Origin of the sequence: Pseudoduganella ginsengisoli, from assembly GCF_009720865.1 — a bacterium.
Lineage (GTDB): Bacteria > Pseudomonadota > Gammaproteobacteria > Burkholderiales > Burkholderiaceae_D > Rugamonas > Rugamonas ginsengisoli.
Genome location: NZ_WNLA01000009.1, coordinates 55,280 through 112,950, shown reverse-complemented (window position 1 = coordinate 112,950; position 57,671 = coordinate 55,280). Strand labels below are relative to the sequence as shown.

The window sequence follows — 57,671 nt, the reverse complement described above, 5'->3', positions numbered from 1 at the left end:
AGGTCGCGGTGCTCGGACAACAGGATGCGGATGGTTTCCGGGCACATCTTCTTGACGCGTTCCAGCAGCGCGGTACCGCTCATCGCGGGCAGGCGCAGTGTGCACAGGATCACTTGCACCGGATGGATGGCCAGCAACTCAAATGCTTGTTCCGGTGTGGCGGCGCCCAGGATCTGATAACCCTCGTCGCGCAGCATGCCGGACAGCGACGCCACCACGTCCATGCTGTCATGCACGATCAGCAAAGTCTGGCGCGGGTTGACCGCATTGACCACGGCCGGCAGGCAGCGCCGGTCGCGCAGCAAGCTGGTCATGGCGTCCGCATTCAATGGCTTGCTGAAGAAATAACCCTGAATCGCATCGCACTTGCAGCGCCTTAAAAAACTCAGTTGCGCCAGCGTTTCCACGCCTTCCGCCACGGTTTTCATGTGCAGCGATTGCGCCATCAGCACGATGGTGCGGGTCAGCGACGCATCTTCCGCATCGGCCGCCAGGTCCTGGATAAATGAGCGGTCGATTTTCAGCACATCGATGGGGAAGCGCTTCAGGTACGACAGGCTGGAATAGCCGGTGCCAAAGTCATCGAGCGCCAGCGTGACGCCGATGGCTTTCAATTGCAACAGCGCGTCGCGCACGCCGGTGCCATCGCTCATCAGGATACTTTCCGTCAGCTCCAGTTCCAGCGCCTTGGCAGGCAAGCCGCTGTCGGCCAGGGTGGCGCGGATCAGTGCGGGCACGTCTTGCCGCACGAACTGGCGCGGCGACAAATTCACGGCCATCGTCAATTGCGTGTGCCCCATGTCATGCCAGTGCCGCAACTGGCGGCATGCGGTGCGCAGTACCCATTCGCCGATGGCGACAATGGCGCCCGTTTCTTCCGCCAGCGGGATGAATTCGGCCGGCGACACGACGCCAAGGCCGGGACGGCGCCACCGCAGCAGCGCTTCCATGCCAAACACTTGCCCGCCGCGCAGCGCCACCTTGGGCTGGTAATCCAGTTCGAATTCACCGTTGTCCAGCGCCGTGCGCATGGCGGTTTCCAGCGCCATATGGCGCTCGGCATCGACGCCCATTTTATGCGTATAAAATTCCGCGCAATTGCGGCCCCGCCCTTTCGCCATATGCAGCGCCGCGTCGGCACAGCGCAGCAAGCCGTCGCCGTTATGGCTGTCTTGCGGATAGACGCTGATGCCGACGCTGGCCGTAACGTAAATGTCCTGGCCTTCCACGACGAATGGCGCGAGGAACTGGTTCATTATCTTGCGGGCCAATGCCCCCACCGGCGCATCCTTGTCGACGCCGTGCAAGACCACGATGAATTCGCCGCCGCCCAGGCGCGCCACCGTATCGCATTCGCGCACCGCGTCCGTCAAGCGCAGCGCCACCATGCGCAGCAGCATGTCGCCCGCCGCATAGCCAAAGCTGTTGTTGATGAATTTAAAACCATCGAGATCGAGGCAGCACATCACCACCTGCTGGCCCGCGCGCTGCGCATGCGCGATGGCTTGCGTCACGCGGTCGTTCAACAGGTTGCGGTTGGGGATGTCCGTCAACACGTCATAGTTGGCGGTTTTCAGCAGGCGTACTTCCTGCAGTTTGCGTTCGCTGATGTCTTGCACCGTGCCCACCATGCGCAGCGGCTGGCGCGACGGGGCCATCGCCACTTCACATTTGCCCTGTACGTAGCGCTGCGTGCCATCAGCGCACAGCAAGCGGTATTCGATGTCGTACGGCAGGCCCAGGCGCCACGCATTTTGCAGCGCCAGTTCCACCAGCGGGCGGTCTTCCGGATGCACGTGGCGCAGCAGCACGTCGCAATTGCCATCGACGACATCTTCCGTCGTGCCGTGCAGGCGGCGCATTTCATCGGACATCTGGATATGCCCTTCCAGGATATCCCAGTACCAGCTGCCGACTGCGGCAATGCTTTGCGCCTTGGCCAGCTGCGCTTCTTTCGCGGCCAGCACGTGCAGGCAGTGGCGGCTATCGAGCATGTAGCGCACGCGGCGCCGCAATACGGTGGCGCAGACGGGTTTAACCAGGCAGTCCGTGGCGCCCGCGTCGTAGGCCGCGTCGATGACGCGGCTGTCTTCATAATCCAGCAAGGCCAGCACGGGTACGGACTGGCCGTTGGGCAGCTTGCGGATCGTGCGGCATACGGTATGGGCGTCGAGGTCTTGCATGGCCATATCCAGCACGACAATATCCGGCGTCATGGCTTCAAACAGGGCCAGGCCATCCATGCCGGCGCCTGTTTCTTCCACGTGCGCTCCCAGTTGTTCGAGGAGCTGGCGGGTGCGGGCCCGCATGTGTGGGTTGGCTTTGATCAGCAATGCGGAGGGATGCATAGGAACAGCCATAAGTCGAGTCCCTTACTAGTTCCCCGGGCCGGGCCATGCGCGCGGTGCGGGTGGAGAATCCTGTTGCTGCCGGCTTGTCAATGTTGCTACTGAGGTGGAAGCCGCATGGTGTTCAGGTATTGTGCACCTGCAACTTGCGCTGAATGTTCACACATTTTCACAATGGTGTGTTTGCAACAGGGGTTTCCGGAAAAACATGAAGTGTATGAAGGACGCGCACCCGTGGTGCGCGGTGTTGCGCCAAAGGCGCAACAGTCAGGAGATTCGAATAGCCTCGCCCCCTTTAGGGGGCTCCGTCTTCGAATCCCACCCTCTCCGTCCGCCACAAAGCAAAAAGGCTCCCGCAGGGGAGCCTTTTTTACTTTGTTCTGGCGGAGAGGGTGGGATTCGAACCCACGGTAGGGGGACACCCTACGCCTGATTTCGAGTCAGGTACATTCGACCACTCTGCCACCTCTCCAGGTGCTGCAACTTAACGGTGGTCGCCGTTGAGAGCCAAGATTATAGCAGCCCTTCCGGAAAATGGAAGGGCAATTTTAGAAATTACGCAACCAGCTTGGTCAAACCGCCCATGTATGGCTGCAACGCGGCGGGAATCTCCACCGAACCATCGGCTTGCTGGTAGTTTTCCAGGATCGCCACCAAGGTACGGCCAACGGCCAGGCCGGAACCGTTCAGCGTATGCAGCAATTCGGTTTTGCCGGCAGCGTTGCGGAAACGCGCCTGCATGCGGCGGGCCTGGAAGGCTTCGCAGTTCGACAGCGACGAAATTTCACGGTACGTGTTTTGCGCCGGCAGCCACACTTCCAGGTCATACGTCTTGGCCGCGCCAAAGCCCATGTCGCCCGTGCACAGCGACATCACGCGGTACGGCAAGCCCAGCGACTGCAGGATTTTCTCGGCGTGGCCGACCATCTCTTCCAGTACGGCATACGACGTTTCCGGATGCACGACTTGCACCAATTCCACTTTGTCGAACTGGTGCTGGCGGATCATGCCGCGCGTGTCGCGGCCATAGCTGCCGGCTTCGGAACGGAAGCATGGGGTGTGCGCCGTCATCTTGATCGGCAGCGCGTCGGCCGCCACGATTTCGTCACGCACGATGTTGGTCAGCGACACTTCCGACGTCGGGATCAGGTAGAAAGTCTCACCCTCGCCTTCCACGCCGCCCTTCTTCACGGAGAACAAGTCCGCTTCGAATTTCGGCAACTGGCCGGTGCCGCGCAGGCTGTCCGCGTTGACCATGTACGGCGTGTAGCATTCGGTGTAGCCATGCTCTCCCGTGTGGGTATCCAGCATGTATTGCGCCAGCGCGCGGTGCAGGCGGGCGATGCCGCCTTTCATGACGGAGAAGCGCGAGCCGGTCAGTTTGGTGGCCGTGTCGAAGTCCAGGCCCAGCGCGGATCCCACGTCCACGTGGTCTTTCACTTCAAAGTCAAAGGTGCGCGGCGTGCCGAATTTGCGCACTTCCACGTTGCCCGTTTCGTCGGTGCCCACCGGCACGGATTCGTGCGGCAAGTTCGGAACGGCTTCCAGGAAGGCCGACATCTTGGCCTGCACCACGTGCAAATTCTGTTCATTGGCCTTCAGCTCATCGCCGAGGCCCGCCACTTCAGCCATCACGGCCGTCGTGTCTTCCCCTTTGCCTTTCAACATACCGATCTGCTTGGACAGCGAATTACGCTTGCTCTGCAGTTCTTCAGTACGCATCTGGATCGCTTTGCGCTCGCCTTCCAGGGCATTGAAAGCGGCTACGTCCAGTTGAAACTTGCGCGCGGCCAGGCGGGCTGCGACGGTGTCGATATCTTTACGGAGAAGTTGGATGTCTATCATGGGGAATTGCCGCAAAAAATTCGGAAAGGGGCAATTGTACCAATTCAAAGCGATCCAACGCGAGTTTTACGCCCTCCGGCTAAAAAACCACCCCACCAAGGCTGCTTCAAAATGATTGCAGCTAGGCGCTGCGACGAAGACAGTGCAATTGCACGGCGAGGAGCTGCAACAACGCTGCAAGCTTTTTGAAGCGGCCGTTACAGGGCGGCTTTCTCGGCAGCGGTCAAGCGTTTTGCCGCAACCACAACGACTGGCACATTCGCATCGGTGGCTTGCGCGGTCATCACTTCGGCTTCCGCCGCCATCGTGATCACAGGTTCGCTGGCCGTTGCATAGCTGGTGGCGGCGCCCAGGGCGGCAGCGAAAATGAAGATAACTTCCATGTTTTTGAGGACGTTCATGATGCGCTCCTTATGTCACTGCGGTTGATCAGTACTGCTTCCATGACTCCACTGTAGACAAGCGCAGGCTCCGCCACCACCGGCGTGCGACGAAGCGTCAAAAACAAGGGATGAAACGTAAAAAGGCTGCAGATAAAGGGACTATGCGGCGCGCTGGTCCGCCGCGCGATGCACGAGGGCGCCCAGCTTGGCCACCGCCGACTCGATCTCCGGGCTCCACGCATTGCCGCAATTGAGCCGCAGGCAGTTGGAGAACTTGCCCGATGCAGAGAACAGCTGCCCCGGCATCATGGCCACGCCCTGCTCCACCGCCAGCGCGTGCAGCGACAACGCATCGACGTGCTGCGGCATTTGCACCCACAGCACAAAGCCGCCCTGCGGCTCTGAAATCAGGCACTCATGGGGAAACGACGCGGCCACCGCGTCGGACATGCGCGCAATCCGCTGCGACAGCACGCGCCGCATTTTGCGCACTTGCGCTTCATAGGCCGAGCCGGTGAGGAAGTCCGCCAGCACGGCCTGGAAGAACTGGCTGGTGGACCCGCTCGATACCATTTTTAACAAAGCCACTTGCCGGGTCCAGCGCCCCGCCGCCACGAACCCCACGCGCGACGCCGGCGTGACAGCTTTGGAAAATGAAGAACACAGCAACACATACCCTGCCGTGTCATATGCCTTCACGGGCCACGGCCGCTCATGCGTGAAACACAGGTCGCCATATACGTCATCTTCAATCAGTGGCACCTGGTGCTGCGCCAGCAAGCCCGCCAGCCGCTTCTTATTCTCTTCGGGCATGATGCAGCCCAGCGGATTGTTCGCATTCGGCACGAACAGGCATGCTTTCACGAGGCCGGCATTGAGCGCCACTTCCAGCGCATCGATCGACGGTCCCGTCTTCGGATGCGTGGGAATTTCCAGCGCCTTCATGCCCAGGCTTTCTATCAATTGCAGCAGCACGAAATACGTGGCCGATTCCACGGCAACCGTATCGCCCGGCTGCGCAACGGCGCGCAGGCACAGGCTGATGGCTTCCGTACATGAGCTGGTGACCACCACTTCCTGCGGATCCAGCGAGCCCCAGTCCAGCGCACGCCGCACCACCTGGCGCACGAATTCCGGCCCATTGGTTTCATAACAGCTGACTTTGGCCAGCAAGCCGGGATCGCGCCGCACCACGGTATTGACGGCTTTTTGCACGCGGCGGATGGGCAGCAATTCATCGGGCGGCCAGGCGGAACCCAGGTGCGCCAGGCCCGGCGCTTCATTCGCCTTCAGCACCCGCATCAACAGGTTATTGATGCCGACATACGCCGCTTCCTTCAGCGGTTCGGCGGGCGCCGCCACGGCCAGCACGCGCGGCCGGTGCCGCACGTAATATCCCGCTTGCGGACGCGCTTCAATCAGGCCCCGGTCTTCCAGCAGCCGCAATGCTTGCAGCACCGTGCTGACCGACACATGCTTGTGCTGCGCCAGGTGGCGGATCGATGGCAACTTGTCACCCGGCGCAAACACGCGGCTGGCAATGTGCGCGCCCAGTTCATTGGCTAATTGTTCGTAGAGATTCGGTTGCATCGGCATCTCTCCATTGTGCGCCGCTCCCGCATTCATGCACAGGTACAGTGGTGTGCAGAATCGACCAGCACAGTGGCACAATTTTGCCACTGTATCGATCACAATTGCCGCTTATTGCATCTGTTATGGTCGCTCCTGTACCGGTAAGCTGTACTTGCCATCACACCGGTACACGGAACACAGGAGAACGCCATGCCGACACAGCCCGCCGCAGAATACAAACTCAGCAGCAATCAGCCGCTGCGCCTCGAAGATGCCGGAGGCCGCGTCGTGGAAGGTGTATCGGGCATGACGTGGATTACCGCGTATGGCCAGCACATGGATTTCATCCTGCGTCCGGGACAGCGCTTCGTGGTGCCGAACGATGGGTTGACGCTGGTTGAGGCGCTGGGCTGCAGCCGCATCAGGGTGGCTGCGCCCATCGCCCAAAGCTGGACGCGCCGCGTCAGCCGCGAAGCGGCGGCGCGGTGGCAGGAAACCCTCGACCGGCTGCGGCAAAGCCTGCAGCCGGCCGAAGGAATTTAATCCGCCGCTTGCGCAGCCAGGCCGCCCGCCTTTTCAGCGCGGCCGGCTGCCAGCCATGCCGCCACTTCGTCATTGAACGCTTGCGCGTGGGTGCTCATCATCCAGTGCCCCGCATCCATGGCCACCACCTTGCTGCCCTGCTGCCGCTGCAGGAAGTTCACCCAGCCTTCCGTGTGGAACATGAAGGGCTTCTTCGTGCCATAGATGAACAAGGTGCGGCACTGCGCCTGCCCCGGCGACGCCAGCTTGTAGCCGCCATAGCCGCCAAACCACGTGATGTAGTACGGGTAGTTCATCTGGCTGCTGATCATGGCGGGATCAGTCGGGCATTTGAGTTTGGACGCCATATAGCGCGACATGCTGTCCCCCGGCTTGCCGCCGATGATCCACGCCATCGCCAGCCACATTTGGTATGCGAACACCATGCCTTTGGCCTTCGCGCCCAGCTGGGCGGCAAAGTCCGGCGACAACGCGTCACCCACGTCCACGCACACGATGCGCGACACCATTTGTGGATGGCGCAGCGCAAACTGGTTGCCGAAGATGCTGCCCCAGTCGTGCTGCAGCAAGATGACGGGCCGGTCCGGGCTGATGGTGCGGATGACGCGGTGGATCAGCGCCACGGTATCGACCAGCGACGTGGGACGGGCCGGCTTGCCCGGCTCGAAGCCCGGCAACGTAAAGCGCACGCAGCGGTACGCGCCGCGCAGCGCCGCCACTTGCGCATCCCATAAACGGTACGTGTCCGGCCAGCCATGCAGCATGACGATGGTCTCGCTGCCCTCGCCTTCGATATGCACATCCACGCCGCCGACATCGATCACTTCAGCCATCGCGCCTCCAAATTATTTGATTGATAATTATCAAAAGAGCATAACACAGTGCACTACCGGTGTGCAGCAAACCCTGTGGCAAGATGCCTTGCGTTATAGCCAATATTGCAGACCAGATGTATCATTGGGGATTGCATAACGCGTCCGTTCCATGTCCACCTCCACCGCAGCCCTTGAAGAACGCACCGGTGAAAGCTCCAATGAGATCGCCGGCCATATCGCGGAAGCCATCGCTGCGCGCAAGCTGCCGCCTGGCACCAAGCTGCGCGAAGAAGCGCTGTCACGCCTGTACAACGTCAGCCGCACCAAGATCCGCGCGGCCCTGCTGATCCTGTCCAAGGACAAGCTGATTCGCATCGTGCCGGACAAAGGCGCGTTCGTCAGCCAGCCCAGCGAAAAGGAATCGCGCGATATCTTTGCAGCGCGCCGCATCCTGGAAGCCGCGATGGCGCGCGAATTCACGGTCCACGCGCAGCCGCACCATTACACGGCGCTGGAACAGCACCTGGAACTGGAACGCCGTTCTCTCGAAGGCGACCACAAAGTCCGCTCGCAATTGCTGGGCGATTTTCACGTGCTGCTGGCCGAAGTGGCGGGCAATGAAGTGTTGCTGGAAATGGTGCGGGAACTGGTGGCGCGCAGCACGCTGATCACGATGCTGTACCAGTCGGACCGCGATGCGGCGTGTTCATCAAACGAACATGATGAGTTTTTAAAAGCGGCGCGGTCGGGCGATGCGGACCTGGCCGCGCGCGTGATGGTCGAGCATTTGATGCACGTGGAAGCTGCGCTGCGTTTTGACACGGGCGGCGTGCATGAGAAAGACCTGGTGTCGGCGCTGTTGAAATAAGCGCCGGCACCAAGGGGGCTTACGCAGCCTTGCGTGTCCCCGTCGCCAGCGCGAGATCCGACGCCAGCTGGTTATGGCGTTCAATCACCAGCGGCAAATCAATGGTCTGCAACAGGCCATCCTTGACGACGATCTTGCCATTGATGACGCTGTAGTTGACGTTGGACGGCGTGCAGAACACCAGTGCCGCGACCGGATCATGCAGCGCGCCGGCAAAAGCAATCTGGTCCAGCTTGAACATGACGATGTCGGCCGACATGCCCGGCTTGATGGCGCCGATGTCATCGCGGTTCAACACTTTAGCGCCACCCAGGGTGGCCAGCTCCAGCGCCTGGCGCGCCGTCATGGCATCCGGGCCAAATCCCACGCGCTGCAGCAGCATGGCCTGGCGCGCTTCGCCCAGCATGTGCGCGCCATCGTTCGATGCGCAGCCATCGACACCCAGGCCCACCGGCACGCCCGCATCGACCATCTTGCGCACCGGCGCAATGCCGGACGCCAGGCGCATGTTCGAGCATGGGCAGTGCGCGACACCGGTGCCGGTTTTCGCAAACATATACACACCGTCGTCATCGAGCTGCACGCAGTGCGCGTGCCACACGTCGTGGCCCACCCAGCCGCAATCTTCCGCATATTCAGCCGGCGTCATATTGAATTTTTCGCGGCTGTACGCAATGTCGTTGACGTTTTCCGCCAGGTGCGTGTGCATCGACACGCCATAGCTGCGCGCCAGCAGCGCCGCTTCCTTCATCAAATCCTGCGACACGGAAAACGGCGAGCATGGCGCCACCACCACGCGCTGCATCGCATGGCGCCCGGCATCGTGGTACGTTTCAATCAGCCGCTGCGTATCTTTTAAAATCGCTTTTTCATCTTCCACCACGCGGTCCGGCGGCAAGCCGCCCTTCGACTGGCCCACGCTCATGGCGCCGCGCGCCGCATGGAAGCGCATGCCGATTTTCGACGCCGCCTCAATGCTGTCATCGAGCTTGCAATCGTTCGGGTAAATGTACAGGTGGTCGCTGCTGGTGGTGCAGCCGGACAGGATCAGTTCCGACATGGCCGTCAACGTCGACACGTGCACCATCTCGCTATTGAGATTGGCCCAGATCGGATACAGGTTGGTCAGCCAGTTAAACAGTTCGCCATTTTGCGCGGCAGGAATCACGCGCGTCAGGCTTTGGTACATATGGTGGTGGGTATTGACCAGGCCGGGCGTGACCACGTGGCCAGTGGCATCGATGACTTCATCGGCCGTTTGCGGCAATTCGGCAGTGGGACCGACTTGTTCAATCACATTGCCGCGTACGTAGATGGCGCCATCGTTGATTTCACGGCGCTGGTCATCCATCGTCACCACGACACGCGCATTTTTGATCAGGAGAGTTTTAGTCATTTTGTTTTCACTAAAATTGAAATGATTAAACACTGCGGAAACAGGATCGATGCGAGTCGGTACTGCGGAAACAATGTCAAAAAACGCGCCGGCACGAGGCCGGCGCGGTACTAGCTATGAGCCGGCTTCAGATTACGCCGCCTCCATGTTTTTTACCAGCATGGGCTGCGGTACGTCTTCCTCTTCATCATCGTGGGCTTCCACTGGACGATCCGGCAGCACCAGATTCAGTACCACGGCCACGATGGCGGCGGTCGAGATACCGGAACCGAAGACTTCATGCACGAAGGCTGGCAGTTTCGACAGCAGTTCAGGACGAACCGACACCGCCAGGCCGCACCCCACCGACACAGCGATCAGTAAGCCAGTACGCTTGTCGTGCTCAACGTGCGACAGCATTTGTACGCCAGCGGCAATGATCATGGCAAACATCATCAGGCCGGCGCCGCCCAGCACAGGCTGAGGGATGGTCACAACAATGGCGCCCAGTACCGGGAACAGGCCGGCCGCTGCCAGCAGTACGCCGGTCAGCGCCACCACGTGGCGGCTGGCCACGCCGGTCAGCGAAATCACGCCGACGTTTTGAGCGAAGGTCGATACTGGCGGAGCGCCCAGCACGGAAACAAATGCGGAACCCACACCGTCGCAGAGAACGCCACGGGACAGCAGCTTGCCGCGCATTTTGGTTTGCGTTGCCGAACCCAGCGCCATGAAGGTGCCGGTGGTTTCCACCATGGTCACGATGTAAGCCACTGCCATGGCCAGGATGCCGCTGACAGGGAACGTCATGCCGAAGTATAGCGGCTGCGGCACAGCGAACACGGCGGCTTTCTGCACTGCCGAAAAATCTACCAGGCCCAGGCCCAGGCATACGCAGTAACCGATGATCATGCCGATCACGACGGCGGCAGCCGAAATGATGCCTTTACCAAACTGCACCAGTGCAATCACGGTGGCCAGTACGAACAGGGCGATGCCCAGGTTGATCGGGTCGCCATAGTGCGGGCCCGCGCCTTTACCACCGGCTGCCCAGTCCACTGCCACAGGCACCAGCGACAGGCCGATCATGGTCACGACCACTGCCGTCACCTGGTGCGGGAACAGTTTGCGGATTTGCGGCATGAAGAAGCTGCCCAGGATCATGACAACGGAACCCGCCAGCGACGAGCCGAGGATGCCGGGAACGCCATGTTCCAGGCCGATACTGATGGCCGCGCCCACGAAGGCGAAGCTGGTGCCCATCACGCAGGGCAGCCGGATACCGACCGGCCCCGCACCCTTGCACTGAATGAAGGTAACGATGCCGGAACCTAGCAGCGCAGCATTGACCAATGCAACGATTTGGTCAGCAGGAAGTTTCAGGACTGCGCCGACCACCAGCGGGACAGCGATGATACCCCCCAGTGCAGCCAGCATGTGCTGCGCAGCGAGCAGGACGGTAGTGACGAGTGGTGGACGGTCGTCCACTTTGTATAGCAGGTTGTTCATGGTGTCTCCATCTGAAGATTTTATGTCTTGAACTACTTTTTCCGGTGCTATCCGGCATGCCTCTACGGGTCGTCTGGTGGTGTCTAACGGGGAAGTCGAGGTCAAACAGGAGAAGGTGGAGCATCGCTCACGGCGGAATGGCCGGGGTACGGCACACCGGGCTGTGAGGGCGCTGCAAGCACTGCGATGGCGGGGCTGTTACGCATGATGTCTCCACTGATTGGCTTCATTCGCGCCGCTCTGTGGCGGCTTTCGTGAATTCATCATGCTCCCGGATAAATTTATTGTCAACGAATTTTGTATACAATCTATGCGTACGATGGATACTCAATAACGTGATGCAACACTGCGTGGCCGATCCGCAACAATTGCATCATGATATGTATACAATCGGTCGCTGCAGCCATGCGTTTTAGTCGCAAATCAGTAGTGTACAAACGCAAAAAAGCCACCCGAAGGTGGCTTGCCCTGCCCGCTTGGACTGGTTTAGCGCGGGATTTATTTCGACTGGCGGCGACGGCGTGCGGCAGCCATGCCCAGCAAACCGGCGCCAAACAAGGCCAGCACGCCTGGTTCAGGCACATTGGTTGGCTGGCTCAGGACTGGGTCACGCGCCCATACGCCCAGGAACGACAAGCCCTGGTCTGGCTTGGTCGGATCATTCTTAAAGTCGTTCAAGTTCCACGTACCGGACAACGAGTACGGTTGCGTCAAATCAAACATACCGGCTGGCAATTTGGTGAAGTCAAAGTCGTAGACCGCCCACTTGTCGCTGGCTTTGACGACGAAGGCCAGCTGGTCGAAGTTATTGCGCTGGAACAGGCCATTGTTTTTCAGGACGTTGACGATGTTGGCGTCCAGCGACAGGGTCCACGTGCCGGCACGGGAACCACCGCTCGTGATCGGGGCAGCCGATTCCGTAAAGGACAAGATGCTGCCCAGATTCAACGTGCCAGTGGAAGTCTTGATCGAGTCCGCCACCATCGTGGCCGAGCCGGCAGAGTTGAGCGCACTAGCGTTCGTGATGCGGCCCAGTTCAACCCAGCCCGGATCGCGGGCGCCCACGTCGTTCGGGTTCAAGTCTTGCAACTGCGATTGCGTGATGAAGTAATTGAATGGAATCAGATTGCCTTCGCCATTCAGCAAGCCATCGTTCAGGTAGCCCAGGTTGTTATCGACAGTGACACTGGCAGGATTATTGTTACCCATGGCCTTGACGCCGTAGCAGCCAGTGGAATTGATCACCAGGTTGCCGGGCAGCGTTTGCGGCGTCGTCCCAGCAGGCGCGGCTTTCGTGATTGCATAGCTGTCCAGCGTGCAGCCTGGCAGGTAGGCAGCGCTTGCGGCTGCCTGTACGGCGCCAGCTGCAAAGGTTGCGACCAGTGCACCAACTACTTTGACGGCTTGCTTGTTCATTTGAATTCCCTTTCGGTGGCAGCTTAAATTGCAATCGGTAAATTTGTAATTCTCGAGGGTAATATAGCAATGACCGTGCCAGCTCGCTAAGTCTTTGATTACAGGCTTGTAATTAAATTGGACCACGCAACAGTGTAAAAGTTTCCGACTAGCAGTTTCCCTTACATATGGGAAATAACACAAAGGGTGCATACTCTTGCCCTTGATCAACCGCTTAATTTCCAGTCGCCGGCAAGAGGAACTGGCTGTAAAAATTCTCGACAGGAAATTATTGTGATAATTATGGCAATCTCCTGAAGGCAAAAAAGCCACCCGAAGGTGGCTTCCAGCAACGCTGCAGCGTGTCTTACCTGGACTTGCGGCGGCGGGCACCAGCCAGGGCCAGCAAGCCCAGGCCCATCATGGCCATCGAACCTGGCTCAGGCACTTCCGCCGTGTTGATCGGGTCGCGTGCCCAGATGATCAGGTCGGAAATCGCATTATCAGGGAACTGGTCGTGGTTCTTGCCCACGCCATCCGGCTTATTGCGGAAATCGTTCAAGTCCCAGGTACCCGTGATGGTGTAGGGCTTGGTCAGGTCGAAGCCGCCAATCTGGTTGAAGTTGAAGTCATATACCGCCCAGTTCGAGCCAGCCTTCACTTCGAACGCCAGGTGGTCGAAAGTGCTGCGCTGGAACAGGCCCGCTGCGTGCAGCAAGCTCACGATATTCTGGTTAACCGTCAGTTGCCAGGTGCCAGCCGTACCGCCCTTTTCCGGCGACAAGCTGTTGTCCACCTTTTGGCTGTAGCTTAATACCTGGCCCAGGTCGAGCTCCGCGCCACCGGCCGCCAGCGGACCTACTTTGGCAGCCTGGAACTTACCTTCATTGCCTTGCAGCATGCCCAGCTGAATCCAGCCCGGGTCTTTCTTTTGATTAGGCGTTGCTGGATTCAGGGCCAGCAAATCATTTTGCGTAATAAAACCGGTCGTCGCGCTGGTTGGGTCCAGCCAGCCGCCTTCGCCGTTCAGCAAGCCATTGCCCAGGTAACCCAGGTTAGGGGAATCAGCTTGGATGGATGCCACGTTATTCGGGTTGGCATACACGCCCACGCACTTGGTTGCCTGTTGTGGCGTTGGCAGCGTGTACAGGCTGGTGCCGGTTGGGGCGGCGGCAGTGATATGCCAGCTATCTGCAGTGCAAGTCACTGCGCTGGCGGAAGTCATCGAGAAGGCAGCCACCAAGGCGCCAACTGCTATCGACATTTGTTTTTTCATTAAGAATCCTTTTCGTTTGGCACAGCGTCTTACACTAAAGAAACCTTTATTGCCATGGACAAGTAGCAAGATATGGGCCACGCATCGCAAGCCTTTGATTACAAGGTTGTAATGTAGGCATATTCCTACACCTGTGTAAAAATTTCCGACTGACAGTTTCCCTTACGTGAATTCTCCTCTCTAGGGCATGCGAAACATTTCCAGCATTTAATTTACACATTTACACTTTTGGTGACAAAATGCTCTGTAAAGTTTTCCGACAGACAAAAAAAACCACCCCGCAGGGTGGCCGAATTTGCCATCAGCTATTTACTTTGCCTGGCGGCGGCGCAAGCCCGTCATCGCTAGCAGACCGACACCAAGCAGCCCCAGTACACCAGGTTCTGGAACGGCCGGCCCGGAAATGGGGTCGCGTGCCCAGACGCTAAGGAATGACAATGCCTGGTCTTGCCCGTTGGAATTTTTAAAGTCGTCGAGGTTCCAGGTACCGCCCAGCGAATACGGCTGCGTCAAATCAAAGCCGGACAGATAAGGATCACGCGCAAAGTTAAAGTCATACACGGCCCATTTGTCACTGGCTTTGACGACAAAGGCCAACTGGTCAAAGTTATTACGCTGGAACAGCCCGTTGGCATGCAAGATGTTGATGATGTTGGCATCAAGCTTCAAGGTCCACGTACCGGAAATAATGGCGCCTGTATTGGCATCCTTGGTTTGCGTGAAGCTCAGGATGGACGACATGTTCAGTGCAGTCGAGCCCGATCCAATGCTGGAATAGCTCATGGCCGACGTCGAACCATTCATGGTACCCAGCTGGATCCAGCCCGGGTCAATGGCGCCTGTCGTATTCGGATTCAAGTCCAGCAGCTGGTCTGCGGTAATGAAGGTATTCCACGGAACCAGGTTGTTTTCACCGTTCAGCAAGCCATCGCCCAGATAGCCCAGATTGCCGTCATTGACCTGGACATTGGCGGGATTGGTTCCGCCACTGACCCCGTTGACTACGCCGAGGCATTTCGTCGCGTTAAAGGTGGGGCCGATGGGTACCGGGTTCATCCCGGCTGGCGCAGCTTTGGTGATGGTGTAGCTATCTAGCGTGCAAGGTACTGTGGCGGGTGGAGGAGCGGGCGTTGCAAAAGCAACATTGGCAGCAAACGCAGCAATCAGCGCACCCACTATCTTCGAATATTGCTTTTTCATTTTGGCTTCCTTTCGGTGGCTAAATAATTGCAATTTCAGAAACAGATGTTCCACTCAGGAAGTAAGCAAGTTGCAGGCCAGCAGTATAAGCTCCTGATTTAAAAGGAATGTGTTTGCACAAAATTTGCGCACTGTAAAGGTTTCCGACTAGCAGTTTCCCTTACTTTTAGTAAAAACTTAAAAATAGGAAAAGAGAAATGTAATCAGATACTTATCGAACTCGAGGCGGGTAATACCGTATATGAACTACGGTTTGCCAGCCTCGTCGTCGAGCTTGCGCAGGAAGGCCAGCTTGTCGGCAATTTTGATTTCCAGCCCCCGTGGCACGGGGCGGTACCAGCCCGGTTCGGGCATGCCGTCCGGCAGATAGGTCTCCCCTGCCGCATAGGCGTGGGGTTCATCGTGGGCATAGCGGTAGGCGTGGCCGTAACCCAGCTCTTTCATCAATTTGGTGGGCGCATTGCGCAAGTGCACGGGCACTTCACGCGACTTGTCGCGTTTCACGTGCGCCATGGCTTCGTTGAAGGCGTTGTAGCCGGCATTGCTCTTGGCCGCCACAGCCAGGTAAATCACGGCCTGTCCCAACGCCAGCTCCCCTTCCGGCGAGCCCAAACGCTCATAGGTTTCCGCCGCATCATTGACGATGGTTAATGCGCGGGGATCCGCCAAACCAATGTCTTCCCACGCCATGCGCACAATGCGGCGCGCCAGGTAGCGGGGATCGGCGCCGCCATCGATCATGCGGCAAAACCAGTACAGCGCGCCGTCGGGGTTCGAGCCGCGCACCGATTTGTGCAGCGCGGAAATCTGGTCATAGAAATTGTCGCCGCCTTTATCGAAACGGCGCGCATTGAGCGTCATCGCGTTTTCCACAAACGCGGCATCGATTTTCTGTATGCCGGCCGGCGATGCGGCGTTATCCGCCTGTTCCAGCAAATTCAAAAAGCGGCGCGCATCGCCATCCGCATAGCCGATCAACGTATCGGCGGCGGCGTCATCGAATTGCAAATGCGGCAAGGCTTCCTGTTGCGCTTTCGCCAGCAACTGGCGCATCTCCGTCTCGTTCAGCGACTTCAGCACATACACCTGTGCCCGCGACAGCAATGCCGAATTGACTTCAAAGCTGGGGTTTTCCGTGGTCGCGCCAATAAACGTCACCAGGCCCGATTCCACGAAGGGCAGCAAGGCGTCTTGCTGCGACTTGTTAAACCGGTGGATTTCATCGACAAACAGCAGCGTGTGCTTGCCAAGGCGGTCCAGGTTGTCTTGCGCTTGCTCCATGGCCGCGCGGATATCCTTGACGCCGGCAAACACGGCCGACAAGGCAATGAATTCCGCGTCAAACGCGTGCGCCGTCAGGCGCGCCAGCGTGGTTTTGCCTACGCCGGGCGGGCCCCAGAAAATCATTGAATGCGGTTTGCGGGCCTGAAACGCCAGGCGCAGCGGTTTGCCTTCGCCTAATAAATGCGTCTGGCCGATGACTTCATCGAGCGACTTTGGACGCAGCGCTTCCGCGAGTGGCGGGCGCGGTTCCGTCTTGAACAAATCATCCATCACTGCTGGGAAATTTCCACGCCTTTCGGCATGACGAACTTGAAGTGATTGGCGCTGACGGGAGGATTTTTTTCGAATTTACGGAACGACAGCACGGACACGGAACCAAAGTTATCTTTGAGTTCCATGGCTTGCGGCGTGCCGTCGCGCAAGCCGATCGTGATTTGTTCAAACGTCGTGTCTTGTGTTTTTGGCACGGCTTTCAGCCATTCCATGCCATCTTTGGCGCCGGCTTCCGACAACGTGAAGTTCTTTTCCAGGTCGTTGCTGCCGAATAAGATGGCGGCCGGCGACGAACCCAGCGCATCGCCCAGCTTTTTCACCGTAACCTGGTTCAAGTCCTTGTCATAGATATACAGCTTCTCGCCATCGGCTTGCAGCAACTGGTCATACGGTTTCTGGTACGTCCAGATGAATTTACCTGGGCGGGCGAATTCAAACGTACCGGACGATGGCGCGGCAGCTTTGCCGCCGCCTGCTTTCATTTGCTGCTGCGTGAATTCACCACGGGCGGATTTTGTGCTGGCAACAAAAGTCTTGAACTGGTCCAGCGCCGCCGCCTCCGCATCCATCACCAGCGCACTGGCGCCGATCAGGGCCGCCAGCAGGGCGGCAATCTTCAAACGTTTCATTTTCTTTCCTATTCTGCGCAGGCTGCCTGTATCGGCACCAACCGGAAGCTGCCGTGTGTTATTCCGCGCTGGCGGCTGGCACGAGAATGTCCCGGTTGCCGTTCGATTGCATCGGCGACACGACACCGCTTTGTTCCATTTGCTCCAGCAAGCGCGCTGCGCGATTGTAGCCAATCCGCAAGTGGCGCTGCACCAGCGAGATCGACGCCCGGCGGTTTTTCAAGACCACTTGCACGGCCTGGTCATACATCGGGTCAGCCTCGCCGCCGCCCTCGCCGGCCGCCGCGCCGCCTTCGCCGCCGCCCTCGCCTTCCAGCGTGCCACCTTCCAGGATGCCGTCGATGTAGTTCGGCTCACCCTGCAATTTCAAATGTCCTACGACGCGGTGCACTTCATCATCGGAAACAAACGCGCCGTGCACGCGGATCGGCAAGCCGGTTCCGGGCGGCATGTACAGCATGTCACCCATGCCCAGCAAGGTTTCCGCGCCCATCTGGTCGAGAATCGTACGCGAGTCGATTTTCGACGACACCTGGAATGCAATACGCGTCGGGATATTGGCTTTAATCAAACCGGTAATCACATCCACAGATGGGCGCTGCGTGGCGAGAATCAAGTGCAATCCCGCCGCGCGGGCTTTTTGGGCGATACGGGCAATCAACTCTTCGACTTTCTTGCCCACGACCATCATCAAATCGGCCAATTCATCAATGATAATGACGATGGTTGGCAATTTTTCCAGCGGTTCCGGCGAATCCGGCGTAATGCTGAACGGATTCGGGATATGTTCTTCGCGCTTGGCCGCTTCCAGGATCTTCGTGTTGTAGCCCGCCAGGTTACGCACACCCAGCTTCGACATCAGCTTGTAGCGGCGCTCCATTTCATTGACGGCCCAGTTCAGCGCGTGGCCGGCCTGGCGCATATCCGTGACCACCGGCGCCAGCAAGTGCGGAATGCCTTCGTACACCGACATTTCCAGCATTTTCGGGTCGATCAGGATCATGCGCACGTCAGCCGGGTCGGCCTTGTACAGCAGCGACAGGATGGTGGCGTTGATACCAACGGATTTACCGGAACCGGTGGTACCGGCCACCAGCAAGTGCGGCATCTTGGCCAAATCCGCCACCACGGGTTTGCCGGCAATATCTTTGCCCAGCGCCACTGTCAGGGCGGACGCATTGTCGTGGTACACCTTGGAACCGACGATTTCCGACAGGCGTACGATCTGGCGCTTCGGATTTGGCAATTCCAGCGCCATGTAATTCTTGCCCGGGATGGTTTCCACCACGCGGATCGACGTCAGCGACAGAGAACGGGCCAGGTCGCGCGCCAGGTTGACGATCTGGCTACCCTTCACGCCGGTGGCCGGTTCAATTTCGTAGCGTGTCACGACCGGGCCCGGATACGCCGCCACCACGCGCGCTTCCACGCCAAAGTCCGACAATTTCTTTTCAATCAGGCGGCTGGTGAATTCCAAGGTTTCCACCGGAATCGATTCCTGCGCCTGCGGCGGATCATCGAGCAGCGACAGCGGCGGCAAGTCGCCCGGACGGGCTTCCTGGAATAGCGTGCCCTGGCGTTCCTTAACGGCGCGGTCCGACATCGGCACCGACGTGACCGCCGCTTCGATTTTCACAGGCGCCGGCGCAGCGGCAAACTTCTCGGCCGGCGCGGCGGCAGCCTGCCCCGCCGGCACGGCTGCAAAGGCGGCCACCGTAGCAGCCGTATCGTCGGCCGCTTTCTTGCCATCCTTGGCCGGCGTAAATGGGTTATCGACCACTTGCGGCTCGATGCGCACAGGTTTTTCCGCATGTTTTTCCACGTGCTTGGCGCGCTCGCTGACAACCACTTCATCGCGCTTGACGGCTGCCATCGAGCCGCGGCGGCGGTCTTCATGGTCTTCGTAGCGGTGCACCATCCATTCGTAGCACACTTCGATGGCGCCACCGATACGCTCGGCCACGTTCAGCCACGAAATGTGGAAAAACAGGCTCAGTCCCACGACAAACAGCAGCAGCAACAGCAGCGTGGCGCCGGTAAAGCCCAGTCCCACGTGGGCCGCATGGCCGATCAGCTGGCCCAGCACGCCGCCCGGCGCACGGGGCAATTGCACGTGCAACGTGTACATGCGCAAAAATTCCAGGCCCAGGCTGCCCACCAGCAGGAAGGCAAAACCAATCACGCGGATAATGGTTTCGTGCCGGTGTTCCGGCTCGTCGTCTTCGCCGGTCAGGAAGCGGCGCGTCAGGCGCCGGTAGCCGCCCCACACGGAGCGCAGCAGCCAGACTATCCACCACCACGCGGAAAAACCGAAAATAAACAGCATCAGGTCGCTCAGGTAAGCGCCTGCCTTGCCGCCCAGGTTGTAGACGCGGGGAACGGCATTGGAATGCGACCAGCCTGGATCCAGCTTGTTGTAGCTGGCCATGATCAGCACGATGTAAATGGTCAGTACGGCAATCGCCATCCAGCGCGCTTCCGACAGCAGCCGCACCAGCCGGTTCGGGAGCGGCTGGCGTTCTGTGCTGTTGCGTGTATTCCGATTGGAGGCCGCCTGGGTGCTGTTTCTTGGCATTGTTACTTTATTAATATTTACTACACTTAGCTAAGGCTGTTTGGCAGCTATGTGCCATAACCCCTTATTTTAAGCTATCTCTTGGGCAACTGGCCTCACGATTCATGCCAATTGCCCTATTGGACTATAATCGCGGTTTGTTGCGCGTACCGATTTACCACGAAATTGCTTGCGTGTATTGTCCGCGCCCCCATCTTGGGTTGATCCAAACTGAAAGAACCACTCATGACCACTACCAAACACGCCCGCGTTTTGATCCTTGGCTCCGGTCCTGCCGGCTACAGCGCTGCCATTTATGCCGCGCGCGCCAATTTGAATCCCATGCTGGTTACCGGCGTGGAACAGGGTGGCCAGTTGATGACCACCACCGACGTGGAAAACTGGCCAGCCGACCCGATGGGCGTGCAAGGCCCGGACTTGATGCAGCGCTTCCTGCAGCACGCGGAACGCTTCAAGACGGATATCGTGTTTGACCACATCCACACGGCCAAGCTGTCGGAAAAGCCGATCCGCCTGATTGGCGACAGCAGCGAATACACGTGCGATACGCTGATTATCGCGACCGGCGCGTCGGCGCAGTACCTGGGGCTGCCGTCGGAACAGGAATTCATGGGCCGCGGCGTGTCCGCCTGCGCCACCTGCGACGGTTTCTTCTACCGTGGCCAGGAAGTTGCCGTGATTGGCGGCGGCAATACCGCCGTGGAAGAAGCGCTGTACCTGTCGAACATCGCCACCAAAGTCACGCTGGTGCACCGCCGCGACAAATTCCGCGCTGAAGCGATCCTGATCGACCGCCTGATGGCCAAGGTTGCCGAAGGCAAGATCGAATTGAAATTGAACCACACGCTGCACGAAGTGACGGGTGATGAAGGCGGCGTGACGGGCTTGACGCTGGCTGCCACCGCGGACGGCGCACTGTCGCAAATCAAGGTGCACGGCTTGTTCGTGGCGATCGGCCATAAGCCGAACACGGGCATCTTCGAAGGCCAGCTGGAAATGCACAACGGCTACATCAAGACCCGCACCGGCACCGAAGGCATGGCAACGGCCACCAGCGTACCGGGCGTGTTTGCCGCCGGCGACGTGCAAGACCACGTGTACCGCCAGGCCATCACCAGCGCCGGTACCGGCTGCATGGCGGCGCTCGATGCGCAGCGCTACCTGGAAGGCCAGGAGTAATCGGGAGTCAATGAGATGGCGGGACTGAAAGACTTTGCGGACCTGAAAGCATTCGGCAAGCAGCTGAAGCAAGAGGGTGAAGAACGCGCCGCCGCCGAGGCCGCGCGTAAAAAGCAGGAAAAAGTGGCGGCCCAGGAAGCCAATATTTTCCGCAACAGCTTATCCGGCGTGCAAAAAATGCAGGCGCCGGACCGTTACGTGCATCAGCCCCGCCCTGCCGTCTCCGCCGCCGCCGCTGCCGCCGCGGCGAATAAACGCCCGCTGACGGCGGAAGAACAGAAAGCCGACGACGCGGCCGTGCTGCGCGAATCGCTGTCGGACATGTTCGGCGTTGAACACTATCTGGAAGAAGATCCGGAATTGAATTACGTGGCGCCCGGCGTAGGCCCGGACGTCATGAAGAAAATGCGCAAAGGCTATTGGCCCACGCAGGATGAACTGGATTTGCATGGCATGAACCGCGACCAGGCGCGCGATGCGCTGGGTGTGTTTTTGACCAAAGCCATGCAGCGCAACCACCGCTGCGTGTGCGTGATCCATGGCCGGGGATTTGGTTCGCGCGGCCAGGAGCCGGTGCTGAAATCCATGGTGCACAGCTGGCTGGTGCAAAAAGGCGTGGTGGCGTTTTGCCAGGCGCGCTCGCACGATGGCGGTGAAGGCGCGCTGATCGTGCTGTTGCGCGCCGCCCTGATGCCGGAACGGCGCTAACACGCACGTTACGCACGTTACGCACGTTACGCACGTTACGCACGTTACGCACGTTTTACAGCGCTGCGCCCGGTCACGGCAAATTCGTGACGCCGCCCTCTTTCGGATAGCGAATCGTGTAGCGCACCTTGATTTTCATGGTCTCGCCGGGCGCCAGCGTCTTTTGCCACGCCACCACGCCCTGGCGGCGCTCCCAGTCTTTGACGGCAGGCTGTGGTTCAAACACGGCTTCCACCTTGACTTCATCGGACGTGCTGACAGGCGCCGCCTCCAGCACTTCCAGCGCCACCGGCGTCTTATGGCTGCTGGCGATGGTGTAGACGTCAGTCACATCGCGTTCGCCCTTTTTCGACAGGAAGCCGGAACTGCCGGTCTGCTGGCCCGCGCGGTCCACCGTCACGCGCACCAGCTCATCGCGGCCAAATGACCATTGCAGTTTTTCCGTGGCCTGGCTGTTCCAGTGCGTGTTGCCGACGTAGGCGCCATCGCGGAACAATTGCACGTCGCCGCTCAACCACACGCCGGCGGGACGTTCCGCTTCCGCCATCAGGAAGGCGGATTTATCCATGGCCGGCGTGGCGCGGATGCGCTGCGCCACCGGCAAGGCCAGGCGCGACAAGGGCAGCGATACTTCGCGGCCATCGGAGGCCAGGTCGGCCCTGTCCGGCACATTGAATTCCGTATCGAAGTTGCCCTGTGTTTCCAGCACGGGCGGCACATATAAATCTTCCGGACGCACGCGCGACCCCGTAATTTGTACCGGCACGGACTGAACCGGCGCAGGCGCGGAAGCCGGCGCCATCATCATTGGCGCCGGCTCCATCAGCACCGTAGGCGGGTAATACTTCAGCAAACGCGGCTCTGGTTCCGGCGCCTGCGGCGACAGGCGCGGCTGGCCGGTCGACAATTTCAGCGCCACGCCGGACCAGTCTTCCCCGGTCCGTTGCGATACGACGGCCATACGTTCCAGGTCGATGCGCGACGTAGTGGTATCGAGCAGGGCGCGGTAGGCGGGCTTCCAACCGGCGCCGTTGACCTGGTACGACAGGCGCAGCGTCCCACCCTGCCGCGCCGCCAGCGACACGGTGATACGGCGCTGGTCGCGCGCTCCGCTGCGCACCCGTGACAACTCCTTGACCAGCACGGCGATCTTGCGGTCCAGATCGCGCAATTGGACTTGCGTGCGCTGGATCTGGCTGAACGTATCACGCGCGCCATGGCGTACGGCATCGATGGCCCCGGCGATGGCCTTGCCATCCGCGGCGGCGCTGTGCTCGCCTGCCGCCGGCAGCTTTTCCAGGTAGGCACGCACGGTGCTCGCTGCCTGCACGTCGACTTCCAGCACTTCACGGCTGTCGCGCAATGCCTGGATTTTCTGTTCGAGTTCCGCTTCGCGCGCGCCCGGCGCCTCGGCTGCGCTGACATCCCGCGTGACAATCTGTCCCAGCTGGATGCCATTCGACGCCTGCACACGCACCGTGCGCGCATCGAAATTCGCCGGCAGCCCGGCAATTTCCACTTCCGTCTGCCCCGCCTTGATTTGCACCACCCGTTCAACGGTGGCGCTGCCCGGATACACTGTGACAGCGGTTATCGGGGCAACAGCAGGCGCATCGGCGGAGGCGGCCAGGACGCCTTGCACACACAACAGTAAAACAGCAGCGGCAATCGGCTGAATGGGCTGAATGGGCGTCATGGCGATATTGAAAAATTATCAAAATCACATGGTGATGAACTATTCCGATATTGTCAATTGGGGGCAAACCAGCTCCCCAACCCTACCGGACAGCGCCCGCGCATGTTAACCTGTCAGTCTATACAACCTTGCATATAGCCATCCACACATGAAGATCGTCCCCCACGTCAATCTGGTCACCATCATTGAAATCGGGGCAATACTGGTCGGCGCATTTTCCGGGTTCGTGGAAGCGCGCCGCAAGCGCATGGATATCGTGGGCGTCATCATCGTGGCGTTTATCACGGCATTTGGCGGCGGCACCATGCGCGACATCCTGCTCGACAAGCGCCCCCTGTTCTGGGTCCAGCATCAGGAATACACGATCCTGCTGTTCGTGGTGGCGCTGCTGGCGGCGCCGTTTTTCAAGCAAATCCGCCATATCGTGTCGGAACGCCTGATCGTCGTGGCCGATGCCGTGGGCCTCGGCCTGTTTGCCGTGGCCAGCGTGGCGCAGGCGCAGGCGGTGGGCATGCCGCTGTTTATTGCCGTGATGATGGGCGTCATTACCGGCATCTTTGGCGGCGTGCTGCGCGATATCGTGTGCAATGAAGTGCCGATGGTCTTCCGCGATGGCAAGCCGTATGCGATTTGCGCATTCTTTGGCTGCTGGGTCTATATCGGCTTGCAGTACGCGGGCGCGTCGGAAGATTTTTCGCTGTGGGCCAGCGCCGCGCTGATTACACTGATGCGCCTGGTCAGCTGGAAGTTCGACCTCAAGCTGGCGCACCCCAGGTAAAACCGGCGCCGCACCGCTGCGGCGCCAGGCAGCCGTTAAACCGCGTCCGGGCCCGTTTCGCCGGTACGGATACGGATCACTTGCTCAACGTTTTGCACGAAAATCTTGCCGTCGCCGATCTTGCCGGTGCGGGCAGCCTTGATGATGGCGTCAACCACTTGCTCGGCCACGCTGTCGTCAACCACCACTTCCACGCGCACTTTCGGCAGGAAGTCCACCACGTATTCCGCGCCGCGGTACAGTTCCGTGTGGCCCTTTTGGCGGCCAAAGCCTTTTACTTCCGTCACGGTCAGGCCGGTCACGTTGACTTCAGCCAGCGCTTCGCGCACTTCGTCCAGCTTGAATGGCTTGATGACTGCGGTAATTTGTTTCATAACATTCTCCTTAAAGTGTGTTCAAACGTCTTCCGGCACGTTCTTTAAATCATTCATCCACACCACCGCTTCCGAATCGCTCGGGGCGCGCCAGTCGCCGCGCGGCGACAGCGAACCGCCCGATCCCACCTTCGGCCCATTCGGCACACACGTGCGCTTGAACTGGCTGGTCAGGAAGAAGCGGCGCAGGAAGATGGCGAGGTTGGCCTTGATATCCTTCATCGCATACTGGTTGCGCACCACGTGCGCGTCATTCGGCCAGTAACCGGTATTGCGGTCGCTCCACGCGGCATGGGCCAGGAACGCCACTTTTGACGGCGCGAAGCCGAAACGCAGCGTGTAGTATAAGTTGAAGTCCTGTAGTTCGTATGGGCCGATGACACTTTCCGTTATTTGCGCGGGCGCGCCGTCACCGGATTTGCCCGGCACCAGTTCCGGGCTGATTTCCGTATTCACGACAGCCAGCAGCACGGCGGAATCCACGTCGCCAAACTGCCTGCTTTCCGCCACCCAGCGCACCAGGTGGGAAATCAGGGTCTTCGGCACGCTGGCGTTGACGTTGTAATGCGACATGTGGTCGCCCACGCCATACGTGCACCAGCCCAGCGCCAGCTCGGACAAGTCGCCCGTGCCGATGACGATGCCGCCCGTATGGTTGGCGATGCGGAACAGGTGGTTGGTGCGCTCGCCCGCCTGCACGTTTTCAAACGTGATGTCGTACTGTTCGGCGCCCTCGGCGTACGGATGGCCGATATCTTTCATCATCTGGATGCAGCTCGGACGGATATCGATTTCCTGGGCCGTGCAGCCGACAAAGGCCATCAGTGCACGCGCCTGTTCCAGCGTGCGGGTGCTGGTGGCAAAGCCTGGCATGGTAATGGCAATGATGTTCGAGCGCGGCAAGTCCAGGCGGTCCATGGCTTTCGCGCACACCAGCAGCGCGTGCGTGGAATCGAGGCCGCCGGACACGCCGATGACGACTTTCCGGATGCCGGACGACGACAAACGCTGCACCAGCGCCTGCACCTGGATGTTATAGACTTCGTTGCAGCGCTTGTCGCGCAAGGCCGTATTCGATGGCACGTACGGGAAGCGGGCCACGTTGCGCGCCAGCGGCAGCACTTGATGGCGCGGCAAATCCAGCGCAAAGCGGGCCGTGCGGAACTTCGACAATTCTGCGCTGTGGCGGCGCATCGACTGGCCAAACGTGGTCTGGCGCATGCGTTCGCGCGACAGGCGTTCCAGGTCCACGTCGCCGTATATCACGTGCGACTCATCCTGGAAACGTTCCGCTTCGCGCAGCAATTCGCCATTTTCATAAATCAGCGCCTGGCCATCCCACGCCAGGTCCGTCGTGGATTCGCCGCGGCCTGCCGACGAATACAGGTAAGCGGACAGGCAGCGCGCCGATTGCTGGCCCACCAGCTGGTGGCGGTAGTCGGCTTTGCCGATCACCACGTTGGACGCCGACAAGTTCACCAAGACCGTGGCGCCGGCCAGCGCGGCAAACGATGACGGAGGAATCGGCACCCACACGTCTTCGCAAATCTCGACGTGGAATTTCAGCAGCGGGAAATTCTCCACTTCAAACAGCTGTTCGGCGCCAAACGGCACTTTCTGGCCCAGCAAGGTAATTTCCGCCGACAGCGCTTCATCGGCCGCCGAAAATTGGCGCGCCTCATAGAATTCGCCATAGTTCGGCAAATACGTTTTCGGCACCACGCCGTGGATGCGGCCGCCCGACAGCACGACGGCGCAATTGAACAATTGATGGTCGACCCGCAGCGGCGCCCCCACCACCAGCACGGAGGCTATGGATTTCGACGCTTCCAGCACGTCATTCAAACCTGCCAGGCAGCCATCGAGCAACGCGCGCTGGTGGAACAAGTCATCGCACGTATAAGCCGACAAGCCCAGTTCAGTAAAGGCGACCAGTGCCGCGCCCTGCGCGGCCGCTTCACGGGCCAGCTTGATGGTTTCCTGCGCGTTGTGGGCCGGATCGGCAACGCGGCAGCGCGGCACGGCGACCGCAACGCGGGCGAAATCGTGGGAATACAGGTTGAAGAAAGAATGTGGCATGGGGAAACGCTCGGCAGTTAGGCGACAAGGGTGCAGGGCCTTCAGGCCGGGCATCCTCATATCAGAAAGGCGATTTTAGCATTCGGCCTTAATTACCGGGCAAAGTTGCTAGAATGGCCCTCATGACCACTTACCGCCCTGCCATCCTGTCCTCCCTCACTGAAGCCGGCGAAGCTGCCTGGTCCGCGCTGCTGGCCGCGCAGGGAGAAGCCAATCCCTTCCTGTCGTACGCGTTCCTGCATGCGCTGCACGCGTCAGGCAGCGCCTGTGCGGAAACCGGCTGGCAGCCGCAATACCTGGCGCTGTGGGATGGCAGCGTGCTGGCCGCCGCCATGCCGCTGTACGCGAAATCCCATTCGTATGGCGAATACGTGTTTGACTGGGCGTGGGCCGAGGCTTACCACCGCAACGGCATCGAGTATTACCCGAAACTGTTGTCCGCAATCCCCTTTACCCCTGTGACGGGCAGCCGCCTGCTGGCGCGCGATGACGAAGCACGGGCTGCGCTGGTTGCCTTTTTGCTGGAACAGCAGCAGGCGTCGCGCATGTCGTCCACCCACGTGCTGTACCCGGCGCAGCCGCAGGCGCTGTTGCTGAAAGAGGCTGGCTTCATGCTGCGCAGCGGCGTGCAATTCCACTGGATTAACCAGGGCTACCACACGTTCGACGATTTCACGGCCACGCTGGAGCACAAGAAGCGCAAGAATATCCGCGCTGAACGGCGCAAGGTGCGGGAAGCCGGCGTCACGCTGCGCCGCGTGCGGGGCTTTGACATCACGGATGCCGACTGGCGCTTCTTCCACCGCTGCTATGAAACCACGTATGCGGAACACCGGTCGTCGCCTTACCTGAACCTGGCGTTCTTCCGCGATATCGGCGCGGCCATGCCGGACAACATCATGCTGACCATTGCCGAACGTGGTGGCCGCCCGATTGCATCATCGCTGGTGCTGCATACGAAAGACACGCTGTATGGGCGCTACTGGGGCGCCGTCGAACACGTGCCATGCCTGCACTTCGAGGCGGCATATTACCAGCCGCTGGAATTTTGCATCGAGCAAGGCATCAAGACGTTTGAAGGCGGCGCGCAGGGCGAGCATAAAATGGCGCGCGGCTTTTTGCCGCAGCAGACGTGGTCGGCGCACTGGCTGGCGCACCCGTCATTTGCCGATGCGGTGGAACGCTTCCTGGAGCGGGAAGGTGCGGGAATTGCCAACTATATCGATGAGTTGAATGAACGCAACCCGTTCAAATGACATCATTAGCGTTTCCGACCTGATGAGCTATTTTCATCAATAATAACTAATAGACAACCCCATGGCGGCGGGCGACCCTTGGTCAGGCTCGACCATAAGGAGACTGCACCATGCCCGCCACCACCGCCGCTCTGCAGGGCGGCAAACTGATTGCCCTGGATGCCCGCCCCGACCGCATCGACTTGCGCGACTTGCCCTACCGCGCACCGATGGGCAACTTGCCGCCCCGCATACCCACCGACACGCAGCTGCATGACCACTTGCCCGCCTATACGGAAGCGGGCCTGATCCTGGACCAGGGCCAGGATGGCGCGTGCACCGGCTTCGGGCTGGCGGCAGCCGTCAATTACCTGCTGTGGCGCCAGTCCGGCATGGCGATGCGCAAGCAAGACCGCGTCAGCCCGCGCATGCTGTACACGCTGGCGCGCTATTACGATGAGTGGCCGGATGAAAATTACGAGGGTTCCAGCTGCCGGGGCGCGCTGAAAGGCTGGCAAAAGCATGGCGTGTGCGCGGAAATGCTGTGGCGTGACAAGTCCCTCGGGCCGGACAGCGAGGACTGGGCCAGGGATGCGGTCCAGCGCCCGCTGGGCGTGTACTACCGCATTGAAAAGCAGTCCGTGGTCGATATGCAGTCCGCCATCTGCCTGAGCGGCGCAATTTACGTGTCCGCCAAAGTCCATGGCGGCTGGACCACCATCCCGCGCAACGCCGCGCCGCCCGACAGCCACGCCCAGCTGCCGCGCATTGCCTACAACCCGGAACAGCCGGATATCATCGGCGGCCACGCGTTCGCGCTGGTTGGCTATAACGACTATGGCTTCATCGTGCAAAATTCGTGGGGCAAAAGCTGGGGCGCTGGCGGCTTTGCCGTGCTGACGTACCAGGACTGGATCGCCAATGGCACCGATGCGTGGGTGGTCGGGCTGGGCGTGCCGCTGGCGCAAGGCAGCGCATCGACCGTGCACGTGGGGCCGCAGGCGTGCCCGCCCAACCAGGCGCGCCCAATGGGTGTGGTGGCCACGGCCGCCCTGCAAAGCCCGCGCGCCGCCTTTACCAGGGAAGACGCGTACCAGCACACGCTGGTCACCGGCAACAACGGCGTGCTGTTGAACCGCATGCCGCACTTGCCCAGCGCCGACCGCAATGCCGATGTCGTGGTGGTCGAACGGCCCGCCGCCTGGCTGCAGCAACAGCCTGCGCATGCGCGCAAGGTCATGCTGTATTTCCATGGCGGCTTGGGCAGCGAAGCGTCATCGATCGCCCGTATCCAGGCCATGGCGCCGTGGTTCCTCGACAATGGCGTCTATCCCATCTTCGTTACGTGGAAAAGCGGCTGGCTCGACGTCATCAACGACATGATTGCCGACAAAGCGCGGGAATTGTTCGGCACCCAGCGCGTGCGGGGATTGGGCGACTGGTTTGACGATGCGCGCGACCGCGGCATTGAAGTGCTGGCGCGCGAAGTGCTGGTGCGCAGCATGTGGAGCGAGATGAAACAGAATGTGCAGGCCAGCGCCGACGGCCTGGGGACCGGCATCACGGTACTGGCTGACAAGCTGGCAGCCCTGCGCACGCAGCTTGGCAGCGACGTGCCGATCCACCTGGTGGGCCATTCGGCCGGCGCGCTGATTGCAGGCCGCCTGCTGTCGGCATTCCGGACCGGCAAACATAAACAGTCCGCCGCCAGCTGCACCTTGTATGCGCCGGCCTGCACGGTGTCCTTCGCGCTGGAACACTACGTCAAAGCCATCGACCACGGCGTGCTGCCGCGCGCGGCGTTCGATATCCACACGCTGTCCGATCCGCTGGAACTCGACGATTCAGTCGGCCCCTACCGCAAATCGCTGCTGTACCTGGTCAGCCGCTCGCTGGAAGACTTGCACAAGACGCCGGTCCTGGGCCTGGCCAGCGTCTATGACGGCAGCCGCGCCAACGGGGAATTCTGGCATCAGCAAACAGTGCGCGACGTGCGGGCGTGGCAAAAATTCTTTTGGCAAGATACGCCGGCCATCCCGCAGGGCATTACCGGCGGCGATGGCTTGCCTGCCGCGTGCCGCCTGCATATCTTGAAAGAGCCGGACGTGAGGACCAGCAGCATGGCGGGCGGCCGATCCGTCAAGTCCACGCACGGCGCCTTTGATAATTGCGCCGCCATCGTCAGCGCCACGCTGCTGCGCATCCTGGGCGCGGACCGGCTGCCGCAGCCGCAGGTGGATTTGTCGGCTTTTTGAAAAGAACGGGAAAGGCATGCGCTGCCCAAATAAAAAAACGCACCGAAGTGCGTTTTTTTGGGGGCGGCCGCAGAAATTACTTCTGCTCTTGCTTGTTGTAGTTGGCCACGCCGCTCAGGATTTCCTGTTTGGCTTCTTCCGGGCCGAACCAGCCTTGCACTTTGACCCACTTGCCTGGCTCCAGGTCTTTGTAGTGCTCGAAGAAGTGCTGGATTTGCTGCAGGCGCAAGTCTTGCAGGTCTTCCGGCTTTTGCCAGTGCTTGTAGATCGGCAGCACTTTGTCCACTGGAACGGCCAGCACTTTCGCGTCTTCGCCGGATTCGTCCGTCATTTTCAGCACGCCGATCGCGCGGCAACGCACCACCACGCCTGGGATCAGCGGGAACGGGGTGATAACCAGCACGTCAACCGGGTCGCCGTCGTCGGACAGCGTGTTTGGAATGTAACCGTAGTTGCATGGGTAGTGCATCGCGGTGCCCATGAAACGGTCAACGAAGATTGCGCCCGATTCCTTGTCCACTTCGTACTTGATCGGGTCGGCATTCATCGGGATTTCGATAATGACGTTGAAATCGTTCGGCAAGTCTTTACCAGCCGGTACTTTATTCAGGCTCATGTTTTTCCTTGGTGGGATTGCGTATGAAAAGTCTAACCGCGACATTATAGCGAACTGCAACACGCCTGTCGCCGCCGCACGCCCGCCAGTGCACTGTGCCAATGAGCAACACCGTCGCGCCCCCCGTCCACCGGCGCGAATTACACATGCTAAGATGGCTATATTGCCGCCCTTGCATCTGGGCGCCGCGCTGTGAGCCTGCCGGGGGATGCTGATGACATATGCAGTGCAATCCGCTTCACGATGCCGCCGCGTCATGACTTTAATCTGCGCGGCGGCGCTCGCCCCGGCCTGCGCCCAAGAGTTGCAATCCAATAGTTTCGCGGATTTATCGCTGGAAGAACTCAGCGAATTCCGCATCACATCCGCCTCGCGCAAGGAAGAGCGGCTGGCCGATACGGCCGCCTCCGTCTACATCATCACCAACGACATGCTGCGCCGCTCCGGCGTGCGTACGCTGCCGGAAGCGCTGCGGCTGGCGCCCAACCTGCAAGTGGCGCAAACCACGTCGTTCCAGTACGCCATCTCGGCACGGGGCCATAACGACATCACATCCAACAAGCTGCTGGTCATGATCGATGGCCGCACGGTCTATACGCCACTGTATTCCGGCGTATTCTGGGATGCGCAAGATGTGCTGCTGGCCGATGTCGACCGTATTGAAGTCATCAGCGGCCCGGCCGGCGTTGCATGGGGCACCAATGCCGTCAATGGCGTCATCAACGTCATCATGAAAAAAGCCGACGCGCTGGGTGGCGACCTGGCACAGGTCACCGCCGGCCAAAGCGGCTACAGCGCCGCCTGGCGGCACGGCGGCCGCCTTGGCGCCGATGGCAGCGCCGCCTACGCTGTCTATGGCAAGGCCGACAGCGGCAAACGCACACAGCGCGCCAGCGGCGCCGACAACCCCGACGAATGGGGCCACGGCCAAGTTGGCTTCCGCGCCAACTGGCGCCAGGGCGATGACCACTACAACGTGCAGGGCGACTATTACCGCAGTTCCGGCGAGCAGACCACACAGTCACGCGCCCGCCTGTCCGGCGGCAATGTGATGGCGCTGTGGGAGCGCGACATGGCGGAAGGCGCCAACTTGCGCGTGCAAGCGTATGCCGACCACACGCAGCGCGACATGCCCGGCATCCTGGTCGAGCGAATGAACATCTATGACCTCGACGTCCAATACCGGCTGCCGCATAAGCCGGACCACGAAACCATCGTTGGCGGCGGCTACCGCTACGCGACGGACCACGTGGGCTTGAACGGCATGTTTGCGTTTATACCCGCGCACCGCGAACTGTATTGGGCCAATCTGTTTGCCCAGCATGAGTGGCGCTGGCGCGACGGCTGGCGTGTCACGGGAGGGCTGCGCGCCGAAAGCAATAACTACAGCGGCCTTGAGTGGCTGCCCAGCGTGAAACTGGCATGGTCGCCCCACGACAGCGCACTGTGGTGGGCAACCGTGGCGCGCAACGTGCGCGCGCCGTCGCGCTTCGATGTGGATTTATATTTCCCATCCAAGCCGCCCTATGTGTTGAAGGGGGGCGCCGGGTTCCGCGCCGAAGTCGCCAACACGGTGGAAACAGGCTGGCGCATCAAACGCGGCCCTTCCCTGTCATGGTCGCTGGTTGGGTTCCACACGCAATACCAGCACTTGCGCAGCATCGACCAGCAAGGCGCCGCCTTTGTCGTTGGCAACCAGGTCCATGGCTTTACGCAGGGGATCGAAGCGCAAGCCATGTGGATGCCGGCGCCGGACTGGACGCTGGAAGCGGGTGTGCTGCTGCTGCATGAAGAATTCAGGGGCGGCTTGCGGCGGCAGCAATTGCAAGGCCGCGATCCCGTTCACCAGTTACGGGTCAGCGCACGCTGGCATGGCTCGGAACAGCATGATGTGCAATTGACGCTGCGTGAAGTGGGCCGGCTGCCTGGCGCGGTATCGACGAACCCGTTGACGGCAACGCCGGTGCCGTCTTATGCGGTAGCGGATGTGCAGTGGAGCTGGCGGCCTGCGCACAATGTGGATGTGACGGTGGCGGCGCGCAACCTGTTCGACCGCAGGCACCGGGAATTTGGCGGCCTGGCCACGCCACCCGGAAATACAGTCATGCTAGGCAGGGTTATCGACGCCGTTCTCAGCGTAAAGTTCTGAATCCGCCTGCTTGCGTCAACGCGGCGCATGCAAAAAACCCGCCATGCATTACAGCAGCGTCGCCAGTGCGCACTGGCGGTAGTGGTTCGCCGCCTCTTCCGGCTGCTGCAGCGCTTCATGCAGCTGGGCCAGTTTCAAATGCGACTCGCGCACCATGCGCGGTTCAGACGCATCGGACAGCGCCTGTTCCAGATAGCGCTGCGCCTTGCCCCACAATTTCTGCTTCAGGCACAGCGAACCCAAGGTCAGCGCCAGTTCCGCATCGGTCGGACGTTCCTGCATCCACTTTTCGCAATGCTCGATTTGCGTCAGCAGCGCTTGCGAACCGGCCGGCGCCGCCGCATCGCGGTATGCCTGGATCACACGCTCGTCCCAGTTCGACGCCAGCGCTTCTTCGGCCACCACGCGGGCCTCGTCATGCAAGCCCCGCTCATTCATGGCGCTGGCCGCGCGGCATGCGACAAACGCCTTGGTGCGGTCATTGGAAGGAATCGTCGACCACACGCGCATCAGCGATTCCGCGTCGTGCGAGGTATCAGACAGCAAATCCTGGTACGCCAGTTCGCGCAAGCGGGCCGACAGCGCCGGGTGCAGCGCCTTGTGCTTGTCCAGCGACTTCACGAGGCGCAGCACTTCCGGCCAGTTCTTCGCCTGCTGCTGCGCTTTCAGCGACCATTGCAGCGCGTGGATGTGGCGGGTGCCCGAAGCATTCAATTCACGCACGGCTTCCAGCGCCGCTTCCGGCTGGTGGTCGTCGACCAGCAATTCCGTCATCGTCATCAGGCGCGCCGTCTTCATGCTGGTGTCGGCCGAAATCGTGGCCAGCCAATTGTCGCGGCGCTGGTTCTGGCGCATGCGGTGCGCGGCGCGGGCGCCGATCAGCGCAGCCACGCCGGCGTTTTCCGGCAATTCCGAAGCGCGCAGCGCAGCCTTTTCAGCATGGCCGAAACGGCCTTCGAACAATGCCTTCAACGCATCGCGCAAGCCCTTGTTGCCATCGCGCTCGCGTTTGCGCTGGCGGTAAGCGGCCACGCGCTCCGGCATTTGCATGGTGCTGCGGAAGGCGCCAATGACCAGATACAGGAAGGCGAACAGCGCCGCCAGCAACAGCAGGAACAAGTTCAGCGACAAGTCGATGCGGTATGGCGGGTAAAACAGCACCACGTTGCCCGGGTTGAAACGGGCCGTCACGGCGATGCCGATGGCCCCTGCCATCAGAGCGAGTAACCAGAGGAATAAGCGCATTTACGGTTTCGCCTTGTAATTGCGGACGGCGTTCAGGCTGTCGGCCAGCGTCGGCATTTCAATGGCCAGGTTGCTGTTCTGGACCTGGCGCAGCAGCGCCTGCACGGATTGCGTGGCTTTCGCGCGGGTGTCGAAATAGCGCGCCAGCGCTTCCTGCGCCGCGATCAAGTCGCTGCGGAAAGCCGCCTCATTGCGCGACAACAGCGCCATGCGGGCATTCAGCAAGCGCAATTTCAGGTTTTCGCGCAAGAAGTACGCCTGGGTTGGCGACAGCATCAGGGCGTCCGGCGTTTCCACGCTGCGCACGCGGATCAGCTGGCGCACGTCGGTCCACATGTCCGTGCTCCACTCATCCCACACGTCGCGCATTTGCGTCAGCCATGGCGAACCCTGTTCGGCCGGCGGCGCATCCTTGGCGCCCTTGGCATTCTTCACGGCTGGTTTCACGGACGCCTTGGCTTTCTTGTCCGGCTGCGCGGGCAAGGTCGGCTTTTCATCGGCCAGCATCGGCAGCGTATCCACTTGCGCCATGACGTTATCGAGACGCACGGCCAGGCCAACCGTATCGACACTCGGCAGCGCCTTGAGCTTTTCCGTGTCTTTCGCGATCGCGCGGCGGATCGTGATGAATTGCGGCTTGTCCGAGCGGGACAGGCTGCGGTCCGCATTTTGCAGCGCGATCAGCGCGCCCGGCACGTTGCCGGCTAATTGCAATTGCTGGCTGGCCGTCGACAGCACTTGCTCAATTTCCGCCAGCGCCCATTCGTCGCGGTTCTTCGACAAATCCTGGTACAGCTGTTCCAGCGCCAGTTGCTGGCTTTGGGCTTCGGTCTGCTTGTTTTCCAGCATACCGACCTTGATTTGCAATTCCTTGGTATTTTCCTGCACCGCGTGCACCACCTTGCCCGTGTCGGCATTGACGGTGTCGCCCTGCTGCAGGCGGCGCGCCATTTCTTCGCGCAGCTTGCGCACCTGGGTGTGCGACGACCACGTTTGCGCGGCCAGCAAGACGCCCAGTGCAATCACGGCAATCGCCAGTGGGCGCTGCATCTCGTTTTTAACAGGCGAGGATGGCGGCGTGGCAGGCGGCGGCGTCACCGAAGCAGCAGCTGCCGGCGCGGCGTTTTCCGCGCCGGCAGCCGGCTTCGCCGCAGATTGAGCGGACTCCGGCGTGGAGTCAGGAATAGTAGGCAAATCGTTCATGGGCGTGATTGTAACGCGGCGAGCAGGCGTTCGTCGCCTGAAGCTGTCTGCGTTATAGAGTGAAACCCCAGGGACGTTGCTGTTTCAGCAATCCTGGCATGGGGGATGATCAATTCTTGATGTTGCAATTTTGCAACGAGCGCATCGGCGCCGGGCAATTGCCGCACCAGCCCCACCAGCCCGCGCAGCGCTTCGGAACTGGTGATGACCCACGTGGCGGAGCCGGCCAGCAATGCCTGCAGGCGCTGCGCCAGCGCGGGCGTCAGCGGCGGCACGTGGCGGCGGTAGGCGGCAATGACGGTGACGTGGGCGTCGGCCGCACGGAACGCGTCGCCCATCAGTTCGCGGCCGCTTTCACCCCGGATGATCAGGACGCGGGCGCCGTTCAGCGCCTGCATGTCCATGGCGGCCAATAAATGTTCAGTGTCGCTGGGGTCGCTGCAGGCCGGCATATGGATGCGCACGGCCGCATCAGTCACGCCATGGGCAGCCAGCGCCAGCTTGCTGCCCTCGCCCACCACGGCAATGGCCACGCCAGCTGGCCACGTGGAAAGGTGGGCAAAGGCCGCGTCGATGGCATTGGGCGACACAAAGGCCACCAGGTCGAAATCCGCCAGCCGCGCCAGCACGGATTGCAGCGGCGCGGGATCGGGCAGCGGGGCAATTTCCAGCAGCGGCAGCACTTCCACCGGCAAACCAAGCGCTGCAATGCGCTCAGCCAGCGGCAGCGCCTGCGCCTGCGGACGGGTAATAATGACGGGGCCGGGCATCCGGAATGCAGTGTCCCGTATCAAGTGCGGGGCGCGGGCGCCTGGTTCGGCGCATGGTCCGCCGCAGCCGCTTCGGCCAGGCAAACGGACAGGATATCGACCGCATCTTGCTGGCGCAGCAATTCCGATACTTGCACGCCCAGTTCTTCGGCCGAAGCAGCCGGGCCGCGCACTTCCGCGCTGGCCATGCGCTTGCCATCGGGTGTCGCCACCATGGCGCGCAAGTGCATGGCCGCGCCATCGACGGTGGCAAAGGCCGCCAGCGGCACCTGGCAGCTGCCGCCAAACACTTTCGACACTTTGCGCTCGGCCGCCACGGCTTGTGCGGTCGGCACGTGGTTCAGCGGCGCGAGGATCGCCATCAAGTCCAGGCCATCCTTGCGCTGGGCAATTTCAATGGCCATCGCGCCCTGCCCGGCAGCGGGCAGGCTGGCTTCCGGTTCCAGCAGTGAACGGATGCGTTGCGGCAAGCCCAACCGTTTCAGGCCGGCAGCAGCCAGGATAATCGCCGCGTAATCGCCGCGGTCCAGCTTGCCCAATCGCGTATCGAGGTTGCCGCGCAGCGGCTTGATGACCAGGTGCGGATAACGGGCGGCAATCAGCGACTGGCGGCGCAGGCTGCTGGTGCCAACCACGGCGCCGGCCGGCAAGTCATCCAGCGACGCGTAATCATTCGACACGAACGCATCGCGCGGATCTTCGCGTTCCAGCACGGCAGCCAGCGCAAAGCCTTGCGGCAATTCCATCGGCACATCTTTCAGCGAATGCACGGCCAGGTCGGCGCGGCCTTCTTCCATGGCCACTTCCAGTTCCTTGACAAACAGCCCCTTGCCGCCGACTTTCGACAAAGCACGGTCCAGAATCTGGTCACCCCGCGTAGTCATACCGAGGATTTGAATATCACACTGCGGATATAATTCAGATAAGCGGTCGCGTACATGCTCAGCCTGCCACATGGCAAGGCGGCTTTCGCGCGAAGCGATGATGAGTTTGGATGGGACCTGTGCAGCCATTTCGGAAGTATTCAAAACCGGATCTTTCGCGGTAGCGTAGTTAAAGACGTGCCTGAGACCACAAATTTTAGCATGCGCCATCCATAACAGAACCGGAGCTTATCCAGCTTCCCACGTTATCCAACATACTTTGCGGCTTATATATTTATGGTCACACCAGAGAATGCAATCAGTGAAACGGCGGGCGTGGATAAAGACGCCCCGTTGAAAGAAGATATCCGCCTGCTGGGGCGCCTGCTGGGCGACGTGCTGCGCGAACAGGAAGGGGAAGAAGTGTTTTCGGTGGTCGAGACGATCCGCCAGACCGCCGTGCGCTTCCGCCGCGAAGCCGATGCGGGCGCCGCCAAAGAGCTGGACGGCATGCTGAAGATCCTCACGCGCGACCAGACGATTTCCGTGGTGCGCGCGTTTTCGTATTTCTCGCACCTGGCCAATATCGCGGAAGACCAACACCACATCCGCCGCCGCCGTGCGCACTTGCTGGCAGGCTCAAAGCCGCAGCAGGGTTCCGTGTCGTTCGCCTTGTGCAAGCTGCAGAACGCAGGGGTGCAGGAATCGGCGGTGGCCGGCTTCTTCAAGAATGCGTTGATTTCGCCGGTGCTGACGGCGCACCCGACGGAAGTCCAGCGCAAATCCATCCTCGACGCGGAACATGAAATCGCCCGCCTGCTGGCCGAGCGCGACTTGCCGCTGACGCCGAAAGAACGCGCGGCCAACCTGCACCTGCTGCGCGCCAAAGTGGCCACCCTGTGGCAAACCCGCATGCTGCGCTATACGAAGCTGACCGTGGCCGATGAAATTGAAAATGCGCTGTCGTACTACCGCATCACGTTCTTGCGTGAATTGCCGGCCATGTATGACGACATCGAGATGGACATCGCGCTGCAATACGGCCACGAAGGTACGCCTGCCCCGATCAACGCGCCCTACATGCAGATGGGCAGCTGGATCGGCGGCGACCGCGACGGCAATCCAAACGTCAACGCCGGCACCATGCGCCACGCGCTGGAACGGCAAGCCGCCACCATCCTCGACTTTTATCTGGACGAATGCCATACCCTGGGCGCGGAACTGTCAATTTCCACGCTGATGGTGAAATGCACGCCGGCGCTTCAAGCGCTGGCCGACGCGTCGCCCGACCAGACCGACCACCGCGCCGACGAACCATACCGCCGCGCACTGATCGGTATTTATGCACGGCTGGCCAGTTCCGCCCGCGCACTGGGCGCATCGAATATCTTGCGCAAGGAAGTAGGCCACGCGGAACCGTATGCCGGCCCGGCGGAATTTTCCGCGGACTTGCAAGTGCTGATTGATTCGCTCAATGCCAACCATGCGGGCGTCATGGTCAAACCACGCCTGGCCACGCTGAAGCGCGCGGCCGATATCTTTGGCTTCCACCTGGCGTCGCTGGACATGCGCCAGTCGTCCGATATCCACGAAAAAGTGCTGGCCGAACTGTTCTCGCGCGCCGGTGTCGTGGCGGACTACGCAGCCATGGACGAAGACGGGAAAGTCAAACTGTTGCTGGCCGAACTGGCGCAGCCGCGGCTGCTGTATTCGCCGTACATTGATTACTCGGAACAGACGGTGTCGGAACTGGCTGTCCTGGGCGCCGCGCGCGATATCCGCCAGCGCTACGGCGCGCGCGCCATCCGCAACTACATCATTTCGCACACGGAGACCGTATCGGACTTGCTGGAAGTGCTGGTGCTGCAGCAGGAAAGCGGCTTGCTGCGCCGCACCCGCGACGGCGCCGCGCACCTGGATTTGATGGTGATCCCGCTGTTTGAAACCATCCCGGACTTGCAGCGCGCCGCCGGCATCATGGAAAGCATGATGGCCATTCCAATGGTGCGCCAGTTGATCCGCCAGCAAGGCGAAGAGCAGGAAGTCATGCTGGGCTATTCAGACTCCAACAAGGATGGCGGTTTCCTCACGTCGAACTGGGAACTGTACAAGGCGGAAGTGCGGCTGGTCGAAGTGTTTGCCCAGGCTGGCGTGAAACTGCGCCTGTTCCATGGCCGCGGCGGCACGGTCGGCCGTGGCGGCGGCCCGTCGTACGAAGCGATCCTGGCGCAGCCCAAAGGTACCGTCAATGGCCAGATCCGTTTGACGGAACAGGGCGAAATCATTGCATCGAAATTCTCCAATGCGGAAATCGGACGGCGCAACCTGGAATTGCTGGTGGCGGCCACGCTGGAAGCAAGCCTGCTGCCGCCGCCGTCCGATGCGGCGCAGATGGCGCAATTGGCCGGCTTTGAAGCCGTGATGGCGGATATCTCGGACCGCGCTTACCGCGCTTACCGCGACCTGGTGTATGAAACCCCGGGCTTCACGGATTACTTCTTTGCCGCCACGCCGATTGCGGAAATCGCGGAATTGAACCTGGGTTCGCGTCCGGCATCGCGCAAGGCCACGCGCCGCATTGAAGATTTGCGCGCGATTCCCTGGGGCTTTTCGTGGGGCCAGTGCCGCCTGCTGTTGCCGGGCTGGTATGGTTTCGGCAGCGCCATCGGCGGCTGGGTACGTGATGTCGGCAGCGACAGCAACGAACGCCTGGCGCAATTGCGCGACATGTACCAGCACTGGCCATTCTTCGCCACCCTGCTGTCGAATATGGACATGGTGCTGGCCAAGACCGACCTCGCCATCGCGTCCCGCTATGCACAGCTGGTGCCGGATGAAGAACTGCGCACCCGCATCTTCAAGCGCATCACGCAGGAACATGCGGATACGCTGGCGTGCCTGCAAGCGATCACCGGCAATACGGACCGCCTGGCCGGCAATCCGCTGCTGGCGCGTTCGATCCAGAACCGCTTTGCCTACCTGGACCCGCTGAACCACTTGCAGGTGGAATTGATCAAACGCCACCGCTCCGTGGCGCATGAACCCGGGAAGGTCGATGCGCGCGTGCACCGGGGCATCCATTTGTCCATTAATGGCGTTGCGGCGGGGTTGCGTAATACCGGATAATCCCGGTATGAAACGACTGGAACTGCTCGACTACGGACGCCTGGCCGCGGCACTCGGTGTGCTGGCCTATCACTATTTGTTTTTCGGCGTCAGTAAAGGGCTGGTCACTTCGATCAGCCCCGTTCCCGCCGAGGTGGCATGGGCCAAATATGGCTTCCTGGGCGTGCAGTTTTTCTTTTTGATCAGCGGCTTTGTCATCTTCCAGTCGGCCTGCGGCAAGTCCGCCGGCAGTTTCCTGGCCTCGCGCGCGGCCCGCCTCTATCCGGCCTTTTGGGTGGCGCTGACTTGCACGGCGCTGGTGGCGTGGCTGTCCGGCCACGCGCCGATCGCCATCACGTTCAAGCAATACCTCGTCAATACGACGATGTTTTATTCGGAACTGGGGCAGCCTCCCGTCGATGGCGTGTACTGGACCCTGTCGTACGAATGGCATTTTTATCTGCTCGTGTTCGGCGCACTGGCGCTGGGGCTGGAAGCGCGCCTGCCGCTGCTGTTTGGCCTATGGTCGCTATTCCTCGCGTTCACGTATCTGGTCGGCGGCCAGTCGCTGCCGTATGGCGACAGTTATTACGCGTGGTTTGTCGCCGGCGCCTTCTTTGCCATGCTGCTGCGTAAAAAAGCATGGTGGATGGTGGCGTGCCTGGCGCTGACGCTGTACGTTTGCTACGGCGCCCTGTTTGCCTATTGCGACCGCTTCTTGCTGGACAAAGGCGTCCCGCTGGACAAAGGCGTAGCAGGCGCCATTATCACGTGCCAGGTCGTGTTTTTTGCGCTGCTGATGACGCCGCGCGCCGCCGCGCTGCGCTTGCCGGGCTCCAGGCTGGCGGGCGGCCTGACTTATCCGTTATACCTGGTCCACGCACACATCGGCTACGTGGTGCTGACCCGCATCGGCACGGAAAGCAACCGCACGATGGCGCTCATCGTGACGTCGATCGCCATGCTGTTGCTGGCCGCTGCCATCCATTATGGTGTCGAGCGGCGCTATGCGCGGTTCTGGCAACACTTGTTCACCCGCACGTTCGGCGCCTTGGGCGATGCCGCCGCCGGCCGCATCGCGCGGCTGACGGGGCGCATCGGTGACGCAGGCTCGCGCGATGGCCAGAATTGGATGCGCTGACAGCTGGCGCAGCTTGCCGTGCGGCTCAAACGTCCGGCACGATATTTTCGCCATTGGCCAGTTGATAGCCGCCATCCTTGAACACGTAACGGGCGCTGCCCGTTATCGGGACAGTCTTGCGGGCAGGTTCCACGTCCGTTTCCGTGTCCGTTACCGCAGCCAGCGCAATTTTCTCCTGGCCAGTGAAGTCCACGCGCAAATCATCGTAGGCCGCCCCCGTATTACTGCGCACGAATTGCCAATGGCCGCTCACTTCCCAGCATTTCTCGGTAGCCGGGCCGCACCAGCCAGTATTGTCCGAGTGGATCTTGATCGCGCCCACCAGATCGCTCACGTTCTCGGCCGTCACGTCATACAGCGACAACAGTGTGATCGTATGCCCCTGCCAGGTACCGCCATGTTCAATGGCCAACCCCGGCTTCCCGTCTGCCAGCATGGTCCATTTGACGCTGCCGATGCTGCCGTTGGAACCGAGGCCATCAATATTTTCATGGCGGCGCCATACTTTCCATTGGCCCGCTTCCTTGCGCAGCAAATACACGCTGAGCAGGCCCGGCGTGCCATGCGCACTCATTGTCGTGCCATTGTCGTCCAGCGCTTCGCCATTCAATACCAATACCGACGTGCCATCGGCTAGCACCTGCATGGCAACGGGCGTCAGCAGAAATTTACTGGTCTGGTTGCGCTCTTCAGGGTCTGGCAAGTCCACTTCAGCCGATCCGCTGTCGCGGCGATAATCTTTTCCAAATACTGCCTGCATTAACTCTGCATATTTGGAGAGGTCTGGCCGGTGCTGCTCGCTGTCAGAGGCGGCTGGCGCACTAGCCGCGGCGTCAGGCACGGCAGCAACCTGGCGCTGCTTGCCGCAGCCGCATAAGGCCAGTATGGCCGCCACGCAGATGGCCTTGCGCAATTTCATAGGACTCTTCATTTTTCAACGCAAAAAATTTATTTTTAAATAACTTTTCCGTGCGAATAATACGCGAACGCGCGGGAATTGCAATGAATAGAGTCGTGCAGGCGTAAAAAGGCCGCAACTGCCCAATACGTCCGGCCAAGGCGGCCAGAGAAAGGACAGCCGCGGCCGGCTGTGATGCTGCGTGTTATCCGCCGTCAGTGGTGCGCGCCGCCCTCTGCGCGGATCGCCTTCACTTGCGGCTCGGTGACTTTGGCGGCAATGCCACCCCAGCCGCCGCGCAGGAAGTTGACCAGGTCCGTCACTTCCTTGTCGGTGAGCTGGCCCGCGAAGCCGGGCATTTCCTGCATCGATTCCTTTTCACCGAAATGCTGGGCTTTGATGCCGTCCAGCGTTGCAGCAATCAGGTTATGCGGGTCGGGATTGCGCACGGACGAGTTGCCCTTCATGGCGACGGCCACGTGCGGCTTGCCGCCGCCGTCCAGGCCGTGGCAGCCCGCACACACAGCGAGATACGTGCGCCTGCCCGCGTCGATGTCCGCGCCCGTCAATTCCACGGGTTTCAGCGCTTGCGGCGCCAGCGGCTTGTCGCCGAACAGGTACGTGGTCATCGCCTTCAAGTCTTCCGGCTTCATGTACTGGGTGCTCATGTGCACCACTTCGAACATTTCACCGGTGGCGGAGCCTTGCGGCGCCACGCCGGTGGCCAGGAAGGTTTGCATGTCTTCCGGCGTCCAGCCAAAGGCGGCCAGCCCGGCCGGCGTGATGTCCGGGGCGCCGATGCGCGCCATGCGGTTGCCCGTCAACGTGCGCGACAAATCCATCTGGCCCAGCGCGCCGCGCGGCGTGTGGCATTCCGCGCAGTGGCCCAGCGTATTGGTCAGGTAGCGGCCGCGCTTCCATTCAGCCGACGTGCCGGCCGACGCATCGGTCAATTCATCCTTGAGGAACAGGGCTTTCCAGATCCCCATGCCAAAGCGCATGTTGTACGGGAACTTCAAGTCCGGCTCCCTGTTCGCCACGGCAGCCGGCTTCAATTGCATGAAGTACGCATACAGCGCGTCGGAATCCTCGCGCGACAAGCCACGGTACGACGTGTATGGCATGGCCGGATACAGTTGCTTGCCGGGCGACTTGCCGTCGTGCAGGGCCTTGTAGAAATCGTCGCGGCTCCACGTGCCGATGCCGTGTTCCTTGTCCGGCGTGATATTCGTGCCGTAGAACTTGCCGTAGGGGGACGCCAGTTCGACGCCGCCCGCAAAGTTCGCGCCCGACGGCGCCGTGTGGCACGCCGCGCAGTCGCCAGCCTTGGCCAGGTAGCGGCCGCGTTCGACCATTTCCTTGTTGTTGGCGGCAGGAGCTGAGGCGCCCTCCCCCTTGCCGCCGCATGCGGACAGCAGCACGGCCGCAGCGATTGAAGTCAGGGCCAGGTAGGCATGCTTCATCATTTGCCCTCCTTCACCAGTCCCGGCGTCGTCAGCACGACTTCCTTGACGGCCTCGTAATAGCGCACGTAACCCGTGCAGCGGCAGATATGCTTGTTCAGCGCATCCGTGATGGTGCTTTCCACCTGGTCTTTCGCGACCGGGGTTTTCTTCAGCCGCTCGATCAAGACCGTGGCGGCCGTGACGAAGCCCGGCGTGCAATAGCCGCACTGGAAGCTGAAGTGCTCCATGAACTTTTGCTGGATCGCCGACACGCCGGTAACTTCGCCCTTGTCATTGCGCTGCGCGTGGCCCTCAATGGTGCGGATTTTCTTGCCTTCGAAGTGGTGGGCGCCCGTGATGCAGGTGCGCACTTCTTCGCTGGTGCCATCAGGCTTGTCGACAATGACAGTGCACGCATGGCACACGCCCTGGCCGCAGCCCAGGCGCGAACCGGTCAAATCGCAGTATTCATGCAGGAAGTCCACCATCATCAGCCCTTCCGGTGCTGGGGTCGGGCCGACGGACTTGCCGTTGATATGTAAGGTAATGGGTTTGGTGACGATGCTCATGCCAGCACCTCCTGGATACGTTGCGGGGTAACAGGCAAATCGGTGAACCGATGGCCGATGGCGTGCGCGATGCCGTTGACGATGGCGCCAACGACAGGAATCATCACGACTTCAGCAATGCCTTTCGGGGGATCGGTGTCCGACAGCGCGGGCAGGATGTCGGCGGTCTGCTTCCAGACCGCGACATCGGTAGCGCGCGGCACGTGGTAACGGTTGAAGTTCCACGTGCCATTGCCAGGACCGTCCTCGTACAACGGGAGGTATTCATGCAAGGCGTGGCCGATGCCCATCGCCAGGCCGCCCTGCAGCTGGCTGGAAACCAGCTGCGGCGACAGCATGTTGCCGCACTCCATGATCGAGTGGTGGCTGAGCAGCTCGACTTTGCCGCTGCCTTCATGCACGGCCAGTTCCACCAGGGTGCCGACTGCGCTGTAATACGTGACCATCGCACCGTTGCGCTGCACCGGCGGGATGTAGACTTTCTTGCGGTTCAAGACGTGGTAGCCGCCCTTGGTCGATGCCTGCGCTTTTTTGGATGCGGAGGCGCCGTCGCCATAACGCACCGACAAGCCATCGACCGGCAAACGGGTATTGGCGCCATTGACTTCCCAATCGGCTTCCGTCCACGCCCAACGGTTGAACGCGTGCACGATGGCGCCTGTCACCAGCCCCAGTTCGTGCGCTTTTTTCACGATGGTTTCATACGGCAGCGCTTCCAGGCCATTGGCCGTCAGCTTGCCATCGACCCAGCGCGCATCTTCCACGCGGATCGTGACCGATGCCGCCTGGCCGCCCATGTAGCCGGCGCTCCAGATCGCCATCGCGGCCGGCCACAGGCCGTGCATGAAGATCACGCGGGCCGCTTCGCGCGTCGTGTGCGTATAGTAAAACGCAGAATTGGTGGCCGACGCCGGCGAGCAATACGCATTCGACCAGCGCGGATTCGCGCTGAGCTTATCCTGCTCGGCCTGGCTCATGATGTAAGGATTGCCGCTGGTTTCAATCGGCAAATCGCTCCAGTCAGTTACCGCCGTGATGATTTCGCCGGCCGGGTAATGCAGCCACTTGGCCACCGCCACGGCCTGTGACGTGGACATGCCGGTACCGATTTCCGTACCGCTGTGCCACATGCGGATCTTGCCTTCCGCATCGATTTCGACGCGCGCAAACGAACTTTCCGCGCCGGTGCCGAAGTCTTTCTGGCAGCATGCGAAGCCCACGCCATAACGCTTGCCCGGGTTGGCCGCTTCAAATTCAGTTTTCTTTTTCGCGCGTTCCAGCCACAGCGGATGGGCCTTGGCCTTGTTCAGCACTTCATCGACACGCACGGCGCCGGCAGGGATCGCGCCCTGCGTATTTTTCATGCCGCTGCGTAAAGCATTCTTCAGGCGGAATTCAATCGGGTCCAGCTTCAGCTGTTCAGCGAATTCATCGACCATCATTTCCGTCGCCGCCATCGCCTGCAGCGTGCCGTAGCCACGCGCAGAACCGGCATCGACGGCGCGCGACGCTATCGCCACGGCGGCGAAGTCATTCTTCGGCAGGTAGTAAATCGATTGCGCCGCGGTGGCCGCCACCATCGCCACGGAAGGCGAGAAGTTGCAGCGCCCGCCGCCATTGGCTTCCAGGTAGCCGGCGAACGATTGCATCAGGCCCGTCTTGCGGTCCACGCCGATGCGGTAATCCATCTTGAACGCATGGCGCTTGATGGAGGTCTGGAATTGCTCGTAGCGGTCATTCGCCAGGCGCACCGGCTTGCCATTGCTGTACAGCGCCGTCACCAGGCCATAGAACGGGAAGTTGTAGTGGTCTTTGGAGCCATAGCCCACCGTGTAGCACGGGTGGACGAACAATTGCTTGACCGGGAATTTCGTGGCCTTCTTGAACATCTCCAGCACGCCTTCGATGACTTCCTGCGGACCCTGCGACGCCACCACCATGTGCAGCGCCTGTTTGTCGGCGTCGTACCAGCAGTTGGCATTGTCCGGCTCCATCGCGGCCGTATCGATCGATTGCGTGTTGTACGTGCGGTTCAAGACCAGCCAATCGGCCGGCGGGTTGTCCAGTTCTGCCTTGATCTGGTTCGCGTAAAACATGCCCTGTTCGCCCAGCTTGCCGTGTTCGACGCCGTCCGGCCACACCGGCTGCTGCTTGCGCATCGTGCTTGGGAACACCGGCGCATTCTGCAGGCTGGAGAACTTGTCAGCATCATCGGACGTGGCGCCGCCCACGCGCACGAAGCGGAACGTGCCCCACGGGTCGCGTTCCAGCGCCGGCACGGCGTCCCCGTATTGGACGACGGTATCCTTGAATTGCAGCCGGTCCTTGGCGAAGCGGTAGCGGGCGAAATCGTCGTAAATCAGGATCGCCACGGCATGGCCCAGATAGGCCGCGCCTTTACCTTCCGGCAGCAGCATGTCGGCGCCATAGAAGGCCGGGAATTCCACGCCGTCGCGCGCCAGGTCGGCCGCCGTGACGATGCGGTCCGGTTTCAGCTCGTCGCCCAGCAGCGACAAGTCCAGCCCCGCGTACGCGCGGTCCGTGCGCGTCGCGCGCAGGATGAAGGCGTGGGACTGCTGTTGCGGCCAGTGCGGCATATCCTTGGCGCGGATATCGCGCGCAAATACTTTGGCGCCCGTGACCTTGGCCAGGGCGTCAATACGCACTTTCGCCGTGGCGCTCTTGGGATCCCAGGCGACCGGCGTCAATATCTTTTCTTCAAACAGGGCGGCAAATGCTTTGCCCCCAAGCGGTGCGACGTAGACCGCCACACCCGCAACCATCCCCGCCTTCAGGAAATTACGGCGTGAAAGTTCGACCTTCATTGTTCAATACTCCCATTTTCTAAGACGGACTTCCAGGCGGTACCAACTACACGGGATGTACTAGTGGGATGCTCAACTGGCGGGGCTCAAGGCATCGTCCCCCCATCAATTACCGCTGTCAAGAAAGTCCGGGCGGGACTGTCTCATTGACGCCGCGCCATGAACAGGGGGACAACTACGTGGTCACTACGTATTTCTATATGTCACTTGCGTGCCGATATGTGCTATACATTTACATGCCAAAAGAATAAAAAGTGGCGGTACAATCAAGCCTCCATGATTACAGTCTTCAACCTACTCTCCATTACGGTCAGTACGCTGTCCCTCATCCTGTGGCGCCGCGCCGCGCGCGCTGCATTGCACCATTCCCGGCAACTGGAACAAGCCCGCGCGGAATCGGACACATTGCGGCATGAACTGGACAAGGCAACCGCACGGCTGGCCGACGTCACCCGCAGTGAAGACCAGCTGCAGCACATTGTTTCGCTGCTGCCGGTGGCGTTGTTCCTGAAAGACCCGGATTCCCGCATCATCATGATGAACGAGGCATGCGAGCAAATCTTTGGCGTCGGCTTTGCCAAACTGTCAGGAACACGGGGCAGTGCGTATTACCCGCCCGAGCAAATGGAAGCCTTCCTGGAAGCCGACCGCGCCGCCTTTGCATCGGGCCGCCTGTGGGTCGAGGAAGAATGGGTGTGGCACGCAGGCTTGCAGGAAGACCGCCGCGTGCAGACGTTTAAACGCCCCGTCTACGACAGCGAAGGCAAACCCGCGGTCTTGATCGGCATGTGCATTGACGTGACGGAGCGCATGCGCGCCGACCAGGCGCTGCAAGACTCGCTGCGCCAGTTGCGCAAACTGTCCGACCACAAGGAAACCCTGCGCGAAGAGGAACAGCGCCGCCTGGCCCGCTATGCGCACGACGCGCTGGGCCAGAACCTGATGGCGCTAAAGCTCGATGCGGACATGCTGCATTCCCGCACAGCGGAGAACCACCCCCGCCTGCACAGCCAGACAGGCAGCGCGCTGACCACGCTCGACGCCTCGATCCACGCTGTGCGCACGCTGATCAATGAACTGCACCCCAGCACCCTGGAACTGGGCTTGCCGGCCGCCGTCGACTGGCAGTTGAAACAGCTGGAGCGCAGCAGCGGCATGCACTGCCAGCTGCACCTGTTGAACGATGGCGGACATGAGGGACTGCCGCCCCGCACGACGTGGGCCGTGTTCCGCATGATCCAGGTGGCGCTGGGCAATATCTCGGCCGCAGCCCACGCCACGCGGGTGGACGTCACGCTGGACCTGGACCCCGAAGCCTTGCTGGTAGTGGTCGGCGACAATGGCACCGGCTTGCCGCCCAACAGCGGCGAGCCATTCGGCATGCTGGCCCTGCGCGAGCGCGTGGGCGCGTTCGGCGGCCAGGTTGTCGCCAGCCATATGCCGGGAAAAGGTACGACAGTGACCATACGCTTGCCCGGGATGGAAAAACGGGAAGCCGAAGCTTCCCGTTCTGTCTTGGCTTAGAAGCCTTAGTTCTGCGTCAGGAACGTTTTCAGCTTGTCCGAACGCGATGGCTGGCGCAGTTTGCTCATGGCCTTCGCTTCGATCTGGCGGATACGTTCGCGGGTCACGTCGAACTGCTTGCCGACTTCTTCCAGCGTGTGGTCATTCGACATTTCCACGCCATAGCGCATGCGCAGCACTTTGGCTTCGCGCGGCGTCAGCGAGTCCAGCACTTCCTTGATCACGTTGCGCATCGATGCGTGCATCGCAGCGTCCAGCGGCGCCAGCGTGGTGTTGTCTTCAATGAAGTCGCCCAGCTGGGAATCGCCATCCTCGCCCATCGGCGTTTCCATGGAAATCGGCTCTTTGGCGATCTTCATGATTTCGCGGACTTTGTTTTCCGGCATTTCCATCTTGACTGCCAGCGTGGCCAGATCCGGCTCGCTGCCGGTTTCCTGCATGATCTGGCGCGAAATGCGGTTCATCTTGTTAATGGTCTCGATCATGTGTACCGGCACGCGGATGGTACGGGCCATGTCCGCGATGGAGCGCGTGATCGCCTGGCGGATCCACCACGTTGCATAGGTCGAGAACTTGTAGCCGCGGCGGTACTCGAACTTGTCCACCGCCTTCAGCAGGCCGATGTTACCTTCCTGGATCAGGTCCAGGAATTGCAGGCCGCGGTTGATGTACTTCTTCGCAATGGAAATCACCAGGCGCAAGTTCGCCACGGTCATTTCACGCTTCGCCGTGCGGGCGCGCTTTTCACCGGCAGCCATCTGCTTGTTAATCTTGCGCAGGTCAGCCAGCGGCAGCGCCACGCGGGCCTGCAAGTCGATCATCTTCGATTGCAGCTCTTTCACGGCAGGCACGTTACGGCCCAGCACCGCGCTGTATGGGTAGCCGGCATTGACTTCGCCGTCCACCCAGTCCAGGTCGCACTCATTGCCCGGGAAGACTTTGATGAAGTGGGCGCGTGGCATGCCGCAGCGGTTCACGCACAGTTCCAGCACGGCGCGCTCGATCGAACGCACTTGTTCCATCTGGCCGCGCAAGGTGTCGCACAGCTTCTCCACGACCTTGGCCGTGAAGCGGATGCCCAGCAGCTCGGCGGAAATCGCTTCCTGCGCCTTCAGGTAAGCCGGCGAGCCATAGCCGCCGGATGCCTTGCGCATTTTTTCGAACTGCTCTTCGATGAATTCGAACTTCTCCAGCGCGCCTTTCTTCAGCTGCGCCAACTGCTCAGCCGAGTAGCCGGCCGCGCCGCCAGCAGCGCCGCCCTCTTCTTCTTCCTCGACGTCGTCCTCTTCTTCGTCTTCTTCGTCATCGCCGGCGGCGGCTACCGCCGGCGCAGCGGCGGTTTCGTTCAAGTCCACGAAGCCATCGACCACGTCGTCGACCTTCATTTCATCGGATTCGATCTTCTTGGCCAGCGCGATGATTTCTGCGATGGTGGTCGGGCAGGCGGAAATCGCCTGGATCATGTCCTTCAAGCCTTCTTCGATACGCTTGGCGATTTCGATTTCGCCTTCGCGCGTCAGCAGCGCCACGGCGCCCATTTCACGCATGTACATGCGGACCGGGTCGGTGGTGCGGCCGAAGTCGGAGTCCACGGTCGACAGCGCGGTCGCGGCGGCGGCTTCCACTTCATCGTCGGAAGCGGCAGTCACCACGCCATCCGTCAACAGCAGGCTTTCCTGGTCCGGCGCGCGCTCGTAGACAGCGATGCCCATGTCGTTCAGCGTCGCGATGATGCCTTCGATGGCTTCCGGATCAATGATGTTTTCCGGCAGATGGTCGTTGATTTCAGCGTACGTCAGGTAGCCGCGGTCCTTGCCCAGGTTGATCAGGTTCTTGAACTGCGTGCGGCGTTTTTCCAGCTCCTCCGCCGATGCGCCGTCCGAATTCAATGCGTCCAGGCCCTTGGCTTTGCGCTCGCGTGCCTTCGACGCGGCTTTCAATTCAGCGCGCTCAACGGCGTTCAGTGCCGCCACTTCATCGTTTTCCGGCGTGAATTCGCTCGGCTTGCGGCCACGGCGGCCGGGCACTTTGACGCCTGGCAGCTGGTAGCCGGACGTATCGATCGTGGCCAGCACGGCGGCATCGGTGGTCTGGCTGACCGCTGGTGCGGCGCCGGCCGGGATGATGGTCACTGGCGCGGCTTCGGCCTTGGCTTTGCTCACGCGCGTCTTTGGAGCAGGCTTGACCGCATCGCCGCCAGGCGCGGCCAGCGACACAGCCGTCGCCACGCCGGACTTGCGTGCGACTTTTACAACAGGTACTTCGACCGACGTTTCCGCAACAGCCGCCACACCTTCCGCCATGGCTGGCACAGCGCCAGCCACCTCTGGCGCAACGCCAGCCTGCACTGCTTCAGCCGCAGCGGCGGCAGCCAGGCGCGAACGGGTTTTCTTGACGACGGTTACTTTGCCGGCAGCCTCTTGCGCATTGTCGATGACATAAGATAAAGTGGTCTTAGGTACAGCCAGTTGCGCCGCGGTGGTGCGGGGTTTGGCAGACAGCGTGAGGGTTTTCGGCGTTTTCGTCATTCAAATATCTCTCAATGCGAGACTATGCCGAACGGTCCGGTTCCAGACCGTCAGCAAACAACATCTCGTCGGAAATTGAAAAAAGCCCGTTGCACTTGCTATGTACGGGCTTGCTTTTATCTACTATGCAAGGCGGGAATGTATTGCTGGTTAGTTGTGATACCTGCTGCAAGTCCTGCCGCTACAGCCAATTTTGTTTGGCGAGTCGATTATTATAACTGCATTCGACAGCAAACGCACGCTGAAAATCTCATGAGCAAAACAACATGATGATGGATTTTGCAATGCACCGATGCTGACAGCGTGATATGCTGGCGGCCTCTGATTAATCTGTGAAGTCGATGAACACTAGCCTTACCCCGGAACCGGCGGCCACCGAAGCGGCCAACCAGCCGGCCGCACCTGCGCAAACCGCCCGTGCCCTGTTGAAGCAACTGCAGCAACAGTTCCCACCTTTCCGCGATTGCCTGCCGCTGTCGATCGGTATCGACAAGCAAATCATGGCGCAAATGCCTGGCATCGATAAAAAGCTGATGCGCGCTGCGCTGGGCATCCACACTGGCTCGCAGCGCTACCTGCGCGTGATGGAAAAAGCCACCGTGCGCTATGACCTGGACGGCACGGCGGGCGCGGAAGTCACCGACGTGCACCGCAAGCATGCCAAGGAAGTATTGAAAGAGCGCCTGAAGAAAGAAGCGGAACGCAAGAAAGCGGAACGCGAAGCCGCCGCCGAAGCGGAAGCGGCCAAACAGCGCCAGGAAAAACTCAACCTGCTGGCTGCCAAGTTCTCCAAAAAAGGCTGATGAACGACGCCGCCGATTTGCCGATGGATACGGAGGCCGGCCCCGAGCTGCCTCCCTACATTGGCATTGCACTGGCCGATGTGCTGCTGGTGCGCGGCGCCGCCGAACTGGAGCAAGCCCATACGGCGTTGCTGTCGGCTGACGTGATCGGCTTCGACACGGAATCCAAGCCCACCTTCCTCAAAGGCCAGACGTCCGACGGCCCGCACCTGGTGCAGCTGTCGACGGATGCCGTCTGCTACCTGTTCCAGATCGGAACGCAGCCCTCCCCTGCACTGCCGCTGTTAAAGGAAGTGCTGGAATCGGAACAGATTCTCAAAGTAGGCTTTGGCCTGTCCGACGACGTGCGCCGCTTGCGCGCCAAGCTGGGCATCGAGCCGCAGCGCGTGGCCGATTTATCGGTCGCGCTGCGCGGCGGCCAGCGCAATGACCTGGGTGCGAAAAGCGCTGTCGCGCGCTTCTTCGGCCAGAAGCTGCAAAAGTCCAAGAAAATCTCCACCACCAACTGGGCGGCGCCGCGCTTGTCGGAACGGCAAATCCTGTATGCGGCCGATGACGCGCAAGTGGCGCTGCGCATTTACCGCCACTGGATCGCGGCCGGCAATGCACTGCCGCCGCAGCGTCCCGTGAAAAACAAGCGCAAGCCGCGGCCGCCGAAGCCGGCAGCCGCCTGACAGGCCACGCCAGTATTCCGTGGGGCGGCTCTTACAAATCCGCCAGCCTGCACCCCGGCGACGCACGCATGCTGGATTTATAACATCCGCCCTACGCCCGAGCCAACCTGCCCAGCACCGCCATCGCGTCCTCCAGCTCCGCATTCCACAGATGCCCGTAGTTGAGGCGCAGGCAATTCCCGAACTCCCGCCGCGCGGAAAACATCGGCCCCGGCGCAATGCTGATCCCCCGCTCCAGCGCGGCCCGCTGCAACGCCAGCGCATCGGCCCCGGCAGGCAACTCGACCCACAGGAAATATCCGCCCTCCGGCCGCGTCGCGCGCGTCCCGGCCGGGAAGTGCCGCGCCACCGCCATCAGCATGGCGTCGCGCTGCGCTTCCAGTGCGGACCGCAACTGCCGCAAGTGCCGGTCGTATCCGCCCTGCGCAAGGTAGCCGGCCAGCGCCAGCTGCGACGGCATCGCGCACGCCAGGCTGGTCGACAGCTTCAATCGTTCCACTGCTTTCGCATGCCGCCCCGGCGACGCCCAGCCGATACGGAACCCCGGCGCCAGGCACTTGGAAAAGGACCCGCAATGCATGACCAGTCCATGCTGGTCATAACGCTTGGCCAGCGCGGGACGGCGCGCGCCAAAATACAGTTCGCCATATACGTCGTCTTCGATCAGCGGCACCTGATGCCGCGCCAGCAATTCCACCACCGCCTGCTTTTTCCCGGCCGGCATCAGGCAGCCCAGCGGATTCTGGAAACTCGTCATCAGCCAGCACGCGGCAGGCCGGTGCCGTTCCAGCGCTTGCGCCAAGGCGCCGATCTCCATGCCGTCACGCGGATCGGTCGCCACTTCCACCGCGCGCAGCCCAAGACGCTCCAGCGCCTGCAAGGCCGCATAAAACGCGGGCGACTCGACCAGCACCGCATCTCCCGGCCTGGTGACGGCCTGCAGGCACAGGTTCAGCGCTTCCATTGCGCCGTTGGTGATGACGATATCGTCCGGCGGCACCGGCGCACCATCGAGCTGGTAGCGCAGCGCAATCTGGCGCCGCAACGCATCATTGCCGGGAGCGAGGTCCGCCACCGTGCTCCACGGGTCCAGCCTGCGCATGGCCGACGCGGTTTCCCGCGCCAGCCGCTCCAGCGGGAATAGCAGCGGGCTGGGAAAAGCCGAGCCAAACGGGATCGCGGAACGGTTGCGGGCCGCTCCCAGCACATCGAACACCAGCGCGCTGACGTCAACCACGGCCGCATCAAAGGCCGGCTGCGACACGTGCGGCTCTGGCGGCGCATCATCGGGCAAGCGGCGGCGCGCCACGTAATAGCCGGAGCGGGGCCGCGATTCAATCACGCCGCGCGCCTCCAGCAGGTAGTACGCCTGGAATACCGTGGCCGGGCTGACGCCGCGGCGGGCCTGCTGCTGGCGCACGGACGGCAGCCTGTCGCCGGGACGCAGCGCCTGCCGGCTGACCAGGTCTTCGATTTCTTGCGCCAGCGCTTCGTAGAGCTTCAATCTGATCCCCTGTTTTGTTGCGTTTCTGCGCCTGTCTTTCCGTGCCACACAGGCGTATTCTTATCGATCAGGCATTATCTTAGAGAATGGGCCCAAAATGAGGAAAACTATCCTGGCCGCCTGCCTTGCCGCGAGCATGCTGCTGCCGCAAGCGGATGCAGCAACAGCAGCGGCCAAACCACAAGAACTCAAAGCACTTCCCGACACCATGGCCCAGCGCGTGGCAGCCTGCACCGCCTGCCACACCGCGGGCGCCAAGGCGGAAGCTGATATCAAAGCCAATGCCCAGGCAGCGGCACGCGGCGCCGTATACTTTCCCCGCATCGCAGGCAAGCCTGCAGGCTACCTGTATAACCAGCTGCGCAATTTCCGCGACGGCCGCCGCAAGTACGCCATGATGACGTACATGACGGACCAGCTGTCCGATGCCTACCTGATGGAAATCGCGGAATACTTTGCATCGCTGCACCCGCCCTATCCGCCGCCGGGCGACACCAGCGCATCCGCGCCCATGCTGGAACGGGGCCGCATCCTGGCGCGGCAAGGCGACCCGCAAAAGAAAGTGCCCGCCTGCGTGGCTTGTCACGGTGAACAGCTGACCGGCGTGGCGCCGGCGATTCCCGGCTTGATCGGCCTGCCGCGCGACTACATCAATGCGCAATTCGGCGCCTGGCGCGACAAGGGCCGGCGCGCCCATGCGCCCGACTGCATGGCCGACATTGCCGCCCGGCTGTCGGATGAAGATATTGCCGCGGTTTCCGGCTGGCTCGCACAGCAGCCGGCCGACGCCACCATTTTGCCTGCCGCCTCCATGACCCGGCCGCTGCCCATTGCGTGCGGCAGCGCGCCGGACGCCGCCAATGCGGCAGCCACCGGCACGCACAACAAAACCGCACAGCAATCCGCAATGCCGCGCACCGGAGGCCAGCCATGAACCGCCGCCTCGCCATTGCACTGGCTGTCTTCGGATTGATATTGTCCGGTATCTGGCTGGCGGCGCCCGGCGACGATCCGCTGCCGCCGCCCGGCAAGGCCAGCGCCGCCCTGCCGGCAGCAGACAAGATCGCACGCGGCGCCTACCTGGCCCGCGCCGGCGACTGCCAGGCGTGCCATACGACGCGCGGCGGCCAGCCCTACGCGGGCGGACGCGCACTGCAAACGCCGTTCGGCAATGTGATGTCCCCGAACATCACGTCCGACAAGGAAACCGGTATCGGCGCATGGAGCGCGGATGACTTCTGGCGCGCGCTGCACAACGGCAAGTCGCGCAATGGCCGCCTGCTGTACCCCGCCTTCCCATACACGAACTACACGTCCGTATCACGCGACGACGCCGATGCGCTGTTTGCGTATTTCCAGTCCGTGCCGGCCGTGAAGCAAGCCAGCCTGCCGCATGAAGTGCGCTTCCCGTACAACTTGCAGGCCAGCCTGTGGGTATGGCGCGCGCTGTATTTCCGCCCTGCCGTCTACCGCGAAGACACGGGCCAGAGCGCGCAATGGAACCGTGGCGCGTACTTGGTGCAGGGACTGGGCCACTGCAATGCGTGTCACAGCACGCGCAATGCGCTGGGTGCGTCGAGCGACCGCATGTCCGGCGGGCTGATTACCATGCTGGGCTGGTATGCGCCGTCGCTGACCTCCGACGGCGAAGCAGGACTGGGCGACTGGGATACGGCGCACCTGGCGCAATTGCTGAAGACCGGCGTGTCGCCGCGCGCCACCGTGTTCGGGCCGATGGCGGAAGTCGTGCGCGAGAGCCTGCAGCATTTGTCGGACGATGACGTGCAGGCGATGGCGATGTACCTGAAAACGCTGCCGCACACGGGCGGCAAGGCGGCGCCCTATGAACGGTCCAAAGACCCGGACGTGCAGGCTTTCATTAATATGGGCAGCGAAATCTATGTGAAGCATTGCGTGCAATGCCACGGCTTTGCCGGCAAGGGCTTGCCGCCGGCCTACCCGCCACTGGACGGCAACCGCGCCTTGCTGATGGACGAAGCGGCCAACCCGATCCGCATTGTGCTCAATGGCGGCTTTGCCCCCGCCACCGGCGGCAATCCGCGCCCGTATGGCATGCCGCCGTTTGCGCACACGCTGTCGGACACGGAAGTGGCGGCCGTGGTGTCGTATATCCGGGCGTCGTGGAGCAATAACGCGCCGCCTGTGAACGGCAGCGACGTGGACCGCTACCGCCGCGTCCCGCTGGATTAAACCGTGCGCGCCGCCAGCCCCACGCGGTCCGTGGTGGCATGGCGCGCATCGTCCAGCGCGATTTTTTTCTCCGCCAGCAGCACCCGCAGCGCCGCATTCATCGTGTGGCACCCATCGCGCTGCTGCGCTTCCATCCAAGGCCGGATGCCCGACACATTGCCCGCTTCAATCATGTGCACAACGTCCGGATGCGCGGTCAGGCATTCCGTGGCCAGGTGATAACGGTCGCCATCGACGGAGGGCAACAGCGCCTGGCACAGTACGCCGCGCAGCGCATGAGCCAGCGCCTGCTGCTGCGGCTCCGAATTGCCCAATAAACGTATCATTTTTTGCAAGCCCAGTTCCGTCGAGCGGGCGTGCAAGGTGGCCAGCACCAGCGGGCCGGATTCGGCCAGCGCCAGCGCTTCCTGCGCTGTCTGCGCATCGCGGATTTCACCAATGACGATGACGTCCGGCCGTTCGCGCAGCGCATCGAGCGCGCCCAGGTAAAAACTCTCGACGTCGCCGTCAAAACCCACTTCGCGCTGCGTGATGACGCACTTGCGCTGCGGGATCAGGGTTTCCACCGGGTCTTCAATGGTGATGATGTGGCCCGAGCGGTGTTTGTTGATTTCATCGAGCATCGACGCAATCGTCGTGGACTTGCCCTGGCACGTGTCGCCGATGATCAATACCAGCCCGCTGGTCAACTGCGCGAATTTCTGTTCGTGGGGACGCAAGCCCAGGTTCGCCAGCGGCAGCGGCTCCTTCGGGAAGCGGCGGATCACGCAGCCGAGGCGCTTTTTACCCTGGAAAGTAAAGCAGTTGGCGCGGATACGGGCCGTGTGCAGGTCGATCGAGCGGTCGAACGCCCGGTCCTGGATCCGCTCTTGCCAGTTCGGCTCCACCACTTCAAAGAATTCTTCCAGCTCTTCGCGCGTAATCGGCGAATCCGTCACAGCCACCAAGCCTTTCGGCTGGCGCAGCAACAGGGGGCTGTTCTGGTGGATCAGGATGTCGCTGAACGTCAGCCGGGAATTGAGCAGGTGGAGGATTTGCTCGACCAGTGTGCCAAATACTGGATGGTCTTCGTTTTCCTCATAGGTCAGCGTGCGTATTTGCGAAGACTGGTGGTATTCCATGACTCAATTCCCTGGGTAAATTAATAGTTCCGCAAAGATTATACGGGCCGCGCGCCGCGCCGCCAGCGGTTTTGACGCCGATGCAGGCGATTGTTGGCGTGGACGCCACGCCCGTTGACAAGCAACCGCGCTGGCGGCCAATTGGCGCCCGATTGCCAGCGCCCGGGGCCGGGATTTTGCATTCTGTCCCCCAGCCCCGGCAATCTGTCGCACGGTGGAAGCCTGAAAAATATTGCTGCCGTACCATGATCTGCATCAAACACCTGATATGCGGGAGCCCGGC

43 protein-coding genes and 1 tRNA gene (1 of these 44 cut by a window edge) are annotated in these 57,671 nt (G+C 61.2%); 15 read left to right on the top strand and 29 right to left on the bottom strand.

The features are described from left to right. From GM668_RS14940 to GM668_RS14920, 5 genes are all read right to left on the bottom strand, one after another. Positions 1-2,348, bottom strand: the 5' portion of a protein-coding gene (locus tag GM668_RS14940) for an EAL domain-containing protein (RefSeq protein WP_170305650.1). It extends 211 nt beyond the left edge of the window; 2,348 of the gene's 2,559 nt are visible here — the first part of the coding sequence; its start codon is at positions 2,346-2,348; its stop codon lies beyond the left edge, outside the window. 381 nt (positions 2,349-2,729) lie between these two features. Next, a tRNA-Ser gene (locus tag GM668_RS14935) sits at positions 2,730-2,820 on the bottom strand. An 83-nt stretch (positions 2,821-2,903) separates the two neighbouring features. Then, complete coding sequence (serS, locus tag GM668_RS14930; protein ID WP_155439753.1) at positions 2,904-4,193, bottom strand: serine--tRNA ligase; 1,290 nt, start codon at positions 4,191-4,193, stop codon at positions 2,904-2,906. A gap of 197 nt (positions 4,194-4,390) precedes the next feature. Then, complete coding sequence (locus tag GM668_RS14925) at positions 4,391-4,594, bottom strand: hypothetical protein (protein ID WP_155439752.1); 204 nt, start codon at positions 4,592-4,594, stop codon at positions 4,391-4,393. A 141-nt stretch (positions 4,595-4,735) separates the two neighbouring features. Next, on the bottom strand, positions 4,736-6,166 hold the full coding sequence (locus GM668_RS14920; RefSeq protein WP_229499350.1) for an aminotransferase-like domain-containing protein: 1,431 nt from the start codon (positions 6,164-6,166) through the stop codon (positions 4,736-4,738). 192 nt (positions 6,167-6,358) lie between these two features. Between GM668_RS14920 and GM668_RS14915 the strand changes: the two genes are divergently transcribed. After that, entirely contained in the window at positions 6,359-6,691 is a 333-nt protein-coding gene (locus GM668_RS14915) for a DUF2917 domain-containing protein (RefSeq protein ID WP_155439750.1), read from the top strand. Here GM668_RS14915 and GM668_RS14910 read toward each other — a convergent pair. Continuing rightward, complete coding sequence (locus GM668_RS14910; RefSeq protein WP_155439749.1) at positions 6,688-7,524, bottom strand: alpha/beta fold hydrolase; 837 nt, start codon at positions 7,522-7,524, stop codon at positions 6,688-6,690. The genes GM668_RS14915 and GM668_RS14910 overlap by 4 nt on opposite strands. A 151-nt stretch (positions 7,525-7,675) precedes the next feature. Between GM668_RS14910 and GM668_RS14905 the strand changes: the two genes are divergently transcribed. Next, positions 7,676-8,374 carry a GntR family transcriptional regulator gene (locus GM668_RS14905; RefSeq protein ID WP_155439748.1) on the top strand — a complete coding sequence of 233 codons (699 nt, stop codon included), beginning with the start codon at positions 7,676-7,678 and terminating at the stop codon, positions 8,372-8,374. A gap of 19 nt (positions 8,375-8,393) precedes the next feature. Here GM668_RS14905 and GM668_RS14900 read toward each other — a convergent pair whose 3' ends face one another. The 8 genes from GM668_RS14900 to GM668_RS14865 form a co-directional block, all read right to left on the bottom strand. Further along, the gene (locus GM668_RS14900) at positions 8,394-9,770 is read right to left on the bottom strand and encodes an 8-oxoguanine deaminase (RefSeq protein ID WP_155439747.1); all 1,377 of its coding nucleotides are present in this window, start codon (positions 9,768-9,770) and stop codon (positions 8,394-8,396) included. Positions 9,771-9,902: 132 nt separating this feature from the next. Continuing rightward, positions 9,903-11,258 carry a uracil-xanthine permease family protein gene (locus GM668_RS14895; RefSeq protein ID WP_155439746.1) on the bottom strand — a complete coding sequence of 452 codons (1,356 nt, stop codon included), beginning with the start codon at positions 11,256-11,258 and terminating at the stop codon, positions 9,903-9,905. Positions 11,259-11,756: 498 nt separating this feature from the next. Further along, positions 11,757-12,674 (bottom strand): PEP-CTERM sorting domain-containing protein, encoded by a 918-nt coding sequence (locus tag GM668_RS14890; RefSeq protein WP_229499348.1) that lies wholly within the window; start codon positions 12,672-12,674, stop codon positions 11,757-11,759. A 346-nt stretch (positions 12,675-13,020) separates the two neighbouring features. Further along, positions 13,021-13,929 carry a PEP-CTERM sorting domain-containing protein gene (locus GM668_RS14885; protein WP_155439745.1) on the bottom strand — a complete coding sequence of 303 codons (909 nt, stop codon included), beginning with the start codon at positions 13,927-13,929 and terminating at the stop codon, positions 13,021-13,023. 309 nt (positions 13,930-14,238) lie between these two features. After that, positions 14,239-15,129, bottom strand: coding sequence for a PEP-CTERM sorting domain-containing protein (locus tag GM668_RS14880; RefSeq protein ID WP_155439744.1), 891 nt, complete (start codon positions 15,127-15,129; stop codon positions 14,239-14,241). 246 nt (positions 15,130-15,375) lie between these two features. Next, positions 15,376-16,683: a replication-associated recombination protein A gene (locus GM668_RS14875; RefSeq protein WP_155439743.1), complete on the bottom strand. Its 1,308-nt coding sequence runs from the start codon at positions 16,681-16,683 to the stop codon at positions 15,376-15,378. After that, positions 16,683-17,315, bottom strand: coding sequence for an outer membrane lipoprotein chaperone LolA (lolA, locus tag GM668_RS14870; protein WP_155439742.1), 633 nt, complete (start codon positions 17,313-17,315; stop codon positions 16,683-16,685). Before lolA ends, GM668_RS14875 begins: the two co-directional genes overlap by 1 nt. A 58-nt stretch (positions 17,316-17,373) precedes the next feature. Further along, positions 17,374-19,890 carry a DNA translocase FtsK gene (locus GM668_RS14865; protein ID WP_155439741.1) on the bottom strand — a complete coding sequence of 839 codons (2,517 nt, stop codon included), beginning with the start codon at positions 19,888-19,890 and terminating at the stop codon, positions 17,374-17,376. A gap of 225 nt (positions 19,891-20,115) precedes the next feature. Here GM668_RS14865 and trxB point away from each other — a divergent pair, with 225 nt between their 5' ends. Both trxB and GM668_RS14855 read left to right on the top strand, forming a co-directional pair. After that, positions 20,116-21,069: a thioredoxin-disulfide reductase gene (trxB, locus tag GM668_RS14860; RefSeq protein WP_155439740.1), complete on the top strand. Its 954-nt coding sequence runs from the start codon at positions 20,116-20,118 to the stop codon at positions 21,067-21,069. A 15-nt stretch (positions 21,070-21,084) separates the two neighbouring features. Next, positions 21,085-21,777, top strand: a complete 693-nt coding sequence (locus tag GM668_RS14855; protein ID WP_155439739.1) for a Smr/MutS family protein — start codon at positions 21,085-21,087, stop codon at positions 21,775-21,777. 73 nt (positions 21,778-21,850) lie between these two features. On the opposite strand, the gene GM668_RS14850 is transcribed toward GM668_RS14855, so the two are convergent. Further along, a complete protein-coding gene (locus GM668_RS14850) occupies positions 21,851-23,473 on the bottom strand; it encodes a mucoidy inhibitor MuiA family protein (protein WP_155439738.1) in 1,623 nt (540 codons plus the stop codon). Between the two features lie 148 nt (positions 23,474-23,621). On the opposite strand from GM668_RS14850, the gene GM668_RS14845 reads away from it, so the two are divergent. Beyond that, positions 23,622-24,251, top strand: a complete 630-nt coding sequence (locus tag GM668_RS14845; protein WP_155439737.1) for a trimeric intracellular cation channel family protein — start codon at positions 23,622-23,624, stop codon at positions 24,249-24,251. A gap of 35 nt (positions 24,252-24,286) precedes the next feature. On the opposite strand, the gene GM668_RS14840 is transcribed toward GM668_RS14845, so the two are convergent. Further along, on the bottom strand, positions 24,287-24,625 hold the full coding sequence (locus tag GM668_RS14840; RefSeq protein WP_154382350.1) for a P-II family nitrogen regulator: 339 nt from the start codon (positions 24,623-24,625) through the stop codon (positions 24,287-24,289). A gap of 21 nt (positions 24,626-24,646) precedes the next feature. Next, positions 24,647-26,704, bottom strand: a complete 2,058-nt coding sequence (locus GM668_RS14835) for an NAD(+) synthase (RefSeq protein ID WP_155439736.1) — start codon at positions 26,702-26,704, stop codon at positions 24,647-24,649. A gap of 122 nt (positions 26,705-26,826) precedes the next feature. Here GM668_RS14835 and GM668_RS14830 point away from each other — a divergent pair, with 122 nt between their 5' ends. Together GM668_RS14830 and GM668_RS14825 are read left to right on the top strand one after the other, a co-directional pair. After that, complete coding sequence (locus GM668_RS14830) at positions 26,827-27,960, top strand: GNAT family N-acetyltransferase (protein ID WP_229499346.1); 1,134 nt, start codon at positions 26,827-26,829, stop codon at positions 27,958-27,960. A 110-nt stretch (positions 27,961-28,070) separates the two neighbouring features. Further along, positions 28,071-30,194, top strand: a complete 2,124-nt coding sequence (locus GM668_RS14825) for a C1 family peptidase (protein WP_155439734.1) — start codon at positions 28,071-28,073, stop codon at positions 30,192-30,194. Between the two features lie 76 nt (positions 30,195-30,270). Here GM668_RS14825 and ppa read toward each other — a convergent pair whose 3' ends face one another. Next, on the bottom strand, positions 30,271-30,810 hold the full coding sequence (gene ppa / locus GM668_RS14820) for an inorganic diphosphatase (RefSeq protein WP_155439733.1): 540 nt from the start codon (positions 30,808-30,810) through the stop codon (positions 30,271-30,273). 256 nt (positions 30,811-31,066) lie between these two features. Here ppa and GM668_RS14815 point away from each other — a divergent pair, with 256 nt between their 5' ends. Continuing rightward, positions 31,067-32,959 carry a TOL_0244 family TonB-dependent receptor gene (locus GM668_RS14815; RefSeq protein ID WP_170305649.1) on the top strand — a complete coding sequence of 631 codons (1,893 nt, stop codon included), beginning with the start codon at positions 31,067-31,069 and terminating at the stop codon, positions 32,957-32,959. A 48-nt stretch (positions 32,960-33,007) separates the two neighbouring features. Here the strand turns inward: GM668_RS14815 and GM668_RS14810 are convergent, their stop codons facing one another. Genes GM668_RS14810 through hemC form a run of 4 tightly spaced genes read right to left on the bottom strand, consistent with a single transcriptional unit; the run spans position 33,008 to position 37,190 of the window. Beyond that, a complete protein-coding gene (locus tag GM668_RS14810; protein ID WP_155439731.1) occupies positions 33,008-34,204 on the bottom strand; it encodes a heme biosynthesis protein HemY in 1,197 nt (398 codons plus the stop codon). After that, positions 34,205-35,407, bottom strand: a complete 1,203-nt coding sequence (locus GM668_RS14805; RefSeq protein WP_155439730.1) for a uroporphyrinogen-III C-methyltransferase — start codon at positions 35,405-35,407, stop codon at positions 34,205-34,207. Continuing rightward, positions 35,404-36,177 carry a uroporphyrinogen-III synthase gene (locus GM668_RS14800; RefSeq protein ID WP_155439729.1) on the bottom strand — a complete coding sequence of 258 codons (774 nt, stop codon included), beginning with the start codon at positions 36,175-36,177 and terminating at the stop codon, positions 35,404-35,406. Before GM668_RS14800 ends, GM668_RS14805 begins: the two co-directional genes overlap by 4 nt. Positions 36,178-36,197: 20 nt before the next feature. Beyond that, a complete protein-coding gene (gene hemC / locus GM668_RS14795; protein WP_155439836.1) occupies positions 36,198-37,190 on the bottom strand; it encodes a hydroxymethylbilane synthase in 993 nt (330 codons plus the stop codon). Between the two features lie 147 nt (positions 37,191-37,337). On the opposite strand from hemC, the gene ppc reads away from it, so the two are divergent. Together ppc and GM668_RS14785 are read left to right on the top strand one after the other, a co-directional pair. After that, entirely contained in the window at positions 37,338-40,166 is a 2,829-nt protein-coding gene (ppc, locus tag GM668_RS14790) for a phosphoenolpyruvate carboxylase (protein WP_155439728.1), read from the top strand. Between the two features lie 7 nt (positions 40,167-40,173). After that, on the top strand, positions 40,174-41,286 hold the full coding sequence (locus GM668_RS14785; RefSeq protein ID WP_170305648.1) for an acyltransferase family protein: 1,113 nt from the start codon (positions 40,174-40,176) through the stop codon (positions 41,284-41,286). 25 nt (positions 41,287-41,311) lie between these two features. Here GM668_RS14785 and GM668_RS14780 read toward each other — a convergent pair whose 3' ends face one another. The 4 genes from GM668_RS14780 to GM668_RS14765 all read right to left on the bottom strand — a co-directional run bounded on the left by GM668_RS14780 (position 41,312) and on the right by GM668_RS14765 (position 47,023). Then, positions 41,312-42,205 (bottom strand): hypothetical protein, encoded by an 894-nt coding sequence (locus GM668_RS14780; protein WP_155439726.1) that lies wholly within the window; start codon positions 42,203-42,205, stop codon positions 41,312-41,314. Between the two features lie 194 nt (positions 42,206-42,399). Further along, positions 42,400-43,650 carry a cytochrome c gene (locus tag GM668_RS14775; RefSeq protein WP_371868706.1) on the bottom strand — a complete coding sequence of 417 codons (1,251 nt, stop codon included), beginning with the start codon at positions 43,648-43,650 and terminating at the stop codon, positions 42,400-42,402. Then, positions 43,647-44,198 carry a (2Fe-2S)-binding protein gene (locus tag GM668_RS14770; RefSeq protein WP_155439725.1) on the bottom strand — a complete coding sequence of 184 codons (552 nt, stop codon included), beginning with the start codon at positions 44,196-44,198 and terminating at the stop codon, positions 43,647-43,649. The genes GM668_RS14775 and GM668_RS14770 overlap by 4 nt, the downstream gene beginning before the upstream one ends. Beyond that, positions 44,195-47,023: a xanthine dehydrogenase family protein molybdopterin-binding subunit gene (locus GM668_RS14765; protein ID WP_155439724.1), complete on the bottom strand. Its 2,829-nt coding sequence runs from the start codon at positions 47,021-47,023 to the stop codon at positions 44,195-44,197. The genes GM668_RS14770 and GM668_RS14765 overlap by 4 nt, the downstream gene beginning before the upstream one ends. A 276-nt stretch (positions 47,024-47,299) precedes the next feature. On the opposite strand from GM668_RS14765, the gene GM668_RS14760 reads away from it, so the two are divergent. Beyond that, positions 47,300-48,547 carry a PAS domain-containing sensor histidine kinase gene (locus GM668_RS14760; RefSeq protein WP_170305647.1) on the top strand — a complete coding sequence of 416 codons (1,248 nt, stop codon included), beginning with the start codon at positions 47,300-47,302 and terminating at the stop codon, positions 48,545-48,547. Positions 48,548-48,552: 5 nt separating this feature from the next. On the opposite strand, the gene rpoD is transcribed toward GM668_RS14760, so the two are convergent. Continuing rightward, positions 48,553-51,075: an RNA polymerase sigma factor RpoD gene (rpoD, locus tag GM668_RS14755; RefSeq protein ID WP_155439722.1), complete on the bottom strand. Its 2,523-nt coding sequence runs from the start codon at positions 51,073-51,075 to the stop codon at positions 48,553-48,555. 341 nt (positions 51,076-51,416) lie between these two features. Here rpoD and GM668_RS14750 point away from each other — a divergent pair, with 341 nt between their 5' ends. Further along, on the top strand, positions 51,417-51,878 hold the full coding sequence (locus tag GM668_RS14750; protein WP_155439721.1) for a ProQ/FINO family protein: 462 nt from the start codon (positions 51,417-51,419) through the stop codon (positions 51,876-51,878). Then, positions 51,878-52,552, top strand: a complete 675-nt coding sequence (locus tag GM668_RS14745; RefSeq protein ID WP_229499344.1) for a 3'-5' exonuclease — start codon at positions 51,878-51,880, stop codon at positions 52,550-52,552. Before GM668_RS14750 ends, GM668_RS14745 begins: the two co-directional genes overlap by 1 nt. A gap of 91 nt (positions 52,553-52,643) precedes the next feature. Here the strand turns inward: GM668_RS14745 and GM668_RS14740 are convergent, their stop codons facing one another. Then, positions 52,644-54,056 (bottom strand): aminotransferase-like domain-containing protein, encoded by a 1,413-nt coding sequence (locus GM668_RS14740; RefSeq protein WP_155439720.1) that lies wholly within the window; start codon positions 54,054-54,056, stop codon positions 52,644-52,646. A gap of 97 nt (positions 54,057-54,153) precedes the next feature. On the opposite strand from GM668_RS14740, the gene GM668_RS14735 reads away from it, so the two are divergent. Together GM668_RS14735 and GM668_RS14730 are read left to right on the top strand one after the other, a co-directional pair. Beyond that, positions 54,154-54,990, top strand: coding sequence for a c-type cytochrome (locus GM668_RS14735; protein WP_155439719.1), 837 nt, complete (start codon positions 54,154-54,156; stop codon positions 54,988-54,990). Continuing rightward, a complete protein-coding gene (locus GM668_RS14730) occupies positions 54,987-56,267 on the top strand; it encodes a c-type cytochrome (protein WP_155439718.1) in 1,281 nt (426 codons plus the stop codon). The genes GM668_RS14735 and GM668_RS14730 overlap by 4 nt, the downstream gene beginning before the upstream one ends. On the opposite strand, the gene GM668_RS14725 is transcribed toward GM668_RS14730, so the two are convergent. Then, the gene (locus tag GM668_RS14725) at positions 56,264-57,388 is read right to left on the bottom strand and encodes a type IV pilus twitching motility protein PilT (protein ID WP_155439717.1); all 1,125 of its coding nucleotides are present in this window, start codon (positions 57,386-57,388) and stop codon (positions 56,264-56,266) included. The genes GM668_RS14730 and GM668_RS14725 overlap by 4 nt on opposite strands. Positions 57,389-57,671 lie beyond the last annotated feature (283 nt).

Coding starts and splice junctions, on each gene's coding strand:
- rpoD (WP_155439722.1), bottom strand. CDS start 51,075: ATGACGAAAACGCCGAAAACCCTCACGCTGTCTGCCAAACCCCGCACC.
- serS (WP_155439753.1), bottom strand. CDS start 4,193: ATGATAGACATCCAACTTCTCCGTAAAGATATCGACACCGTCGCAGCC.
- GM668_RS14835 (WP_155439736.1), bottom strand. CDS start 26,704: ATGCCACATTCTTTCTTCAACCTGTATTCCCACGATTTCGCCCGCGTT.
- GM668_RS14845 (WP_155439737.1), top strand. CDS start 23,622: ATGAAGATCGTCCCCCACGTCAATCTGGTCACCATCATTGAAATCGGG.
- GM668_RS14855 (WP_155439739.1), top strand. CDS start 21,085: ATGGCGGGACTGAAAGACTTTGCGGACCTGAAAGCATTCGGCAAGCAG.
- ppc (WP_155439728.1), top strand. CDS start 37,338: ATGGTCACACCAGAGAATGCAATCAGTGAAACGGCGGGCGTGGATAAA.
- GM668_RS14895 (WP_155439746.1), bottom strand. CDS start 11,258: ATGAACAACCTGCTATACAAAGTGGACGACCGTCCACCACTCGTCACT.
- GM668_RS14775 (WP_371868706.1), bottom strand. CDS start 43,650: ATGATGAAGCATGCCTACCTGGCCCTGACTTCAATCGCTGCGGCCGTG.
- GM668_RS14825 (WP_155439734.1), top strand. CDS start 28,071: ATGCCCGCCACCACCGCCGCTCTGCAGGGCGGCAAACTGATTGCCCTG.
- GM668_RS14780 (WP_155439726.1), bottom strand. CDS start 42,205: ATGAAATTGCGCAAGGCCATCTGCGTGGCGGCCATACTGGCCTTATGC.
- GM668_RS14925 (WP_155439752.1), bottom strand. CDS start 4,594: ATGAACGTCCTCAAAAACATGGAAGTTATCTTCATTTTCGCTGCCGCC.
- GM668_RS14890 (WP_229499348.1), bottom strand. CDS start 12,674: ATGAACAAGCAAGCCGTCAAAGTAGTTGGTGCACTGGTCGCAACCTTT.
- GM668_RS14785 (WP_170305648.1), top strand. CDS start 40,174: ATGAAACGACTGGAACTGCTCGACTACGGACGCCTGGCCGCGGCACTC.
- lolA (WP_155439742.1), bottom strand. CDS start 17,315: ATGAAACGTTTGAAGATTGCCGCCCTGCTGGCGGCCCTGATCGGCGCC.
- GM668_RS14760 (WP_170305647.1), top strand. CDS start 47,300: ATGATTACAGTCTTCAACCTACTCTCCATTACGGTCAGTACGCTGTCC.
- GM668_RS14815 (WP_170305649.1), top strand. CDS start 31,067: ATGACTTTAATCTGCGCGGCGGCGCTCGCCCCGGCCTGCGCCCAAGAG.
- GM668_RS14915 (WP_155439750.1), top strand. CDS start 6,359: ATGCCGACACAGCCCGCCGCAGAATACAAACTCAGCAGCAATCAGCCG.
- GM668_RS14905 (WP_155439748.1), top strand. CDS start 7,676: ATGTCCACCTCCACCGCAGCCCTTGAAGAACGCACCGGTGAAAGCTCC.
- GM668_RS14830 (WP_229499346.1), top strand. CDS start 26,827: ATGACCACTTACCGCCCTGCCATCCTGTCCTCCCTCACTGAAGCCGGC.
- GM668_RS14745 (WP_229499344.1), top strand. CDS start 51,878: ATGAACGACGCCGCCGATTTGCCGATGGATACGGAGGCCGGCCCCGAG.
- GM668_RS14885 (WP_155439745.1), bottom strand. CDS start 13,929: ATGAAAAAACAAATGTCGATAGCAGTTGGCGCCTTGGTGGCTGCCTTC.
- GM668_RS14730 (WP_155439718.1), top strand. CDS start 54,987: ATGAACCGCCGCCTCGCCATTGCACTGGCTGTCTTCGGATTGATATTG.
- GM668_RS14875 (WP_155439743.1), bottom strand. CDS start 16,683: ATGGATGATTTGTTCAAGACGGAACCGCGCCCGCCACTCGCGGAAGCG.
- GM668_RS14800 (WP_155439729.1), bottom strand. CDS start 36,177: ATGCCCGGCCCCGTCATTATTACCCGTCCGCAGGCGCAGGCGCTGCCG.
- hemC (WP_155439836.1), bottom strand. CDS start 37,190: ATGGCTGCACAGGTCCCATCCAAACTCATCATCGCTTCGCGCGAAAGC.
- ppa (WP_155439733.1), bottom strand. CDS start 30,810: ATGAGCCTGAATAAAGTACCGGCTGGTAAAGACTTGCCGAACGATTTC.
- GM668_RS14880 (WP_155439744.1), bottom strand. CDS start 15,129: ATGAAAAAGCAATATTCGAAGATAGTGGGTGCGCTGATTGCTGCGTTT.
- trxB (WP_155439740.1), top strand. CDS start 20,116: ATGACCACTACCAAACACGCCCGCGTTTTGATCCTTGGCTCCGGTCCT.
- GM668_RS14920 (WP_229499350.1), bottom strand. CDS start 6,166: ATGCAACCGAATCTCTACGAACAATTAGCCAATGAACTGGGCGCGCAC.
- GM668_RS14850 (WP_155439738.1), bottom strand. CDS start 23,473: ATGACGCCCATTCAGCCCATTCAGCCGATTGCCGCTGCTGTTTTACTG.
- GM668_RS14725 (WP_155439717.1), bottom strand. CDS start 57,388: ATGGAATACCACCAGTCTTCGCAAATACGCACGCTGACCTATGAGGAA.
- GM668_RS14900 (WP_155439747.1), bottom strand. CDS start 9,770: ATGACTAAAACTCTCCTGATCAAAAATGCGCGTGTCGTGGTGACGATG.
- GM668_RS14805 (WP_155439730.1), bottom strand. CDS start 35,407: ATGAACGATTTGCCTACTATTCCTGACTCCACGCCGGAGTCCGCTCAA.
- GM668_RS14750 (WP_155439721.1), top strand. CDS start 51,417: ATGAACACTAGCCTTACCCCGGAACCGGCGGCCACCGAAGCGGCCAAC.
- GM668_RS14765 (WP_155439724.1), bottom strand. CDS start 47,023: ATGAAGGTCGAACTTTCACGCCGTAATTTCCTGAAGGCGGGGATGGTT.
- GM668_RS14735 (WP_155439719.1), top strand. CDS start 54,154: ATGAGGAAAACTATCCTGGCCGCCTGCCTTGCCGCGAGCATGCTGCTG.
- GM668_RS14865 (WP_155439741.1), bottom strand. CDS start 19,890: ATGCCAAGAAACAGCACCCAGGCGGCCTCCAATCGGAATACACGCAAC.
- GM668_RS14910 (WP_155439749.1), bottom strand. CDS start 7,524: ATGGCTGAAGTGATCGATGTCGGCGGCGTGGATGTGCATATCGAAGGC.
- GM668_RS14770 (WP_155439725.1), bottom strand. CDS start 44,198: ATGAGCATCGTCACCAAACCCATTACCTTACATATCAACGGCAAGTCC.
- GM668_RS14810 (WP_155439731.1), bottom strand. CDS start 34,204: ATGCGCTTATTCCTCTGGTTACTCGCTCTGATGGCAGGGGCCATCGGC.
- GM668_RS14840 (WP_154382350.1), bottom strand. CDS start 24,625: ATGAAACAAATTACCGCAGTCATCAAGCCATTCAAGCTGGACGAAGTG.